Genomic DNA, 55,342 nt, shown 5'->3' on the forward strand with positions numbered 1-55,342 from the left:
TCACCGCCGTACTACCACCCCGGCACGGACGCCCCGGAAATCCAGTACATGATGGAACGCCGCGCCGCCCTGGGCGGCGCGGTGCCGGAGCGCCGGTCCAGCCACGAGGCGGTTGAACTGCCGGACGCGAAGTCCTACGAGGTGGCCAAGCGCGGCTCGGGCAAGCAGCAGGCCGCCACCACCATGGCCTTCGTCAGGCTCCTGAAAGACCTCATCAGGGACAAGAAGTTCGGGCACCGGATTGTGCCCATAGTGCCGGATGAATCGCGCACGTTCGGCATGGACGCGTTCTTCCCCACCGCGAAGATCTACAACCCCAAGGGCCAGAACTACCTCTCCGTGGACCGGGACCTCGTCCTGGCCTACAAGGAATCCCCCGCCGGCCAACTGATCCACCCCGGCATCAACGAAGCCGGCGCCGTGGCAGCGTTCACCGCCGCCGGAACCGCATACGCCACCCACGGCGTCCCCCTGGTCCCGGTCTACGTGTTCTACTCCATGTTCGGCTTCCAGCGCACCGGCGACGCTTTCTGGGCAGCAGCAGACCAGATGACCCGCGGCTTCATCATCGGCGCCACCGCAGGCCGGACCACCCTCACCGGCGAAGGCCTCCAGCACGCCGACGGCCACTCCCCGCTCCTGGCCTCCACCAACCCGGCAGTGGTCACCTACGACCCCGCCTACGGCTACGAAATGGGCCACATCATCCGCGACGGCCTCGAACGCATGTACGGAGACAATTTCGACGGCGGCCCGGCAGGCTCGGAAGACCGGAATCTTATGTACTACCTCACGGTGTACAACGAGCCCATCACCCAGCCCGCCGAACCGGAGAACCTCGACGTCGAAGGTGTGCTGAAAGGCATTTACCGGGTGTCGGCGTCGGACGTTGAAGGTCCCAAGAGCCAGGTCCTGGCGTCCGGTGTGTCGGTGCCCTGGGCGCTTGAGGCCCAGCGCATCCTCGCCGAGGACTGGGGCGTCTCCGCAGACGTCTGGTCCGTCACGTCCTGGAACGAACTGCGCCGCGACGGCCTTGCCGCCGAGGAAGAAGCATTCCTGAATCCCGGCAACCCGGCCCGGATCCCCTTCGTAGCCACCCAATTGGCTGAGGCGCAGGGTCCCATCGTGGCCGTCTCGGACTACATGAAGGCCGTCCCGGACCAGATCCGCCAGTTCGTGCCGAACCAGTTCGCAACGCTCGGTGCCGACGGCTTCGGCTTCTCCGACACCCGCGCCGCAGCCCGCCGCTACTTCAAGAACGACACCCACTCCATCGTCGTGAAAACCCTGCAGATGCTCGCTGCGAGGGGCGAGGTTGAGGAGGGCGCACCGCAGTACGCCATGGACCGCTACAAGCTCCTGGACGTAAACGCCGGGACCACAGGCGGGGCCGGCGGCGACGCCTGACGGGGTCCGGCCGGGGCGTTATGGTGAGGCTATGGGGAACACGGACGAGATCAGGACCACAGGTGTTGTGCTCGCGGCCGGCGCCGGGACCAGGCTCGGCAGGGGGCCCAAGGCCCTGCTCCCCTACCGCGGCCGGCCGCTGGTGGAATCCGTCGCGGCAGCGCTGCTCGACGGCGGCTGCCGCGAAGTGGTGGTGGTGCTCGGCGCCGGCGCTCCGGACGTCTCAACCATCGCCGAGCTGGACCGCTACCGGACTGTGGTGAACCATGAATGGCAGTCAGGGATGGGCAGTTCTTTGTTGCTCGGCAACGCCAGCGCCGACCCCGCCCACCATCTGATGGTTGCGCTCACGGACCAGCCGGGTCTCGCTCCCGCAGCGGTGGGGCGGCTGCTGGCAGCCCACCGTCCGGGCCGGGTCACCGCAGCTGCTTACAACGACTCCGATGCCGCACGGCACAATGCAGGCGGCATGCTCCGGCGCGGGCACCCGCTTGTCATCGACGTCGCACTCCGCGCATCAATGGCGGAGACCGTAACAGGCGACGCCGGGGCACGCCGTTTCCTGCAGGCGTATCCGGAACTGGTGGACGAGGTGGACTGCAGTGACTTGTCCACGGGAGAAGACGTTGACACCCCGGAGCAGCTTCACCTGCTGGGTTAGAACGCCTTACTGTGCCACGCCAGTGAGGATCAGTTCCTCCAGTCCGCGCTTGAAGCCGGACCGCCCGCCGTGGGAGGGATGCCGGACCTTCGGCACCTCCATGCCGCTGGAAAGCAGGCTGCGGTGTGCCACGTTGCCCACTGCCACCACGGTTTCGATGCGGAAGATTTCTGTCAGCGCCTGCCAAAACGGCGTGCCGAGCCTGGCTTCAATTGTCCGGGGCGTGCGGTTGGACTGCGGTTTGCCGGGCATGTGGGTATGCCAGGGGCACGCACTCCAGAGCAGGGGGAGGAACTCCAGTTCCGCCAGGACCTCCCACATCACCGTCGCGGTGGGCTCGGCCGCCACTCCCGCAGCCTCCGCGGGCAGTGCGTACCCCTTTGCCGGCCCAAACAAGCCGAAGCTGTTGGCCGGTCCCTGGAACATGGTGCGGTTGGTGAAGGGAACTCCGGTGATCCTCATGCCCCGAAAACCCGGTGCCTCGCCGAGCAGCAGCACCTTCGGGGAGCGGTCCAGCATCTCCTCGAGGTAGAGCTCAAGGTTGCGCCGGCGCAGCGCATTTGCCGGCTCGCTGTGGTCAAGGAAGTTGTTGAGCCCGGGTCCCGAAGGCACGGTGGAGAGCCGCTCCACTAAGGTGCTGACGGACGTTGCTGTCATTCACCCTCCCGCTGCCGGGTTCACCGGAAAGGGTCCTTCCGGCTACCAGCGCGGGTGGATGGCGTCGCGGAAGTAGTGGTCGTAGATCCAGCGAACCCCGCCGTCGAAATCTTCATCAACAGCGAAACCAGCCGCGGCAGCGTTGGCCGTCGCCTGCTCCACATTGCGGGCGCCGGGGATCACGGTGCTGACGCCGTCCTGCGCGGCGATCCAGGCGATGGCAGCCTGAGCCGTGCTGGCGCCGGCCGGGACCAACTGTTCGAACTCGGCCACAGCCTTCAGCCCGAGTTCGTAGTCCACACCCGAGAACGTCTCGCCGACGTCGAAGGAGTCGCCGTTGCGGTTGTAGTTCCGGTGGTCGTCCTTGGCGAAGGTGGTCTCCTTGGAGTACTTGCCGGAGAGCAGCCCGGAAGCGAGCGGCACGCGGGCGATGATGCCCACGTTTGCTGCCTTCGCGGCGGGAAGGACCTCGTCCAGGGGCTTGAGCCGGAAGGCGTTCAGGATGATCTGCACGGAGGACGTACCCTCGTGGCGGATCGCTTCCAGCGCCTCGTCGGTGCGTTCAACACTGACGCCGTAATTGCGGATGGAACCTTCGGCAACCAGGGTGTCGAGGGCGCCGTAGACCTCGGCGCTGCTGAACACCGGGGTGGGCGGGCAGTGCAGCTGGACCAGGTCCAGGGTGTCGGTGCCCAGGTTCTTCCGGGAGCGGTCCACCCACTGCCGGAAGTTTGCCAAGGTGTAGTTCTCCGGCCTCTGGTCCACACGGCGGCCCATCTTCGTGCCCACCGTAATGCCGTGGCCGGGGTTGTCCGCGAGGAACTTCCCGATGGCCTGCTCGCTCTTGCCGTCACCGTAGACGTCGGCGGTGTCGAAAAAGTTCACCCCCGCTTCCACGGACGCCGCAAGGATGGCCCGCGCCTGCGCCGGGTCAACATGGCCCCAGTCCGCGCCAAGCTGCCACGTGCCCAGCCCCACGATGGACACGTTCCGTCCGGTCTTGCCTAAAATCCGCTGTTCCATCCCATGACTATATGGTGTGGCCGGTCACCTTCCGGAATTTAACGGGTCCCCGGCCCTGCTTTGTCGATGCGGAGCGGTCCCTCTCACCTTGCGGAGTGTTCCAGCCTGGGCACCAGCCCCGCTTCCCTGAGCCCCAGGTAGATTTTGTCCCGCGCGATGGGCAGCGAAGCGAAGCGCACCCCCGTGGCGTTCCGGATGGCGTTCGCCAGGGCGGGGGCCACCGGGTTGAAGGGGCTCTCGCTCATGGACTTGGCACCGAGCGGCCCCAATGTGTCGTTGGTGTCCGCGAAGTACACTTCGCTGCGCGGCACGTCCGCAAAGGTGGGGATGTGGTACTGCCGCAGGATGTCAGTGGTGACCCGCCCGGCGTCATCAATGACCACCTCCTCATACAGCGCGGCGCCGATGGCTTGGGCAATCCCGCCCTCGATCTGGCCGCGGCACTGGCGCGGGTTGACCACCACGCCGGCGTCCGCCGCCTGCACGCTCTGCAGGATCTTCAGTTCGCCCGTGCCCCGGTTCACCGCCACCCGGAAGCCGTGCACGTTGAATGCCACGGACCTGGGGGTGCCGCCCCAGCGTCCTTCCGCTGCGAGTTCGACGCCAGCTTCCGCAGCCGCCTGCGCCAGTTCAGCGAGCGGCACAGGCGTTCCGTCGCAGACTACCGAGTCGCCGTCGAGGACGCAGGCGGAGGCCTGGGTCTGGTGGATCCCGGCGGCAAAGGCCCGGATCCGGATGGCCAATTCCTCTGCAGCGGCCAGGGTGGCCTTTCCGGCCACCACCGTGCCGGCAGAGCCAAAGGCGCCGGTGTCGTGCTCGATCAGGTCTGTGTCCGACTGGCGGACTGAAACCAGGGCGGCCTTCGTGGATAAGGCTGTGGCGGCCAGCTGGGCGTGGACGGTGGTGGTGCCGTTGCCGAACTCGGCGGTTCCGACGTCGGCCTGGTACGTCCCGTCCGGCAGGAGCCGGAGCCGGGAGTGGGCAAAGTGGCCGCGCGGAGGGACGGTGTCGATCATGGAGAGCGCCGTCCCCTCCCCGGTGAGCCACTCGGGGCCCAGCTCGTCCAGCCCGGCAGCCCGGTAGCGTTCCCGGCCGCGGGCCAGGGCGTCGCGGACCAGGCTCAGGCACTGGTCCAGCCCGTAGCTGCCGTAGTGGACGTCCTCCTCGGGCTCCGGCTGGGTTGACAGCATGCGGTCCCCCTCACGCACCATGTTCCGGCGGCGGAACTCGAACGGATCCATGCCGATGCCGGCGGCGAGCTCGTCCATGGCGGACTCGATCGCGAAAATCATCTGGCTCAGGCCGTAGCCGCGGAACGCCCCGGCCGGAACCGTGTGGGTGTACATGGCGTGGGCGTCCACCTTTTTGTTGGCACAGTTGTAGACGCTCAGGGATTCGCCGCAGCCGTGGAACATCACACCGGGACCGTGGTTGCCGTACGCGCCGGTGTTGGTCAGGACATCGAGCTCCAGGGCGGTCAGCCTGCCGTCCACGCTGGCGCCGGCCTTGAGCTTAATAGTGAACGGATGGCGGGTGGTGGTGGCGGTGAACTGTTCCGTCCGCGTCAGTTCGAGCTGGACGGGCCGGCCCAGTTTCAAGGCCGCGAGCGCCACGATGTCCTCGGTGAGCACCTCCTGCTTGCCGCCAAAGCCGCCGCCCACCCGGCCGGCCACCACGTGGACCTGCTCCTCCGGCAGCCCGAAGACCCGGCACAGCGTGCGGCGGACCAGGAATGGGACCTGGCTGGAGGTGCGGACCTGCAGGCGCCCCTCGCCGTCGACGCTGGCGATGGCAGCGTGTGTTTCCAGGGCGACATGCTGGACGCGCTGGGTGCGGTAGGTCTGTTCGTGGATGAAGTCAGCTGCGGCAAAGCCTTCCGCCACGTTTCCCAATTCCGAGTGGAGCTCGGCCACCACATTGCGTTCCGGCGCGGAAATGCGCGACGCCGGCCCGTCCTTCTCCCCGTGCACCAGCGGCGCGCCGGGCACCAGCGCGTCCTGCGGCGAGAAGACGGCTGGCAGTTCCTGGTACTGGACGTCCAGTGCCCGCACCCCGGCTTCGGCGGCAGCCACCGTTTCCGCCACCACAGCGGCAACCCGCTGGCCGCGGAACCTCACCACGTCATCCAGGACGCGGGTATCGTCCGGATCATCTGTGAAGAGTTCATGCTGGGCCGTGGAAAACAGCTGCTCCGGCGCGTCCTGGTGGGTAAAAACGGCCACCACACCGGGGACCTTCAGCGCTGCATCAGTGTGGATCGAGAGGACCTTGGCATGGGCGTGCGGCGAGCGCAGGAGCTTGAGGTGGAGCAGACCCTGCAGCTGGCCGGCTGGTACGTCGAGGGTGTAGCGGGCGGCGCCGGTGACCACTGCCCGGCTGGCAGGTGCCGGGACGTCGTCGCCCAGCTGACCCGGTTCGGGATCGGGCTGACCCTCCCCCGCGATCCCGGAGCCCTGCCCCTTCGGATCCGGGTGTCCGGCGTGCCCACAGACGGCGTCCGAGATGGCCCGGTAGCCGGTGCAGCGGCAGAGGTTGCCTTTGAGGTTCCGGGGCAGGTTCTCCTTTTGGTCGTCGTCGAACGTTGCGGCCGTCATCACCATCCCCGCAGTACAGAAACCGCACTGGAACCCCTGACGCTCCATGAACTGCTGCTGGACCGGGTGGAGCCCGGTGCTGGCTCCGCCTGTGGCCGCCGCCAGGCCCTCAATCGTGGTGATCTCATGCCCCTCGGCGCGGACGGCCGGGTAGATGCAGCTGTGCACGGGAGTGCCGTCCACGTGGACGGTGCAGGCCCCGCAGTCGCCACCGTCGCAGCCCTTCTTCACGCCAAGGTTGCCCTGCTCGCGCAGGAAGGTCCGCAGGCACTGCCCCGGGCGGGGCGGGGCGTCCGCGGGAATGCCGTTGATCTCGATGGCCATGCTCAGGCCCCTTCCTGCTGTGCGTAAAGCCCACGGTCTGTAGGCGGCCAAAAGTCCCCGGATACCCGGAGCCCCGGTGCCCCCTCGGGAGCAGCGAGTTCGGCGCGGATTTCCTCTGCGAGGCGGTATGTCATGTCCCGGCGCCAGGCCGGCAGGCCGTGAATGTCGTTGTGATAAAGGTCGGCGGGGATGGCTCCGTCGATTGCGGCGGCCAGCCCGTCGGCGTCCGGAAGCCCGTCAAAACGGAGTTGCACGGGCCTCTTTGTGGCGGCGGTGACCGTCAGGACCAGGCGGGTTCCGCCGTCGAGCCTTCCGATCAGCAGCACCCCGGACCTGCCCAGGTTACTCAGGGACAGCCGGCGGAACGCCACGCGGGAAGCAAGGGCCGACGCCGGGAGGTGGACGCTGCGGAGCAGCTCGCCGGGTGCCAGGCAGTTTGCGGCCTCGCCCGTGACGAACTCCGTCACCGGGACGCTGCGGCTGGCGCCGCCGGGGCCGAGGATGGTGGCAGTCCCGTCCAGTCCGGCGCAGAGCGAGATGACGGGGCCGGCGGGCAGGGAGGTGCAGAGGTTGCCGCCCACAGTGGACATGTTCCACACCTTGAAGGAGGCAACAAAGGAGTCGCAGCACGGCCGGACCAGGTCCAGGGCAGGCCAGCTGGAGCCGGCGGCTGCGGGCGAGCCGGGGAGGTTGTAGAGTTCGGCGACGGTGCAGGTAGCTGCGAGCTCAATCCCGGCATCGCTAACTGTTACGGGAGTCCAGCCCGCGTTGCCGAGGTCCAGCAGCCGCTTCAACGGCTGGGGCCCGAACGCGAAGCTGCCATAGGAGAAGAGGACGGTGCCGCCGGCCAGCCAGGCGTCGCCGTCGCGCCATTCCGAGGGGTCGGTGGTGGGGACCACCGCCTCGATGGTGTTCATGTCCATGCGATCTCCTGCTGCAAAGTGTGGGTGGGCGCCGGCCGGGCGGCGCGCTGTTGGTGGATGGGGCCGGAAGTTTCCCTCAACGGCTGATGGCACGCGGCGGGATGACGGGCGGCAATGATTTCGGCCAGGACGGAAACCGCCACTTCAGCCGGTGTCACGGCGCCGAGGTCCAGGCCGAGCGGTGAGTGGAGCTGGGCGATCCGTTCGGGGCGGACCCCGCTGTCCAGGAGTGCGCCCACGCGCTGGACGTGGCTGCGCCGGGACCCAAGGGCTCCAATGAAGGCGACGTCCAGTGCCAGGGCGGTCTCCAGCAGGGGAACGTCGAACTTGGGATCGTGGGTGAGGACGCAGATCACCGTCCGGGAGTCCACCCGTCCCGCCGCCGCTTCTGCTGCGAGGTACTGGTGGGGCCAGGCGGTCACCACCTCATCCGCAATGCCGAACCGCGACTGCGAGGCAAAGGCCGGCCGGGCGTCCACCAGGGTGACGCGGTAGCCCAGCGGTTTGGCGGCCGGGAGCAGCGCGGCACTGAAGTCGTTGGCACCGAACGCCAGCAGGCGCGGGGGCGACAGACGGGACTCCACTAGGAGGGTGGCTTCCCCGACGCACACGCCCGGTCCGGCCGGCTGCAGGATGCCGGTGGCGCCGCTGCGCAGGAAGGACTCAAGCTGCACCATCCGCGCGCGGCCCGCATCGGGGTTTCCGGGGTCGCCCAGCAGCGCGCCCAGCTCCAAATGTCCGGACATGCAGGCGGACGCCGGATCCGGCACGACGACGGCCCCGCTGCCGCCAGCATCCGCGCCCACGTCCAGCCTTCGGACCAGTGCAACCGGCTCGTCAGGCCCGTAAACCGCCAACTGCAACACCGCTGCGCCCAGGCGGCAACCCACTTTGCGATTGACCGGCTGGATATGCACGTCCAGCTCGCCCCCGCAGGTGAGCCCGACGGCGAAAGCATCGGCGGCGCTGTAGCCGAACGTTTCGAGGCGCGTGACGCCGTCGTCCATTGATTCCAGCGCCGCCGCCACCACGGCCCCCTCAACGCAGCCGCCCGAGAGGCTGCCCAGGACGGCGCCGGATTCGGACACGAGCATGGTGCTGCCGACGGGCCGCGGGACGGAGCCGCCGGCACGCACAATGGTGGCAACCGCGAAACGCTGTCCGGTCAGGGCCGGAGCCCAGCCGGTGAGTGAAGGGATCAGGTCAAGCATGGCGGCACTCCTTCTTCCGCGCTGCGGTGGTGTCCATATTGTCGTTCCTATCGGGAGCCGGGCCAAGCTTTTGGCCCCGGCGCAGGGGAAATTGCTGCCTGTCAGGACATCCGCACCCGGGTCACGGGTGCGGATGTCCTGGCGGCGGGGCACAGGTCTGGGGAAACTTCGGTCAGGCGCCGAGCAGCACGTTGATGGGTCCGCGGGCGAAGTAGACCAGGAAGCCGGCGCTGACCACCCACATCAGCGGATGGATCTTCTTCGCCTTTCCGGAGGCCGCGCCGATGATGGCCCAGCTGATGAAGCCCACCCCGATGCCGTTGGCGATCGAGTAGCTCAGCGGCATGGTGACGATGGTGAGGAATGCCGGAAGTGCCACGGTGAATTTGTTGAACTTAATCTCGCGGATCTGCGCCATCATCATCGCGCCCACCACCACCAGGGCCGCGGCGGCCACCTCGAGCGGAACCACGCTGGTCAGCGGCGTCAGGAACATCGAGCCCAGGAACAGGACGCCGGTCACCACTGACGCCAGACCGGTCCGGGCGCCTTCGCCAATGCCGGCGGCGGAGTCGATGTACACAGTGTTGGAGGAGCCGGAGGTTGCTCCGCCTGCCACGGCGCCGATGCCTTCCACGATGAAGGCTGACTTCAGCCGGGGGAACGTGCCGTCCTTGTGGGCGACGCCGGCACTTTTAGCCAGGCCGGTCATGGTGCCCATGGCGTCGAAGAAGTTGGTGAATACCAGGGTGAACACCAGCATGGTGGCGGCAAGCCCGCCGATCCTGCCGAACGCGCCGAACAGGTCGAACTGTCCCACCAGGCCCAGGTCCGGGGCGGACACGAGTTGTCCGGAGAGTACCGGGGTGTTCAGGTGCCAGCCGCCGGGGTTGCTGTCGCTGGCCGGGCCGATCTTCATGACTGCTTCCACGATTGCGGCCAGGAAGGTGGTGGCCACAATGCCGATCAGCAGCCCGCCCTGGACTTTGCGTGCCACCAGGATGCCCATGGCCAGCAGGCCGACGACGAACACCAGCGTGGGGACGGAGGTGATGGAGCCGCCATTGCCCAGCTGGACGGGCGGGCCGCCCGTCGTCGCCTTGACGAAGCCGGAGTCCACAAACCCGATGAACGCGATGAACAGTCCGATGCCCACCGTGATGGCGGCCTTCAGCTCCTTGGGGACGGCCCGGAAGATGGCGGTCCGGGCACCGGTGATGCCGAACAGCACGATCAGGATGCCGTTGATGACCACCAGGCCCATGGCTTCTGCCCAGGTGACCTCCTGGATGACCGACACGGCAAGGAAGGAGTTGATGCCGAGTCCGGCGGCGAGGCCGAACGGCAGGTTTGCGACGAGTCCAAAGAGGATGGTCATGACCCCGGCGGTGAGTCCGGTGACTGCACCGACCTGCGCAGCGGAGAGCCAGCCCCCGGCGACGTCGGTGGGGGCATTGCCTGCGCTGAACCCGCCCAGGATCAGGGGGTTGAGGATGACGATGTACGCCATAGTGAAGAAGGTGACCAGGCCGCCGCGGAATTCGCGGGCCAGGGTGGAGCCACGCTGGGTGATCTGGAAGAACCGGTCAAGGAAAGAGTCCGACGCCGGCGGTTGGGGAATGCCCGTGGCGGGCTGTGGCGTGCGTGCGGTTGGAGCCGAATGCTCCTCGTGGGAGTTGTCCAGGATGGTCATCCCAGCCGCCTAGTAGTCAATCCTGGTGTCGAGTGTGTTCCAGGTGTTGAACGGTTCCAACGGGGCCGGGGCCTGTGGATCGTCCAACTCCAGCTTCGAAACCGGCATCAGGGAGTTCCTGTCCTGGTTTTCGAAGTATTCATAGAAGACAGCGTCATCGAAGCCCACGGACGCGGCGTCGTGCCGGTCGGCGGCGAAGACAACCCGTTCAACCCGGGCCCACAGCGCGGACGCCAGGCACATGGGGCACGGCTCGCAGCTCGTGTAAAGGACTGCTCCGCTGAGGTCGAAGGTGCCGAGTTCGCGGCAGGCCGTGCGGATGGCGGTGACTTCGGCGTGGGCGGTGGGATCGTTATCCGCGGTGACCCGGTTGACGCCGTCGAACGTCCGGCCGTCAGCCGTGACGATCATTGCGCCGAAGGGTCCCCCGCTGTTCAGGACGTTGGCCGTGGCCAGCCTGATGGATCTGGCCAGAAATTCTTCGGCCGTGACGGTGGTACTCATGATGCGACTCCCTTGATGGGAAGCCTGAAGCCCGTTGCAGGACCAGTAGAACCAGGTGCGACGGTTACCAGGCTTCAGCATGTGCTGTGAAGGTTAAGTTGCGCCTGGTAGATAGCTTCCCGAAGTCCGGGTGCCCGCCTTTGGCAAGATCGAGATTAGCACCGGAATGTGGGCTGCGCCATAGTTTTCTGGAATTTTAATTTCGTAATGTGAAATCCAGGTTTCGCGCGCTTCACTTCCCCTGGTCATAATCATGACGCCGTTGACGCTGCGGCCCGAGGCGTCCTAGCCTTGGTCCCAGCCGCGCTGCCTTTGGAGATACTGCATCCCGGGCACGGCAACCTGGATCAGCAGACAGGGCCTCACTGAGCTGGAATGACACCACCACACTCAGACAAGGACCGCCATGACGCCACCCATCGCAACAGCTTCCCGCCTGTGGATCCGGAATCCCCAGGCCGCTTTTACCGCCAACACCTTGGACGCCTCAGGCGGGGTAGTGGTCAGCGGCGGGACCATCGTGGAAGTACTCGCCGCCGGGCAGATGCCTTCCGAGCCCTGCAGCGAGGTCTTCGACGCCGGCAGCCACGTGCTGCTGCCGGGACTGATCAACACGCACCACCACTTCTACCAGACCCTCACCCGTGCCTGGGGTCCCGTAGCGAACGCCCCGCTGTTCCCGTGGCTGCAGAACCTTTATCCGGTATGGGCCCGGCTCACGCCACGGGACCTTGAGCTCGCTACCACGGTTGCGCTCGCCGAACTCCTGCTTTCCGGCTGCACCACGGCGGCGGACCACCATTACCTCTTCCCGGGCGGGCTGGAAAACGCGATCGACATCCAGGTGGAGGCGGTGCGCCGGCTGGGGATGCGGGCCACCTTGACGCGCGGGTCCATGACGCTCGGAACGGACGACGGCGGCCTGCCGCCGCAGTCCACCGTGCAGGCACCGGAGGTGGTGCTGGCCGACAGCGAGCGCCTGGTGGGCAGGTACCACGAGCGAGGGGAGGACGCCATGATCCAGATTGCCCTCGCGCCCTGCTCACCGTTCTCGGTGACCAAGGAGATCATGGCCGAAAGTGCTGCGCTCGCGGAGCGGCTGGACGTGCGACTGCACACGCACCTCGCCGAGACGCTGGACGAGGAGGATTTCTGCCGGGAGATGTTCGGGCTGCGCACCGTTGACTACCTGGACAGCGTGGGCTGGCTGACGGACCGCACCTGGTTGGGCCACGGCATCCACTTCAGCGACGCCGAGATCGCCCGGCTCGGTGCCGCGGGCACCGCCGTCGCGCATTGCCCCACCTCCAACATGCGGCTGGCGTCCGGCACTGCGCGGGTCCTGGAACTGGAGGACGCCGGGGTTCCCGTGGGGCTGGGAGTGGACGGCTCGGCGTCGAACGATGCCTCGAACATGATCATGGAAGCCCGGCAGGCGCTGTACCTCCAACGGCTGCGCTACGGAGCGGACGTTCCGGTAGAGCGGGCACTCAGCTGGGCCACGCGCGGTTCGGCCGCCGTCCTGGGCCGGCCGGGACTGGGCCAGCTCGCCCCTGGGATGCAGGCAGACCTGGCCCTCTTCCGACTGGACGACCTGCGCTTCTCCGGCAGCCACGATCCCGTGGCCGCGCTGCTGCTGTGCGCCGCCGACCGGGCGGACCGGGTGATGGTGGGCGGGCAGTGGCGTGTTGTGGATGGCCGGATTCCAGGGCTGGACCTGGCGGGCCTTATCGCTGAGCACTCGGCGGCTGCGCGGCGGCTGGTGAACGGCTGAGCCCGAGACACGGACAGCACCCCCGACGCGGTAAATGCCAGAGGATGCGGAAAAGGACTGGCGATACCTATATGCGGGTGTCGCCAGTCCTTTTGCGCATCCTCAATGCGTTTGCGCGTCGCCAGCCTGGTCCATGGGCTCGGACTGCGGGCTAGGAGCGTCGGCCGAAGCCGGGAAGTCCGTGAACCCAACGCGAAAAGCGGCCGGGAACGTGCTCCCGGTCTGCCGGCAGGTAGAAGTCCGGGTCAGTCCCACCGCCAAGGGGGAGGTAGAACTCCTGGACTGACGGTGCCGCCGTTGGTGCCGGTGCAACCGGCGTGCTGTCCTGCTGGTACATCTGATCCTCCTCCAAGGGGTTATTGACTTCCATAAGGTGGAAAATAACTTTTGTTATGTGGAATAGCGTAGCCGGTCGCCAAAGGCTCAGTCAATGGCTCCGCTGCGGTTGAGGGGCGGCCAGTCACAAACCAGATTTTCAACTTGTGATGTACACCACCGGCTTGCGGGGGTACGCTGGATGTCAATTCGTGGTGTAAGTCACGTAACCTGGGAGCAGCAGGCAGGGTCGTAATGAGCTGGCATCAATGGATGCCGGCTCTTTTTTGTTGGGTCGGCTCCACCGGAAACGCGCTTGAAACGCGCGCTTAATTTCAGTGATGGAACCTAGGTTCCACTTACCGGAAGTTGGGAACAGACCATGAGCAGCAAGATCATCCTCGGCGAAAACCAGTACGGAAAGGCCGAGGTCCGGGTCGTCAAGATCACCCGCGACAGCGACCGCCACGAAATCGAAGACCTGAACGTCACCTCGCAACTGCGGGGAGACTTCTCGGCCGCCCACCTCGAGGGCGACAACGCCCACGTGGTGGCCACGGACACCCAGAAGAACACCATCTACGCCTTCGCCCGTGACGGCGTCGGCTCCCCGGAGGCATTCCTGCTTCGGCTCGGCGGGCACTTCACCTCCAGCTTCGACTGGGTTACCGGCGGCCGCTGGGAAGCTGAGTCCTACAGCTGGAACCGGATCCAGGCCCATGGCGCAGAGCACGACCACTCCTTCGTGCGCAACGGCCAGGAAGTCCGCACCGCCGTTCTGGTCCGCGACGGCGCCACCACCCACCTGATCTCCGGGCTCAAGGACCTGACCGTCCTCAAGTCCACCCAGTCGGGCTTCGTGGGCTACCCGAAGGACAGGTACACCACCCTGCCCGAAACCACGGACCGCATCCTGGCCACCGATGTCTCGGCCCGCTGGCGTTTCAAGACCGGCACCGACTTCAGCGCGCTGGACTTCAACAAAAACTACGACGACGTGAAGGGACTCCTCCTCGAAGGCTTCACCGAAAAGTACTCCCACGCCCTGCAGCAGACCCTGTTCGACATGGGCACCAAAGTCCTCGAAGCACACAGCGAGATCGACGAAATCAAATTCTCGATGCCCAACAAGCACCACTTCCTCGTTGACCTCTCGCCGTTCGGCCTCGACAACCCCAACGAGGTCTTCTACGCGGCCGACCGCCCCTACGGCCTGATCGAGGCCACCGTCCAGCGCGACGACGCATCCCCCGCGGACATCGCCTGGTCAGGCATCGCCGGCTTCTGCTAACCCGCAATCACCGCCCACCGGTCCGGAGTTTTTGGGCAGATACAAAGACCTCAGCGCCCCTGACGTCACGATACGTGTCCAAAAACTCCGGCCCCAAAATCACCTCACGTCTTTCAGCCACACCGTTAGCCAGACCCCGTTAGCCAGACAAAGTCGTCTGCCATGAACCAAGAAAGTCTGCCATGAACATCAGAAAGAAACCGGCCGCGGCCATCGCCGGAAAAGGCCAGCAGTCAGCCAGGCCAGAGGACCAGCGTCTACCCATCGCCAGCACTTTTGCCTACGGCTTCCAGCACGTCCTCACCATGTATGGCGGCATCATTGCCCCGCCCCTGATCATCGGCGCCGCCGCCGGCATGTCCTCGCAGGACATCGGCCTCCTGATTGCCGCCTGCCTGTTCGTCGGCGGACTTGCCACCATCCTCCAGACCATCGGCGTCCCGTTCTTCGGCTCCCAGCTGCCGCTGGTCCAGGGCGTCTCCTTCGCCGGCGTCTCCACCATGGTTGCCATTGTGCACGGCGGCGGCGGTATCCAGGCGGTGTTCGGGTCCGTTATTGCGGCGTCGCTGATCGGCCTGCTGATCACCCCTCTGTTCTCGAAGATCATCCGGTTCTTCCCCCCGGTGGTCACCGGCACCGTCATCACCACCATCGGGCTCACCCTGATGCCGGTGGCGGCCAACTGGGCCATGGGCGGCAACAACAAAGCGGAAAACTACGGCAGCATGGCCAACATCGGCCTGGCCGCTGCCACCATGGCCATTGTCCTGCTGCTGAGCAAGGTGGGCAGCGCGGCGATTTCCCGGCTGTCCATCCTGCTTGCCATGGTCCTGGGCACGCTGATCGCCTTTGCGTTCGGCATGGCTGACTTCTCTAAGGTGGGCCAGGGCGAAATCGTGGCCTTCCCCACCCCGTTCGCCTTCGGGCCGCCGGTATTCGAGATCGCCGCCATCATCTCCATGCTCATCGTCATCCTGGTAACCCTGACCGAAACCTCCGCGGACATCATTGCCGTCGGCGAGATCGTCGGCACCAAAGTCGACTCCAAGCGCATCGGCGACGGCCTCCGCGCGGACATGCTCTCCAGCGCCGTCTCCCCGCTGTTCAACTCCTTCACCCAAAGCGCCTTCGCCCAGAACGTGGGCCTGGTGGCCATCACCGGAGTCAAGAGCCGCTTCGTGGTCAGTGCCGGCGGCCTCATCCTGGTGATCCTCGGTCTGCTGCCCGTCCTTGGCCGGGTCGTCGCAGCGGTGCCCACGCCTGTCCTCGGAGGTGCCGGCGTCGTACTCTTCGGCACGGTGGCAGCCAGCGGCATCCGCACCCTCGCCAAGGTGGAGTACAGGAACAACATGAACCTGATCATCGTGGCGGCATCCATCGGGTTCGGCATGATCCCCATTGCCGCTCCGGCGTTCTACGATCAGTTCCCGTCCTGGTTCGGCACCATCTTCCACTCCGGCATCAGCTCGGCCGCCATCATGGCCATCCTGCTGAACCTGCTGTTCAACCACCTCAAGGCCGGCAACTCGGAGAACCAGTCAGTGTTCGTGGCCGGAACCGGGCGTGTGGTCCGGGAAGAGGACCTCAAATGCCTGGCCGACGGCGACCGCTTCGAAGGCGGCAAGCTCATCGACTGCGACGGCAAGGAAGTCCCCGTCCAGTCATCCGAAAAGGCTTCAGACCACTAGCAGCAAACGCGAGATGACAGGTCACAGCAAGGTTCCACAAGAACATTGCTGTGACCTGTCATCTCGCACATTAAGAACGACGACGGGGTGCGGGTGGGGAACGACGGCGGGGTGCCGTTGGGTGCGTTAAGTGCGGTTGAGCTCCAGGGAGATCGCCTCGGCCGCCTCACGGAGGACCGGCACGGCCTTGTCGGCAAAGTGCTCGTCCACCCGGGACACCGGGCCGGAAACGGAAATCGCCGTGGGGGTGGGGGCGTTGGGCACGGCCATGGCGAAGCAGCGGACACCCAACTCCTGCTCCTCCTCGTCAATGGAGTAGCCGCGTTCCCTGATGAGCTTGAGGTCGGCCAGAAGCTCATCGACGTCGCCGATGCTCTTGACCGTAGGGGTAGGCATCCCGGCGCGGGTGACGATGCCGCGGACCGTGTCGTCGTCCAGCTGCGCCAGGATGGCTTTGCCGACGCCGGTGGCGTGGGTATGGGCTCGGCGGCCCACCTCGGTGAACATGCGCATGGAGTGCAGCGACGGCACCTGCGCCACATAGATCACCATGTCCGAGTCGAGCACCGCCATGTTGGAGGTTTCGCCCAGCCTGTCCACCAGCGTTTTCAGCTGCGGACGGGCTACGGCGCCGAGCTGCTTGTTGGCTCCCTCGCCCAGCCGGATGAGCCGCGGGCCGAGCGCGTACCGCCGGTTCGGCAGCTGGCGGATGTAGCCCAGCGACACCAGCGTGCGGAGCAGGCGGTGGATCGTAGGCAGCGGCAGGTCCGTGGACGAGGACAGCTCGCTGAGGGTGACGTCTCCGCCGGCATCAGTGATCAGTTCCAGCAGTTCGAAGACGCGCTCAACGGATTGGACGCCACCTGCGGCTTTTTCAGCCATGTACCAGTCTCCTGTGGACTCGGATTCCGACAAGTCTTATCCGCATCGTGAAAAGAATTGCCCTAATGCTCTCAAGATACAGCACTGGTCAGGCTGAAGCGATGAAGGGCAAGACGGGCTTGTAATTCCACAAAGTAGATAATAATATCCATAATACGAAAACATTCGGATTTAGCAGCTGCCCGTTACGGGCCCAACAGGAGGACATTCAATGGCGAACCCCAGCCCCGGAAATTCGATCACCCTGCGCGTGGAAGCACCGTCGAGCTTCAGCGCCACCAGCGAGCTGGCCGCGGCGGTAGGCGCCGCCGGCGCCGCCATCACCGCCTTGGACGTCAGCGAGTCCCACCACGAGACACTGGTCGTTGACGTCACCTGCAACACCACCGACGACGAACACGCCGGCAGGGTCAAGGATGCCCTCAACGCGCTCGACGGCGTCACCGTCCAGCACGTATCAGACCGCACCTTCCTGATGCACCTCGGCGGCAAGCTCGAAGTCGTCCCCAAAGTAGCCCTGCGCAACCGCGACGACCTCTCCCGCGCCTACACTCCCGGCGTCGCACGCGTCTGCCTCGCCATCGCCGAGGACCCGGCAGCGGCCCGCAACCTGACCGTCAAGCGCAACACCATCGCCGTGGTCACAGACGGTTCAGCGGTGCTGGGCCTGGGAAACATCGGCCCGGCGGCAGCACTGCCCGTGATGGAGGGCAAGGCAGCCCTGTTCAAGCAGTTCGCCAACGTGGACGCCTGGCCCGTCTGCCTCGATACGCAGGACACCGAAGAGATCATCCGGATCGTCAAGGCCCTGGCGCCCGTCTACGGCGGTGTGAACCTCGAGGACATCGCCGCCCCGCGCTGCTTCGAAATCGAGAACCGGCTCCGCGAGGAACTGGATATCCCCGTGTTCCACGATGACCAGCACGGCACCGCCATCGTCACACTCGCCGCCTTGGTTAATGCACTCCGCGTTGTGGGCAAGAAGCTGGACGAGGTCCGGATCGTTGTCTCCGGCGTCGGTGCAGCCGGTTCCGCCATCATCCAGCTCCTCAAGGCCCAGGGCGCCCGGCACATCATCGCCGCCGGCCGCTCCGGTGCCATCCACGGTGGCGAAACGTACGGGGACGAGCACCGCAGCTGGATCGCGGCGAACACCAACGAAGAGGGCTTCGCCGGCACCCTCCACGAGGCGCTCGTCGGTGCGGACGTGTTCATCGGCGTCAGCGCGCCGCACGTGATCGGCGAGGAGCAGGTGGCCGCCATGGCGGAGGACGCCATCGTGTTCGCCATGGCCAACCCCACTCCGGAGATCGACCCCGTCATCGCATCCCGCCACGCCGCCGTTGTGGCCACCGGCCGGAGCGACTTCCCCAACCAGATCAACAACGTGCTGGCCTTCCCCGGATTCTTCCGCGGCCTGCTCGACGCCGGTGCCTCGGACATCACCCCGGAGATGCTGGTGGCCGCCGCGGAGGCGATCGCCAACCGGGTAGCTGACGAGGAGCTCAATGCCAGCTACATTATCCCCAGCGTCTTCGATCCCCATGTCGCCGCCGATGTTGCCTCAGCGGTCGCCGCTGCCGCCCACAACGCGAACGTGGCAGCCGCGGCTGCTGTAGCAACGGAACCCGAAGCCGCCCTGGCCAGCGCCTGATTCACCGCCTGACTTCAGCACAAGGAAAGGACCAGAAATGGCCATCACTGTCACAGATCCCCGGCCCATCGAGCGAGCGGAGGAGATCCTCTCCCCCAAGGCGCTGGCCTTTGTGGAGGAGCTGCACACCCGCTTCGCCGGCACCCGCAACGAACTTCTGGCCGCCCGTGCCGTCAAGCGGCAGCGAGTGGCGGACACCGGCAAGCTGGACTTCCTGCCGGAGACGCAGGACGTGCGCGACGGCGACTGGAAGGTTGCGCCCGCGCCCGCACCGCTGCAGGACCGCCGGGTGGAGATGACCGGGCCCGCGTCACCGGCGAAGATGGCCATCAATGCACTGAACTCAGGCGCCAAGGTGTGGCTCGCGGACCTCGAGGATGCCAGCACCCCCACCTGGGGCAACGTCGTCGACGCCATCCTGAACCTCCGCGACGCCGCCCAGGGCACGCTCAGCCACACCTCGGACGAGGGCAAGGAATACAGGCTCCGCACCGACGCGCCGCTCGCCGTCGTGGTGGCCCGCCCCCGCGGCTGGCACATGCCGGAGAAGCACCTGCTCATCAACGGTGAACCCGCCGTGGGTGCGCTGGTGGACTTCGGCCTGCACTTCTTCCACGTGGCCAAGCAGTTGGTCCTCAACGGGCAGGGCCCGTACTACTACCTGCCCAAGATGGAGAGCCACCTTGAGGCGCGACTGTGGAATGACGTCTTTGCCTTCGCCCAGGATTACCTGGGACTGAACCAAGGCACCGTCCGCGCCACCGTCCTGATCGAGACCATCCCCGCTGCCTTCGAGATGGACGAGATCCTTTACGAGCTGCGGGACCACGCATCAGGCCTCAACGCTGGCCGCTGGGACTACCTGTTCAGCATCATCAAGTACTTCCGCGACGCCGGCGAGGAGTTTGTCCTCCCGGACCGTGCCTCTGTTGTAATGACCGCGCCGTTCATGCGGGCCTACACCGAACTGCTGGTCAAGACCTGCCACCAGCGCGGTGCCTTCGCGATGGGCGGCATGGCAGCGGTCATCCCCAACCGCCGGCACCCCGAGGTCACTGAGGCGGCCTTCGCCAAAGTCCGCGCCGACAAGACGCGCGAGGCGAACGACGGCTTCGACGGCTCTTGGGTTGCGCACCCGGACCTGGTCCCGACGTGCCGTGAGGTGTTTGACTCCGTGCTCGGCGACAAGCCGAACCAGCTGGACAAGCAGCGCCCGGAAGTTTCCGTCACTGCTGAGCAGCTCCTGGACGTGGCCTCCGCCGACGGCCAGGTGACCGAGGCGGGCCTCCGGCTGAACCTTTACGTCGCCGTTGCCTACACCGCTGTATGGCTGTCCGGAAACGGCGCCGTGGCCATCCACAACCTGATGGAGGACGCCGCCACCGCGGAAATCTCCCGCTCGCAGGTGTGGCAGCAGATTCGGAACAAGTCCGTCCTCGCTGACACCGGCAACACCGTGACCCGGGAGCTGGTGGAGCGGATCCTGGGCGAGGAAACCGAGCGGCTGCGCACCGAATTCGGCGACGAAGCCTTCCGCCGCTACTACCAGCCGGCCAGCGAACTGATCGCGGACATCTGCCTCTCGGAGGACTACACGGATTTCCTCACCACCCCGGCCTACGAACTGGTGGGCTGAGGCATGGCTGTACCCAAGCCTTCGCTTTCCGCGCGGGACCTGGCGAACATCGACGGGCAGCTGGCCGCCACGGACCGCCTGCTGGAGCAGAACTACCCGGGCGACGACGGCTCCCGCCAGCCCGTCCACACGGTGTACGTTCCCGCGGACCGGTTCACGCCGTCGTTCGCTGCCGACTGGGGCGCCGAGGCGCTGGCCACCGCTGCCGCGCACGGCTGCCTGGAGAAACTCGGCGCGCTGCTGGGCCAGGACGCCGGCCTCGCGGAGGCCGTGGCCTCACGCGTCGAAGCGAAGCTGGCCAGCGAACCGATCGAGGACCTGCGGCTCGACTTTGAGGACGGCTTCGGGGACCGGGGCGACGACGCCGAGGACAGTGCCGCTGTTGCCGCGGCATCCGCTGTGGCCGCCGCCGTCGCTGCCGGCTCCGCTCCCCCGTTCATCGGAATCCGGTTCAAGTGCTTCGAGGCGCCAACCCGGTCGCGCGGGCTGCGGACGCTGGATCTGTTCGTCTCGGGCCTCGCCGCGGCCGGCGAGCTGCCCGAGGGGCTGATCCTTACCCTGCCCAAGGTCACCACGGTGGCCCAGGTCCAGGCGATGGATTACGCTGTCTCCCGGCTCGAGGAAGCACACTCGCTTCCGGCAGGGCGGCTCCGCTTCGAGGTCCAGGTGGAGACGCCGCAGCTGATCCTCGGGCCCGAGGGCACGTCCCCGGTAGCGCAGCTGCCGCATGCCGTGCCCGGCCGGATCAGCGGCCTGCACTACGGCACCTACGACTACTCCGCTTCGCTGGAGATCTCCGCCGAGTACCAGTCCATGGAGCACCCGGTGGCGGACTTCGCGAAGGAAGTGATGCAGCTGGCCGTGGCCGGCACCGGCATCCGGCTCTCGGACGGATCCACCAACATCATTCCGGTGGGCGACAACGTGGAGAACGCCTGGCAGCTGCACGGGCGCCTGGTCCGGCGGTCGCTGGAACGCGGCTACTACCAGGGCTGGGACCTGCACCCGGCCCAGTTGCCCAGCCGCTTCGCCGCCACCTACGCCTTCTACCGGCAGGGGCTTCCCGCCGCAGCCGCCCGGCTGCGGAACTACGTGGAACAGACAGCAGGCGGCGTGATGGACGAGCCCGCCACCGCCCGTGCCCTGGCAGCCTTCGTGCTGCGCGGCGTCCAGTGCGGCGCCGTCGGTGCCGATGAAGTCCAGGCGCTCGCCGGCGTCGGAATCTCCCAACTCACTGCGCTGGCCCACCCTCGGCTGCCGCAGGCCACTTCGAAGTAAGGACCCAACCATGGGCAAGTATTACTACCCGCAAGGCGGACTGCCGCCGCAGACCCACCTCACCACCGAGCGCGCGATCGTGACGGAGGCCTACACGGTCATCCCCAAGGGCGTTATGACGGACATCGTCACCAGCAACCTCCCCGGTTTCACGAACACCCGCTCCTGGATCATCGCACGGCCCATCTCCGGCTTCGCCACCACCTTTTCCCAGTTGATCGTGGAGATCGGCCCGGGCGGCGGCGCCCCCAAGGCGGAGTTCGAAACAGGCGTTGAAGGCGTTGTCTTCGTTACGAAGGGCAAGGTCAACCTCGCGCTCGACGGCGAACTGCACCCGCTCGAGGAGGGCGGCTACGCCTACCTCGCGGCGGGTTCCACCTGGGGACTGGAGAACGTCTCGGACGACATCGTCTCCTTCCACTGGATCCGCAAGGCGTACGAGCGCCTGGAGGGCTACGAGGCGAAGTCGTTCGTTACCAGTGATGCCGAGGTTGAGGCCCGCGCCATGCCGGACACCGACGGTGTCTGGAAGACCACGCGCTTCGCGGACCCGGATGACCTGGCGCACGATATGCACGTCAACATCGTGACGTTCCAGCCCGGCGGCGTGATCCCGTTCCCGGAGACGCACGTGATGGAACACGGCCTGTATGTCCTGGAGGGCAAGGCCATGTACCTGCTCAACAACGACTGGGTTGAGGTGGAGGCCGGTGACTTTATGTGGCTCCGCGCGTTCTGCCCACAGGCCTGCTACGCCGGCGGCCCCGGCCAGTTCCGCTACCTGCTCTACAAGGACGTGAACCGCCAGATCCGCCTCACCTAAGGCACCCATCCTCCCCTCCCAACCAGGTAGTGCCAAGTGTCTTTATGGAGCGTCAAAACGACACTTGGCGCTACCCAGTTGAGGGAAAATTGATCACATGGGCATACGCCGGGGACGTGCGTGGAAGCGGACTGCAGCCTGCCTGTGCTCCGTCCTGCTGGTGGCATCCTCGACCGGCTGCATCGAGGAACCACCGGCCCCGGAGCCGGACAACTCCGCCTTCACCCTTTTGGAGGACTTCAGTTCCCGGATGCTGGAGGAAGGCGCCCCTGCAGTCCTCATTGCCGTCAGGAACGGTGATAACACTTGGACGCACGCTGCCGGGGTCCGCAGCCTCGAGTCAAAGGAACCGGCGACGATCGCGGATCCTATCCAGATAGGAAGCATCACCGAATCATTAGTGGCGGTCTCAGTGATGAAGCTGGCGGAGGAGGGCAGGCTCGATCTGGATGCAGAGGTCAGCAGTTATCTCCCTGAGTTCGGAACCGTGCTGCACCCGCCCGGGCCGGTCACCGTACGCCAACTCCTGACCCACGAGTCGGGAATCCCGGACTTCTATGTCCCCCTGCTGGCCTCCGGAAACTGGGAGGCGACGATGAACCGGCCGCTCAGCCTTGAACAGCAACTGGCCTTGGCCGCTACCGTCCCCTGGGACGGCCGGCTGGCGCGGATTTTCGACTATTCCCGTTCGAACTACGCCGCCCTTGCCCTGATAGTTGAGCGGGTCCGCGGGAAAGGGATTGGGCGCGTCCTGGCCGCGGACATCGCGGAGCCCCTGGGCCTGGCGAATACCCGTCTGGACGGCGGGCCCCCGCCAGCCGCCATGATTCACGGCTACATCACCGTCGAAGGAAAGCGGCTGGACGTGTCACGGCCGGCCTGGATTGCTGAGCTGGCCTCCGGAGGCGCCCTAGCCACAGTGGAGGAAGTGAACAAGTTCTACGCCGCGCTGTTGCAGGGCAGGCTGCTTCCACCAGACAGCGTGACGGCCATGAAGGGCGGCTACTCGCAGTATTACGGCTTTGCCCTGCGCCGGTGGAACAACACCTGCAACAACCGTTTCTACTACGGCCTTCCTGGAGACGTTGACGGTTACGGCATGATCGCCGTGACCAGCGAGGATGGCAGCAGGCAACTTGCCCTTGCAGTCGCGTACCCGCCTGCGCCGCCAACCCTCCAGCTGAACCCATTGATCTACGAGATGCAGGACGTGGCGCAGGAGGCCCTGAACAGCCTCTGCCCGGAAAACTGACCCGCAGTTAACGCCGCCAAAACGGGTTACAAGGACGTTAACTGCGAGCCAGTTGGGTCAGGGGTCAACGGTCAGGGGTTGAGGACCACCTTGATGCAGCCGTCTTCCTTCTTCTGGAACTTCTCGTACAGAGCCGGCGCGCCTTCCAGCCCCGAGCGGTGGGTGACCAGATCCATCACACCCAGCGGATCGGCGTCGTCCTCCACAAGGGGAAGGATGTCGTCCGTCCAGCGCCGGACATTGCACTGCCCCATCCGCACCTGGATCTGCTTGTCGAACATGGTCAGCAGGGGCATGGGGCTGGCCTGGCCGCCGTAGACCCCGCTCATGGAGAGCGTTCCCCCGCGCCGCACGGCGTCGATGGAGGTGTGCAGCACCGCGAGTCGGTCCACGCCGGCGGTTTCCATCGCCTTCTGCGCCAGCTTGTCGGGCAGGAGCCCCAGGGCCTGGTGCGCGAAGCCGGCAACAGGCGAGCCGTGGGCTTCCATTCCGACGGCGTCAATCACCGCGTCGGGACCCCTTCCGGCCGTCATCTCCCGCAACTCGTCCGAAACACCCTTCGCGTAATCGAGCGTTTCAACGCCGTGCCGCGCCGCCATGGCGCGACGTTCGGGGACAGGGTCCACCCCGATGACCCGGAGCCCGCGCTGCACCCCGATCCGGCTGGCAAACTGGCCCACAGGTCCCAACCCGAACACTGCGAGGGTGCCTCCCGGGGGGACGTCCGCGTACTCCACGCCCTGCCAGGCGGTAGGGAGGATATCGGAGAGGAAAAGGTAACGTTCGTCCGGAAGCTCGCTCCCCACCTTGATTGGGCCGTAGTCCGCATGGGGTACGCGCAGGTACTCGGCCTGCCCGCCCGGGACTGAACCGTAGAGTTCGGAGAAGCCAAAAAGGGCGGCGCCGGAGCCCTTGTCCTTGACCTGGGTGGTTTCGCACTGGGACTGGAGGCCTTGGTTGCACATGTAGCAGCGGCCGCAGGAGATGTTAAAGGGGACCACCACCCGGTCGCCCTTGCGCAGGTTGGTGACGGCGCTTCCCACTTCTTCCACGATGCCCATCGGCTCGTGGCCGATCACATCGCCCTTGTGCATGTACGGACCCAGGACTTCATACAGGTGCAGGTCAGATCCGCAGATCGCGGTGGAGGTGATGCGGACAATGGCATCCGTCGGCTCCTGGATCACCGGATCTGGTACCTCCACCACACTCACCGAGCGCTTTCCCTGCCATGTCAGTGCTTTCACAATTTGCCTTTCCTGGAAGTTTTCCGCTGCAGTCGGGGCTGGCCGCCTGCCCTTCGACGCTATCGGTTCCCGCAAGAAAAAGTAAGCAGGCTGACTAAAATCCTTGTCGTCGGGCCGTGTGGCTTCTAGCGTAGGAACAAGCACACCCACGGACCCGCACGAGCGAAAGAGGAACGACATGTCGCTGTACCAGCCCGAACCGGTTGAAATCTCCACCCGCATGCGCCCCGGGGAGTGGACGGAGGAAAGCCTGGAACTGCTCGTGGAAAGCTACCGCGAGAGGATCGTGGAGATGGGCGCCAGCCCAACCGACGTAGTGACGGATATTGACCGGAGCGACGACGGCTCGGTGCGCGTGGCGGTTTCCTGGGACAAGCCCGAAAATGCGGGCAACGAGGACACGGTGGCCGGCGGCCAGACGCTCTGATGCGCGGCATCCTAAGATTTACGACGACGGGTGGCGCGGCAGGCAACGCGGCGCCTGAAGGCGGGCGTGAGGAGTCAGGGGCCGGCGAGGAGCCTGCCAATGGCGCTTGAGGTCAAGTTCTCCAGCAGGTCGCGCGGGCTGTCGTAGACTTCCACCGCCCCGGCGTCGCGGAGCACCGCGGCGCTGACTCCGCCGCAGGTGACTCCTATCGCCGGCATTCCCAGGGCGGTCGCCGCCTTCATGTCCCAGACCGCGTCCCCCACGTACACGGCGTCCGCTGCCTCCACGCCGATAGCTTCCAGGGCGGCGACGAGGATGTCCGGGGCAGGCTTGCTTTCCTTGGCATCATTGGCACTGGTGGCGGCATCGAGGAAGGCATCTGAATCCAGAACGGCCTTCATCACCTGCAGATCCTGCTTGCGCGCCGAGGAGGCGAGGGCAACAGCGAGCCCCGCGGCATGGCATTGGGCGAGCAGGTCCCTGGCACCGTCGAAGGTACGCAGCGCGGGCCAGTGCGAGGCGTACAGGGCGCCGTGGCTGGCCATAATTTCGGAATCCAGGGACCTGTCCCGGTCCGCAGGCAGGAGGCTGTCCACCAGGCGGTCGCCGCCCATGCCCACGTAGTAGTGGATGGACGCCATTGGAATGTCATAGCCCTGCTGGCGGAAGGCCCCCCACCAGGAGATGGTGTGGATGTACGACGAGTCGATCAGGGTGCCGTCAACGTCGAAGAGGATCCCCTGCCGGCGCCCGCCGTCAGGGGATCCGAAGTCCTGCGGGGCCATCAGCTCACCGCAGCCCGCCTGGCCTCGGGAGTTTTCCTGGCCCGGGCGGCGTCGTCCTTGGCTGTGCTCACGGGACGCACACGCTCCCGGATCACGGTGCCGGCGCCATCGTGGCTCTTATCCCTGATGAGACCCGTTCCTGCGATCTCCCGCGCCATCGCCACTCCGGCAACCGCTGCCCTTTTCGTGGGGAAAGTCACCGAGATGGCCATCAGGTTCCCGGCTCCGTCCATCATCCGAATTCTGTAGCCGCCGTCGGGCGCATCCACGAGCTCAAAATACCCGGCCATTTGCAATCACTCCTCCGTCAGTCACGGCACTGTGCTTACTGGAGCACTCCATGAGGTGTTAGTAAGTATACTTATCTGTTCTGCGAAGGAGAAGTCAGACCCCTGTACGCGCCGCCTCAGCGCGCTGCCGCCGTTTCCGGCGGGATGGGGGTGTCACTTCGCCGAACCGTATCCTGATGCAGCTCCAAAGCGCTAGTCACAAGTGCGAAGTGGCTGAAGGCCTGGGGCGTATTGCCCAGTTGCCGGCCCGCCCGGACGCCCCATTCCTCACTCAACAGCCCCACATCGTTGCGCAATTCCAGGAGGCGCTCGAAGAGTTCCCGGGATTCGTCGTGGCGGCCTGCGCCCAGCAGCGCCTCCACCAGCCAGAAGGAACAGGCCAGGAAGACGCCCTCATCGCCGGGCAGTCCGTCGTCGCTCTCGGCGGGGCGGTACCGGAGCACAAACCCGTCCTCGGTCAGCTCCCGCCGGATGGCTTCGATGGTTCCGATGACGCGGGGATCATCGGGCGGCAGGAACCCCACGCGCGGAATCAGGAGCAGGCTGGCGTCGAGCTCCGGCCGGCCGTAGGACTGCACAAAGGTGTTCCGGCGGGCGTCGAATCCGTTGGCCATCACGTCCCGGTGGATGGTGTCCCGCAGTGTCTCCCAGCGCTCCACCGGCCCGGGCAGTCCAGATTCGCGGACACCCTTCACCATCCGGTCCGCGGCGACCCAGGCCATCACCTTCGAGTGGGTGAAGTGGCGGCGGGGACCGCGCATTTCCCAGAGCCCGTTGTCGGGCTGGTCCCAGATGGTCTCGAGATGCTCCATCAGTGCCACCTGTACGTCCCACGCCTCGTCGGAGTGCGTGAGCAGGGAGTTGCGCGTCAGGGCCAGGCAGTCGAGCACTTCCCCCCACACGTCCAGCTGGAGCTGCTCGGCGGCGCCGTTGCCGATGCGCACCGGGGATGAGTTTTCGTAGCCCTTCAGCCAGGGCAGTTCCATCTCGGGCAGGCGGCGTTCACCGTGGATGCCGTACATGATCTGCAGGTCCGCGGGGTCGCCGGCCACGGCCCGCAACAGCCAGTCCCGCCAGGCAGCAGCTTCGGCGGTGTAACCTGCAGCCAGCAGCGCCTGGAGCGTCATGGTTGCATCGCGCAGCCAGCAGTAGCGGTAGTCCCAGTTGCGGGGGCCTCCCAGCTGCTCAGGCAGTGAGGTGGTCACAGCCGCCACGATGCCGCCGGTCGGGGCGTACGTCAGGGCCTTCAACGTCACGAGGGACCGGACCACAGCCTCCTTGTACTTGCCGGCCACCGTGCACTGCGAAGCCCAGCCGCGCCAGTACGCAAAGGTGGTCCCCAGCACTTCTTCGGCGTCAACGGTATGCGGCCGTCCAACATGGCTGGGTGCCCAGGTGAGGACAAAGGGGACCCGCTCCCCCGCGTTGACGGTGAAGTCGCTGACGGTGTGCATGTTCTCGCTGTGAAGCGGGGCCGGGGTGACAAAGTAGACGGCGTCCGGGCCGGCGATGGCGTGCAGGCCGTATTCGTCCCGGCGCACCCAGGGGATGATGTGGCCGTAGTCAAAGCGGAGGGTCAGTTCGCCATGCATCTTTACGCTTCCGCTGACGCCTTCGACGATCCGGACAATGTCCGCCACCGAATCCCGGGGTGGCATAAAGTCGATGACCCGGACGGTTCCTTCGGGGGTTTCCCACTCTGTTTCCAGGATGAGGCTGCCGTCCCGGTAGCCCCGGCGCGTACAGGCGCCGCCGCTTGTCGGCGCAAGGAGCCAGCGCCCGGCGTCGGGAGTGTCCAGCAGCGCGTTGAAGCACGCGGGGGAATCGAACCGGGGAAGGCAAAGCCAGTCGATGGAGCCCTCTTTGTTGACCAGTGCCCCTGTATGGAGGTCACCGACAACTGCATAGTCTTCAATTCGCGCCATGCCCTTACCCTGCCACAGCCGGCCTCCGAGTGGGCCGGGCAGCGGGGTGTAGCCTCAAAAACATTGGCAGCAGTCACGGAGGCATTCATGGCAATCCACATCGGCACCTCCGGATGGAGCTACAACCACTGGGAGAACGTGCTCTATCCGCCCAAGCTGCCGGTTAAGAACCGGCTCCAGCATTACGTGGCCCGTTTCCATACCGTTGAACTCAATGCCAGCTTCTACCGCTGGCCCCGGGACACTACTTTTGCCGGCTGGAACCAGCGGTTGCCGCCCGGCTTCAACATGTCCGTGAAGGCTCCCCGCGGCCTGACCCACGCCCGGAAGCTCTACGAACCCGAGGTGTGGATGGAGCGCATCACGCGCTGCTGGCATGAACTCGGGGATAAGCGGGCCGTCCTCCTGGTCCAGCTGCCGCCCGGAATGGAACGGGACGATGCCCGGCTGGACTACTTCCTGGCCGCAGTCCCGGACTGGATCCGGGTCACCGTGGAGTTCCGGCACCCCAGCTGGGACTGCCCCGAGGTGTTCGCCCTGCTGGAGCGCCACCAGGCTGCCTACTGCATCATGAGCGGCGCCAATCTTCCCTGCATCCTGCGCACCACGGCGCCCTTCACCTATGTCCGGCTGCACGGGCCGGACCACCAGCACCTGTACGCCGGTTCCTACTCCGATGCGGACCTGCACTGGTGGGCGGACCGGATCCGGGAGTGGTCCGCCAACGGCCTGGACGTTTACGCCTATTTCAATAACGACGGCGAAGGTCACGCCGTGCGGAACGCCGAGACCCTGCGCGGGATCCTGGGAGAAGGCTGACGTCACACACCGTCTGCAGGGGCCGGCGCTCTCTTCCACCGGCGTGGCCCTGTGGCAGAGTGGAGCCATGGACACGGCTCCGAACAATTCGTCAGAGAAAACAGCGCACACTCTGCTCCCGGACGCGCTCTCGGGAAACCAGGTGTTCCGGCTGGCACACCGGATCTCGGACGCCGTTAACACGGTGCGGATCCGGCTGGCCAAGCGCTGGAAGTTTATTCCCCAGACCATCGCCTACCAGGGCTACGGCTCCACCAGCCAGGTTCGGGTCCTGGGGCGGGTCCTGCTGACGCAGAAGCCCCTTCCGGGGAGCAAAGCGGAGCACGCCGCGCAGAATGGCAACCAGAACCTCCGCGGCTGGCGCGCCTTCACCAGCGTGCCGCTGCAGTTCACCGACGTCGAGATCACCATCGGCGATGTTGTTACCCATGTCCGGGCGGACCGGGGCGGGCTGATTGATACGGAGGTGAAAGTCCACCTTTCGCCGGGCTGGCACACGGCCGTCCTCCGGGCCGAAGGAACAGAACCTGTGGAGGCCAGAATCCGGGTCATTGCCCCGGACGTGAAGTTCGGAATCGTCTCGGACATCGATGACACCGTGATGGTGACAGCCCTGCCCAGGCCGTTCCTGGCCCTCTGGAACACCTTCGTCCTCAGCGAGCGGGCCCGCATGGCCACCCCCGGCATGGCCGTGCTGCTGGACCGGCTCACCATCGAGCACCCTGACGCGCCGGTGATCTACCTGTCCACGGGGCCCTGGAATGCGGCCCCCACGCTGGCCCGGTTCCTGACCCGCAACATGTATCCGTCCGGCGCCCTGCTCCTCACGGATTGGGGCCTGACGCAGGACCGCTGGTTCCGCAGCGGCCAGGACCACAAGCTTCGCAACCTGGCGCGTCTGGCCAGCGAGTTCCCGGACATGCGCTGGCTCCTGATCGGTGACAACGGCCAGCACGACGAAGCGATCTACTCAGAATTTGCGCAGGAGAACCCGCACAGGGTTGCCGCCATCGCCATCCGGCAACTGTCCGTCAGCGAGTCAGTGTTCGCCGGCGGCCACTCGGAGGACGGGGACCACACCGCGTCCCACGTGCCGTGGATCTACTCCCCGGATGGTGCCGGCATGGCCAAGCAGCTCACCACGCTGGACGTGCTCTAAAGCCTAGGGCGGGGACGCGCGTGCTGACGGCCGCGCGTCCCCGCCCCAGGCCTTGCCAGCCCAATTCCCTAGGCGCTGGCACCCAGAGGCGACACGCCGTCGTCGGGCGCTTCCGTATCAAGAACCCCAGCATCAAGATCCCCGGACGCCGCTGCCTGTGCGATGGCAACATCAGCCGCGATGGCGAGGTCGCGCTCCTCGATGAGTTCCTGATACCAGTAGTAGGACGCCTTGGGTGTCCGTTCCAGGGTGTCGAAGTCCACATGAAGCAGGCCGAAGGGCTGGTTGTAGCCGGCTGACCACTCAAAGTTGTCCATGAGGGACCAGACGTAATAGCCGCGCAGATCAATGGACTCGGCGTCACCACCCGGGGCGGTGGCCCGCAGCGCTGCCTCAAGGTGGTCCGAGAGGTACTTCAGGCGGCGCTCGTCCGGAATGAACCGGGTGTTGGTGGACTTGTCCCGGACGATGATGTCCTCGAAGCTGGCCCCGCCCTCGGTGAGGATGACCGGTGGCAGGTTGGGGTACCGTTCGGCCATTTCCTTCAGCGCCACCGCCATGTACTCGGGCTTGACCGGCCAGCCGTAGGCCGTGATGTCCGCTTCGGGCCAGGTTTCCACGTGGAAGGGGGTTCCGCCGCTGCCCGCCGCACTGAGGTCGCTGCCCATCGCCTCGGCCATGCTCGCCGGCACCGCACCGGCGCCGGGCCCGACGGCAACCTTGGTGGGCATGTAATAGTTCAGCCCGTAGAAATCGAGGGGCTGGGAAATGATTTCCATGTCTTCGGGCGGGTGCTCGAAGGAGCTGAAGAACTTGGCCGCGCGGATCAGATCCGGATATTTGCCGGTCAGCACGGGGTCCGCGTAGAGCCGGTTCTGGGCCAGGTCCATCATGCCCGCGCTGATGTAGTCCAGCGGGTTAATGGAGTTCGGGACCATGGGCGAGTAGACGTTTGTCATGCCGATCTCGCCGGGGACTTTCGCCGCCCGCAGGGCCTGCACCGCAAGGCCGTGGCCCAGCAGTTGGTGGTGGATGGTGGGGAAGGCGTTCAGGACGAGCTCCTCCCCGGGCGAGTGCAGGCCCAGCGAATACCCGTTGGTGCTCACGGTGGCGGGCTCATTGATGGTCACCCACCGCGCCACCCTGTCACCGAAGGCCTCGGCAAGGATGCCGGCGTACTCTCCCAGCCGGTAGGCGGTGTCGCGGTTCATCCAGCCACCTGCCTCGTCCAGGGCCAGGGGCGTGTCCCAGTGGTAGATCGTGGCCATGGGCGAGATTCCATTGGCGAGGAGTTCGTCCAGGAGCCGGTCATAAAAGGCCAGGCCGGCCTTGTTCGCAGGTCCGCTGCCGGTGGGCTGGATGCGGGGCCAGGCGAACGAGAACCGGTACGAGTCCACGCCCAGCTGCTTTATGAGGGCCACGTCCTGCGGCATGCGGTGATAGTGGTCGCAGGCCATTACCGGGCTGTGGTCCTCGACGATGTTGCCGGGCTTGGCCGAAAACACATCCCAGCCTGCAGGTCCGCGGCCGTCCTCATCCAGCGCGCCTTCGATCTGGAAGGCTGATGTTGCCACTCCAAGGGTGAACCCCGGCGGGATGAGTGCGGCGAGGTCCCTGGCGGAAATATGCATTGAATAACCCTTACTACGGACAGGACGTTACACGCGGAATCCTTGAACCCACGCGAGGTCAAGACCATATCTTCGCATGATTCGCAGGGTGCTGGTGAGCGTGCTGCTAGGGTCTGGGAATGGATGAAAAACTGGGGAAGTTCATCGACGATTTTGCTGATTTGGTGCAGCTGGCACAGGCCCGCAGCCATCGGCGCCAGGCCGGGGTGCAGCTGCTGGATACGCTGACCGGACACCTGGGGCTGGCTGCCGAAGACCTCGCCGTGGTGGAGGAAGAGATCCCGCCCCACAGGTTCGTGGACGCGGACATTGTGATGGCAGGGCTTGCCGCCATGGACCCGGAAAGCCGGCTGGTGGGGATTGGCGGCGGCGGCCAGCGGCACCATCAGTCGTTGAGCGACATGCTTCAGCAGTCGCAGGCCTTCCCGCAGTTCCCGCTCGCCCAGCCGGACTACGTCAACCTGGCAGTGGGGCCGGATGCCCAGCGCCAGGCGGTGGGGTTCGGGCTGCGTCTTTTGACGTACGACGGCGGCCGGCTGGCTGTTCTGCAGCGCGCGGCGGATCCCCGCTCCGGGCGGCAGACCGCTTCCCTTGAGGTGGCACCGGAAAATACCGAAACGGGCGCCGCGTTCCTGGCTGAATACCGGCGACGGATGGACAGCGAGAGCGTCCTGAAAGGGCAGGTCATTTCCATGAGCATGGGTGAATTCGGGCCGAGCAGCGGCGGGGTGACCTTCCATCACCGGCCGCACCTGCCGGGGCATGAAGTTATCCTTCCGAAGGGCCTCCTGCAGAAGGTGGCGGGCCACGCGGTTGGCATCGCCGCGCACCGGGAGTCCCTGAAGCGCCACGGCCAGCACCTCAAGCGGGGCGTGCTGCTGTACGGTCCGCCAGGGACCGGCAAGACGCATACCGTGCGGTATCTGCTCGGCCAGAGCGAGGGCACCACTGCCATCCTCCTCAGCGGCGGTTCCCTTGCCCGGATTTCGGAGGCGGCGCGGATGGCACGTGCGTTGCAGCCCTCGATGGTGGTGCTGGAGGACTGCGACCTCATCGCGGAGGACTGGAGTTTCGGCCACGGGCCGCAGCCGCTGCTCTTTGAAGTCCTGGATGCCATGGACGGCCTGGATAACGACGCCGACGTCGCCTTTGTCCTCACCACCAACCGGCCGGACATGCTGGAGCGTGCGCTGGCGCAGCGGCCCGGACGGGTGGACCTCGCCGTGGAGATCCCGTTGCCCGCGCTCAATGAGCGGACGGAGCTCATTCGGCTTTACGGCCGGCAGGCCGGTTTCAGTCCCGACGCCGTGGCTGCCGCCGCCGAACGTACCGACGGAACCACAGCGTCGTTCGCCCGCGAACTGGTACGTCGGGCTGTGGTGGCCGCGGCCCTTGAGGATGTGCCGGTGTCCGACTCCCACCTGGCAGCGGCTGCGGAAGAGCTGTTGGGCGACGCCGAATCCCTGACGCGGAGCCTGCTGGGCAGTGGAGCTGTGGGGACCTTTTGACGGCAACCTTTGCTGTTCGGGGCGCCCGGGTCTAACGGGCTTAGTGGCGGCCGGGTTCTCGCTGGTTCGGCCTCACTGGTCACCGAACAGGAATTCTTTTGCGTGCGCCACAGCCTTGCGGAAGGCATCGTTCCGGAGTGTAACCAGGTGCTCCGTGTCGCCGTCGGCCGGTTCGAGGTACCCGGTGTAGCCCGGCCGCAGGACCCAGATGTCGCCCGCGGGCGGAAGGTAGAACACCCCGAAGGACCGCTGCTGCCTTTCGTCGTTTGTCCATACCGGCACCACAGCCAGCGCCGCGCCGGTTGCCGGGTTGATCCACTGGGCTCGGGGAAGGGGTTCCTCGTGCGCTTCCGGATCCAGGAATGACGCGGTGCCCTTGCCCCAGCGCTGCTCGAAGCGCTCTTGGAACGCAGGCATCAGGTGTGAATCGTAGCGGCGCCAGTCGCTCATACAGTTCTCCGCCTCTCGAAGTGGTGCCGGGTGGGTCCCGTCGGGTCTGCAACATCCCGCTTGGCCGGGTTCAGGCAGGCCACTCGGCTATCAGGCCCACGGGCCTCTTTCCCAACGCACGGGGGTGATTCGAATGGTGTTCCCGGAGGAACCGGCCTGGTGCCGGACCTTCCGGACCGGGATGTCCGTCCCGGTCCGGGACGCCGGTGCTGCGCGGGCTGTCGGTTCTGCCTTCACGTCCCGGTCGTACGCCTCCCGCCGGACAGGATCGCGCAGCACGGCAAAAGCCTGCATGATTCGCAGCAGCTCGGCCTCGGACGACGCGCCGCCAACTGCGTCGGTCTTCTGCGCCCCGCCTTCCAGGCCTTTCTGCGCTCCCTTCTGCCCGCCGACTGGTCCCCGGCCGCCTTCCATGTCCGGATGATGGCTGCGCATCAGGGCCCGGTAGGCACGCGAGATCTGCTGCTGGGAGGCGTCATGCGGGACGTGCAGGGTGGCATAGTAATCCGGGGTATTGCTCATGTCAGTCTTCCGGTTCCACGGGGCTAACCCGGCAAACGGGCAGTGCCGAACGCGGGCGGCGCAGGGACAACCAGGATTGCCCTGCGCCCGCCACTGCCGGCCTAGGTTCCGATTTCGTGCATCTGGCTCTGCTGCGTCTCGATTTCGATCTTGCGAGGCTTGGCCTGTTCCGCCACGGGGATCCGCAGCGTCAGGACACCTTGGTCGTAGCTGGCCTTGATGTTGTCCGTGTTCAGGGTGTCGCCCAGGATCAACTGGCGGCTGAAGACGCCGCGCGGACGCTCGGAGGCCACCAGCTCCACATTGGGCTGGGTGGGATCCTGGCGTTCCGCCCGGACCGTGAGGACGTTGCGTTCAACGTTCAGGTCCAGCGAATTAAGCTTGACGCCCGGAAGATCGAAGGCCACCACAAACTCCCCGTCTTCCTGCCATGCATCCATAGGCATGGCGGCCGGACGGGCGGCAGTTCCGAAGACCTGCTGCGTGAGCCGGTCCAGCTCACGGAACGGGTCCGTGCGCATTAACATCATTTCCCACTCCTTCAGCTTGTTAGATGTTGGATCGGTATCATATCCACCCCCACGATCTATAGTGGTGGATACAGATTTTTTATAACACCTGAAAAACACTGAAGCAAGACTCATCACAGTTTTTTGGAGACAACAGATGGCAGAACGGGAAGAAGGACGGGCCCCAGTGCCCGCAAAGGGTCGCGCACTGTATGCCATCTCTGTGGCGGCGAAGCTGGCAGGCACAGGCCAGCAGAACATCCGGCTCTATGAGACGCGGGGCCTGCTGACGCCGTCGCGCACTTCCGGCGGCACGCGGCAGTACAGTGACGCGGATATCGCGGTGCTGCTTCGGATCGGGGAACTCCTGGAACAGGGCCTGAACCTCGCCGGCGTAGCCAAGGTGCTGGAACTCGAGGAAGCCAACGTCAAGCTCCATCTTGCCCTCAAACGGGCCCGGGCCCGGGCCCGGCCGCCCGCCTAAAGGATCTGCAACCGGGAGCCGGCAGCCAAAGTGGCCGTTTGACAGGTGCGCTGACGGCTGTTGATCCCGGTTCAGTCGCCCGGAGCGTCCGCCTTCGACAGTTCGCCGGTGATCCGCTCGCCCGGAATCCTCGCCGTCCGCCACGTATCCAGGGCGATGACTCCGCCCAGGATAATCAGGGACAGCGAAAGCGACGCCAGGGCATCGCTGAGCCAGTGGTACCCCAGGTACAACCGGCTCAGCGCTGCCAGCACAATGCCGATGCCCGCCCCGAGGAATCCGAACACGGCGGCCCGCCGGTTGCTGCGCCGGGAGTAGATCAAAAAGGCGCCCACCAGCAGGAAGTCGCATGCTCCCAGGACGTGTCCGGACGGGAACGAAAAGGTGTGGTCGATGCCGAAGAGCATCTGATCCACCGGCGGACGCGACCGCCGCACAATATGGAGGATGATCTGCGAAATGATGACCCCGCTGAGCATCGCGGACGCCAGGAGAATTGGACGCCAGGCATGCTTCGCAGCAAGTCCCCACGCGACAACCACCACCAGGACAATGATGGGGAGGGCAATGGGACCGAAGACCACGGCCAGGAAGATCATGACCGCCGTAAGGGCTTCGGACCTCAGCCCGAGCAGCAAGTCTCGAGCGGGACCGTCGGCGGCGGACAGGCCATCCGCCTGCACCACACTGATCAGGGTGGCGAGGAAGAGCGCCACCCCCAACACGGCAAGGATGATGGCTGACCGGTACAGGCCGCGCCGGTCGCCCGGCTCCAGATAGCGCTCCTCCACCACGAACTTGTCGTGGAAGACCCTCCACTTGCCGGCACTTTTCCCGGTAGCTCCGGAACCCACTGACCCCTGCTGTCCTGCCATGCCCATCCCTAGGTGGTGAAGAAATGCTTAAGGGGAAGATTATCCCGCCTGCCCGGCTTTGATCAGTAGCCAACGGTCTTTCCGTCAGGGTGCGGATGGGCAGCCTGAATCGTCGTACCCCGGCGGTAGCCTGACTGCATGGGCGTTATGAATGAACTGATCGATCCGCCACGCATTGAAGCGCTTACCCGCATCCTGGCGGAAAGCGCGCCAGCAGTGCAGTGGGCACAAACGGCTGCTGCCGGATCCCTGCTTGGGGACCTGAACTTACGCGCGCGGACCGATCTCGTGGCCGAAGCCCTTGTGGCGGACATATGCACGAGTCCGGTCCCGGGATATACCACTGCATCCGTCAGCTTCCGGGCGGCACTGTCCGTTCCGGAGTTCACCGGGTGGGTCCTCTGGCCGGTTTCGGAGGCGGCCGTCACCCTCGCCCTCGCGGCAGGTGCAACGGAGGACTTCGACGACTGCCTGGCCCTGCTCGCTGAACTGACGCCAAGGCTCACCGGGGAATTCGCCGTCCGCCGCCTCCTTGCCAGGGATCCGGACCGGGCCCTGGCCGCAATCCAAATATGGACGGCCAACTGCGATGAGCACGTCCGCCGTCTCGCGAGCGAGGGCACGCGTCCCTACCTGCCGTGGGCCGTGCGCGTCCCGGCCCTCGTTCAGCGGCCCGAAGCCACCCTGCCGATCCTCACCGCCCTCTACCGCGACCCGTCGGAATACGTCCGGCGTTCTGTGGCCAACCACCTTAACGATCTCGCCCGGCATGCACCCAGTGCTGTTGTGGCCACAGCTGGTCAGTGGCTCTCCGCACCGGACGGCAACACTGCATGGGTGGTCCGCCATGGGCTCCGCACGCTCGTCAAAAAGGGACATCCCGGCGCGCTGGCGCTGCTGGGCTTCATGCCGGCGTCGGTGGCTGTGTCCGGGCCGCGCCTCGATCAGGAAATTCTCTCGGTGCCAGGTGAGCTGACCTTTGCCTTTGAGATTGCCAATACCGGCACCGAGGACGTGCGCCTCGCGGTGGATTACCTGGTCCACTACCGCAAGGCCAATGGCAGCCAGTCGGCGAAGGTCTTCAAGATCTCAACCCTGACCCTTGCGCCGGGCGAGAGCAGGAGCCTGTCCAAGCGCCACGCGTTCAGGCAGATGACCACCAGGGTGCACCATCCGGGACTGCATGCGCTGGAGCTTCAGATCAACGGCGCCGTGCATGGGCGCACCGAGTTCCTGCTGGAAATGGCGTAGTTCCTGCTGCGATGGCCCAGTTCGTGCCCGGAGCCTAGAACGAACCAGTGGTGAACTGCCAGGTCCTGCCTGCGAACGGGTTCCCGGCAAGGTCGCGCACGCCGGCGCTGCCGCCGGTCACCGTCACGGTGTACTTGGTCCTGGCGGCCAATGCCTGCTGGGGGTCAAGGATCCACTCATTGGTGGTGGCGTTCCGGAAAACGGCCGCCGGCACCACGGCACCGGTAGCGGCATTCTTCACCGTGAAGGTGGTTCCGTTGACCCCCTGGACGGCCTCATTGAAGGCAACGCTGATGTTGTTTGTCCGGCGTACCAGCAGTGCCTTGCTGCCGGGGGTGTAGCCGGTGACCACGGGCGCGGCACCGGTAACAAAGCTCCAGCTGGTGGCCGCCAGCGGGGTTCCTGCGCTGTCACGGATGGCCGAGGCGCCGCCCACCAGCGTGGCCGTGTAGCGGGTGTCCGTGGCCAGGCCGGCGGCCGGGTTAAGGGTGGCGGTGCGGGTGGTGGCGTTGTACGTGACGCCGGCAGGGATGGTGCTGCCCGCCGCGTTCTTGAGCACAAACGTCCCCGTGGTGACGCCCTGGACGGCGGCACTGAAAGTGGCCGTGACATTTGTTCCCGTTGCCGCGGCCGTTGCGTTGGCTCCCGGGGTGGTGGCGGCGACGGTGGGCGCCGGAGCGGGCGCAGGCGCAGGCGCCGGAGCGGGCGCAGGCGCAGGCGCCGGAGCGGGCGCAGGCGCAGGCGCCGGAGCGGGCGCAGGCGCAAGCGCCGGAACAGGTGCGGGTGCTGGAGCAGCAGCGCCGGCAAACAGCAAGCGGTTTGGGGTACCGCTGGTGGCTCCGGCAACCGCTCCGGCGGTGGCGTTGGATGCCAACGCACCTGCAACTTGGGCCGGAGAGAGGGCGGGGTTCTGGGAAAGCAGCACTGCGGCTGCCCCGGCCGCGTGGGGAGCGGCCATGGAGGTTCCGGACATGGACACCGTGGCGGTGGCAGAGGTGTGGTGGGCCGAGGTGATGCCCACACCGGGGGCATAAAGGTCCACGCAGGAGCCGAAGTTGGAGAAGGACGCCTGCCGGTCACTGGAGTCGCTGGCAGCCACCGTTACTGCTCCGGGGACGCGGGCTGGAGAGTTGCTGCAGGCATCCACGGCGGAGTTGCCGGCGGCAACCACCGCGGTGACGCCGTCGTTCATAACAGCCTGGATGGCCGCATCAACAGCGGAGCTGGCGGCGCCGCCCAGGCTGAGGTTGGCCACTGCCGGCGTCCCGGCCGTGTGGTGGGCGGCGATCCAGTCCAGGCCCGCCACCACGTCCGAGTTGTAGCCGGAGCCGTTGCAGTCGAGCACACGGACCGGCACCACGGTGGCGGCCTTGGCCACACCGTAGGTGGATCCGGCCACCGATCCGGCCACGTGGGTGCCATGTCCGTTGCAGTCGCTCGAGCCCCGGCCGTCAGCTACGGCGGACCAGCCTGCTGCCACCCGGCCGCCGAAATCTGCGTGCGAGGCAAGGACACCGGTGTCCACAACATAGGCACTCACACCTGCTCCGGATGCCGTCCAGGAGTAGGACCCGGACAAGGGCAAGGACCTCTGGTCCACCCGGTCCAGGCCCCAGGGTGCAGGCTGCTGGGATGCGGAGAGACTGACGGGTGCATCGACCTCCACCGAGACCACGCGGCCGGAGCGTGCCAGCGCAGCCGCCTGTGCTGGATGGGCATTCACCACTGCGCCACGGAAGGCGTGGGCAAAGGTACGGCCGACGGCAAGTCCCTGCCCCCGCATTCCGGCCACCTCTGCGGCAACATCTGTGTTCGCTGCGTAGTGGACGATGTAGCGGCCCGCTGCTCCGGCATTAGCCGGCGGAGCAGCTGATGCCGGCACGGCGGCTGCGTGAAGGGCGAAGGCGGTAACCAGCACTGCTGCGGCGGGCAGCACAAAGTATGGAGTGCGAATTTTGGGGTCCTTGCTTCGGCGTTGCGGGCTGCGCGGGCAGGTAGATCATCCGCCCTACCAAAAGACTAGGACCCGTTTCCGCACCGGAACCGGGTCTTTGCAGGATCCTGTGCCAACCCTTTGGGATTCCTGCGGCTGGACGCCAGGGGTCAGATTGAGGCTCCCGCGGGGATGTTCGGCTGGTGGTTCCGCCAGGAGTATTCGGGCTCAAAATTGAGCAGGCGCCTGGCCTTGTCAATGGACAGCATGGTCTCGTGCTCGCCAAGGTCCTTGGTGACTTTGACGGCGGGGAACACCTCCGCCGCCAGTTCCGCGCTGGACCGGTTCATCACCGTGTCCGCGTTGGCGATGATGTACGCTTCGAAGCCCGGCTTGGCGTTTTCGAGCGCGCGGACCACGGCCTGCGCGCCGTCGCGGCCGTCGATGTAGCTCCAGAGGTTCCATTTCCGCAGCGTGGCATCGGCGTTGAACGCGGGAAACCCGTCGTAGTCCTCAACGTCCATGACGTTGGAGAACCGGAGGCCGGAGATGCTCAGCTCGGGGTCCCACCGCGTCAGCTCCATAGCCATCTGTTCCTCGAGGTGCTTCACCAGCGAGTAGGTGCTCTCCGGCCGGGCGGGGTACTCCTCGTCAACGGGAATGTAGGGCGGGTCGACGTCGAACGGCAGTCCCAGCACTGTCTCGCTCGAGGCGTAGACTACCTTCTTGATTCCGGCCCGCCGGGCTGCCTGAAACACGTTGTAGGTGGCGAGCATATTGTTCTCGAACGTGGCGGCGTCCGGGATGATGCCGGGCGCGGGAACGGCACCGAGGTGGACCACTGCGTCGAACCCGCCGTGCCGGTCGTCCAGGCCGAGCAGGACATCCACAACCTCGCCGTAGTTTCGGAGGTCCACCACCACCAGCCCGGGGTTCCGCTCCCCCGCGCGGTCAAGGTTGAGCACCTGGTGCCCGTCGCCGGTGAGTCTGCGCACCACGTGCCGCCCCAGCTTTCCGCTTCCTCCGGTTACTGCCACCCTCATGCGCGTTCTCCTTTTTCGTTGATGAAGCGTTCGACGGCGGTGATCGCAAGTTTGGTGATGTCGCCGGGGTCGCCGCTGCCGTTCACCGGCACCAGCAAACCCCGCCCTGCGTAGACGGACACGACTTCGTGCGTCTCACGGTGATAGAGATCGAGGCGGCGCCGGAACACGTCCACCGTATCGTCCCTGCGGCCCTCGTCCTGGGCACGCCGCAGCATCCGCTGTTCCAGCTCGGCATCGGGGGCCCGGAGCTCGATGACTGCATCGATCCCATGCCCCTGCGAGGCAAGCATATTGTCGAGTTCGAGCACTTGGGGCGCGGTGCGCGGGTAGCCGTCCAGAAGAAAGCCGGCCTGGACGTCGGCGTCAAGGAGCCGGTCCTTGACCAGGGCGTTGGTGAGGTGGTCCGGTACGAAGTCGCCGTCGTCGAGGTACTTTGCGGCTTCATTGCCCAGTTCCGTCTGCCGGCCGACATTGCTGCGGAAGATTTCACCCGTAGAGACGGCGGGGATGCCGAAGTGCCGGGCGAGGTTCTCCGCCTGCGTACCCTTGCCGGAGCCTGGCGGACCGATGATGAGCAATCTGGTCAAGTTTCTGTCCCTCCATAGCGCAGCAAACGCTGGTTTCCGGGTCCGGCACCGGCAGCGCCGGCGCGTGCCCCATTCTGCCTGTAATGCCCGTTCCAGCGCCAGCGCCCGCGTACCCACGCCGCGTCAAAACGACGTTTTCCGGCCCCACAGGATGTATATACTTCTGAGTATCGGTTTAGCAGCAGGCCGTTGGAGAGTTCGTCGATCCAGCGAGCATTGCTGCCTCCCGCCCCCCGTTGGGCGGACGGAGCATGTTACCTGCTCGTTTTGACCTGAGCGAATGGCACAGAGAAACCGTGGCCAGCGAGTCAACTGCAAAAACTGATACATCTGTTACTGAGCACCTGCATGAACTTGTCCTCAACAGCTCCGACGTTGAGGACTTCCTTAACGAACTCGCGCAGGTGGCCGCCCGCAATCTGTCCGAGCCCGGCGACGAGATCCTGTGCGCCATAACCCTGCTGCGGCATCGGAAAGCCGCCACGGTGGCCAGCAGCAGCCCGGCCGCCGAGGCCGTTGCGCGCCTTGAGTACGAGTTCAACGAAACGCCCAGCATGACAGCCTCCACCAGCCAGGAGACCGTCCAGGTGCCGGAAATCCGCGAGGACGGCCAATGGCCTGAATACTCCGCGGCGTTGCTGGGCGAGGGCGTCCGCTCAGTCCTGGCGCTGCCCTTCCAGCTGGAAGGGGAGACCAAGGCTGCGTTGCTGCTGTACTCGGGCCGGCCCAACCGTTTTGAAGAACGTCTGCTCAAGTTCGCCGAAGACTTCGTCAGCCAGACCTCCCTCGCGCTCCGGCTCGCCGTCCGCTTTGCGCATTACAGTGAGACCGCGGCAAACCTGCGGGCCACCCTGGAATCGCGCACAGTGATCGACATGGCCGTGGGCATCATCATGGCCCAGAGCAGGTGCAGCCAGCTCGACGCCTTCGAGATTTTGAAGACCGCGTCCAGCACCCGCAATTCGAAGCTGCATGAGGTTGCCACGGCGGTGGTCAACTCCCTGGGCCAGGGCCGGGCGCGCACTCATTACGACGGATAGCAGCCCGGCGTCAGGCCTCTTCGCTGGCTCGCCCGCCACTGTTACCTGCGCACTGGGACCGCGGCGGTAGACTGATGCCAACTTTGCCGGGGGCTCCAATGAAAAAGAAGCGTGTCTGCCTCGTCGTTGAGGACAACGACGATATCCGCGGACTGATTACGATGGTCCTGACCCGCGCAGGATTCCAGGTGCGGGCCGTCGGCACTGGTGCAGAGGGCATCGCAGCAGCAGCGGACCCTGCCGTCGCGCTGGTAACCCTGGACCTGGGACTGCCGGACATGGACGGACATGTGGTGGCCCGTGCGCTCCGGGCGCTGAGCAAGGCTCCCCTGCTGTTCCTCACTGCCAGGTCCGAGAACGACGACGTGCTGGCGGGAATGGCGTCCGGCGCCGCCGCCTACCTCACCAAGCCCTTCCACCCCGAGGAACTCCAGGCCCTGGCGGAACAGCTCTGTCCGGCGCCCCTTTCACAGACGCCGCACATCTCCGGCAAATCCCTCTGCTAGTTTGCCTGCCTAGAAATGAGGCATGACTCCTCACCAGACCAAACTCCGTAAAGGCAGCCGCTTCCGGCGCGCCGTCACCGCAGGGGCTGTTCTCAGACGTCTCCGCCTACGAGGCTAGCCAGCCAGGCACCTCAGAGGGCACCTCCATAGGAACAAGTACGACGGCGGACACCGCGTCCGCCGGCGCCGTCACCAAGGACACGTCCTACGTCTCGGACAGCTCGAACATCCGCATCTCTACGGTGACCACCGGCAGCGGCGACAGCACCGTCACCTACTACGTCGCCGACGTCGTGCTCGATGACGCCACCACCCTCCAGTCCGCCTTCGCCAATGACAGCTTCGGCGAGAACATCGGTGTGGTGTTCCGGGACGAGGGTGCCCGCCAGGGCCTGGCGTTCTACCGCGACGGCACGGTCAAGGTCTACGACGAAACCACCACCACCGCCGAAGAACTGCTGGCGGACGGAGTCTGGAACACCCTCTCCTTCGGTCCCTCCCTGCTGGACAACGGCGAGGTGGCCGCCGGGATCGAGGACGTGGAAGTGGACACCAACTTCGGCAACCACTCCATCCAGGGCGAACAGCCGCGCACCGCCGTCGGGATTATTGGCGAGAACCACCTGGTGCACTGTCCGGCTCGGCCGCCGGGCTGGGCCTGGGACTGGGCCTCTTCGGTGTCCTGTCCATCATCCGGCTCCGCTCCACCGAGCTGGCGCAGCACGAGGTGGCCTACTACTTCTCAGCCCTGGCCCTGGGCCTGATCGCCGGCCTGGGCATCGAGCCGCTCTGGCTGACCGGCTCGCTGATGGCCCTGATCCTGCTGGTCATGTTTGTCGGTGACCACCCCCGCGTCCTGCCGGCCCACCGGCACCAGACGGTCATCCTGGACCGTGCAGTCGCCGAGGACGGCGAGCTTTACGCCCGGCTGGAGGAAGTCCTGCACGGCACGGTGCACTCCGCAACCGTCCAGGAGCTCGACCTGGTGAACGACAAGACGATTGTGGATGTCCGGTACGCCTACTCCCCGGTCGTCTTTGCCGCTCCCGTCGGCTTCCCGGCAATCACGACGGCGGCACCCCGGCATGCGGATCAGGCACCGGCTGAGCCGGCCCCCGTAGCCTCGGCTCCCGCACATGTCGCAGCCCGGGCAGGTGCGGCATGAGCACCGCCGCAACCGCCGCCGTCGTCAGTAATCTTCGCTTCCTTCCGCCCGTGGGGCTGGAAGAGCTCAACAGCGAGGCCGCACTCCAGACCCGCGTGGACCGGAAGTACGTTGTTCCCGCCGGGCTTGCCCGCCAACTCCTGAGTACGTTCCGTGCAGATGTGCGGGTGCTCGAGATGGACGGCTCCCGCAGCTTCGCCTACGACTCCGTCTACTTCGACACCGCCAACCTGGACAGCTACCGGCTGGCCGCCCACGGCCGCCGAAGGCGCTACAAGATCCGCACCAGAACCTACGTGGACAGCGCCGTGAGCTTCCTGGAGGTCAAGACCGAAGGCGCTCGCGAAGCAACAGTCAAGGAGCGCATTGCGTACCACCTTGACGACCGCGCCCGGCTCACTGCCGAAGGCCTGGACTACGTCCGCGAGACGCTCACTGCGGCCGTCGGTTCGGTTCCCGTGGATCCGCTGGGACCGGTACTGGAAACCCGGTACAACCGGACCACTTTGTACCTGCCGGAGTCCGGGAGCCGGGCCACCATCGACACCCACGTGACGTGGCAGCGACCGTCCCACCCCGCCTGGGTGCTGGACGATGCGGTGATCCTGGAGACCAAGTCCGGCTCCACCGCAGGCCTGCTCGACCGGCATCTCTGGGCCTACGGCGTCCGGCCTTCCCGGATCTCCAAATTCGCCACCGGGATGGCTGCGCTCTGCCCTGACCTTCCCGCCAACCGGTGGAACCGGACGTTGAGCCGCAGCCTGTCCCTTCGGCCCGCCGTCTAGCCTTCCCCTTCGCGATTCACCCCCACCAAACTTCCCAAAGGACCACCCATGAAGAACCTCCGTACCCATCTCTCCGTTGCCGCCCTGGCTGTCACTATTGGCCTTGCCGGTTGCTCGGTGGCAGGCACCACCCCCACCGGGGTCTCGGCCATCAGCAGCACCGGCGCCTCCTCCGCCGGCAACACTTCCGGCACCGCCCAGGCCGTCTCCCTGGATACCCTGGCCGAGGACACGCATTACGACGACGACGACCTCACCTGGGATGCCGCGTCCGAAGTAGTCGTGACCCTGGCGGACGGTGCCAGCACTGTGACATCGTCGTCGTCGGACGCCGTAAAGGTCGACGGCGACACCGTCACCATCACCGCGGCCGGCACCTACCGCCTTCACGGCTCGCTGTCCGACGGGCAGGTGGCGGTGGCCGCCGGTGAGGAGGACGTGGTCCGCATCATTTTCGACGGCGTGCGCGTCACCAGTTCCACCGGCTCACCGTTTGTAGTGCAGAGCGCCAACGAGGCCATCGTCTACCTCGAGGACGGAACCTCGAACACCCTCAGCGATGCCTCCACTTATGCGGATCAGGGGACAGACGCCCCGAACGCCGCCCTGTACTCGATGGCAGACCTGACCATCGCCGGAACCGGTTCGCTGGCTGTGGACGGCAACTTCAACGATGGCATCTCTGCCAAGGACGGCCTGGTCCTGGCGGCGGGCAACGTCACCGTGGACGCTGCTGATGACGGCATTGTGGGCAAGGACTACGCGGTGCTGCTGGACGGCGCCTACCAGGTGTCCGCGGCCGGGGACGGCTTCAAGTCGGACAACGAGGAGGACGAAGGCCGCGGCTGGGTGCTGATCAATGGCGGCACCCTGAACGTCAGCGCCGGCGACGACGGCATCAAGGCCTTCAACACCCTCACCATCGCGGCCGGCACCGCCACTGTTGAGGAGTCGGAGGAGGGCCTGGAGGCCCAGCACATCATCATGACCGGCGGAACCGCCACCGTCACCGCAAACGACGACGGCGTGAACGCCTCGGGCGGCAGCAGCACCACCACTGGCACGACGCCCCAAGGCGGCATGGGTGGGGGCATGGGCGGCGGCGAGATGGCCGTAGGCGACTACACCGTGGAGGTCAGCGGCGGACTGCTGACCATCAACTCCCAGGGCGACGGCCTGGACTCCAACGGCAATGCCAGCATCTCCGGCGGCACTGTGGTGGTCAACGGCCCCACCAACTCCGGCAACGGAGCACTGGACGTTAACGGCGAGCTGGCAGTCACCGGTGGAACCCTGGCAGCGGCCGGCAGTGCGGGTATGGCCGTCACCCCCGGCGCCTCCTCCACGCAGTCCGGTGTGCAGGTAACGCTGGGATCGTCAGTCACCGCGGGAACCGTGGTCCAGATCGGCGATTCCTCCGGCACTGTGGTGGCGGTGTTTGTCACGAGCAAGGCCACCGCCTCGCTGGTGTTTTCCTCCGCGGCCATCACCGAAGGTGAGGAATACACCATCTACACCGGCGGCACGGCAACCGTCAGCGCCGGCCTGGGCGAAGGCTCACTGGACGGCGCTACCGAGCAGGGCACGGTTACGGCCGGCGAGTACACCGCCGCCCAGGGCCCAGGGGGCGGCGGCGGACCGCGCTGGTAACCCCCAACGCTCTGTCACCTACCGCAAAGTCTCCCGAAACCCTCGCTCACCTCCGGCGACGGCGGCCTCCCGCCGTCGCCGGAGTTCTTGCGCTAAGCGCGGACTACTTGGCGAGGAAGCGCAGCAGCGCTTCGTTGACCTCCGCCGCGTGGGTCAACAGCAGGCCGTGCGGGGCACCCTCGATCTCCACATACTCGGCGCTGGGCAGGGCCTTCGTGAACAGCCGTCCCGTCGAATCGATGGGGAGAATGTTGTCCGCAGTGCCATGGAGGATCAAGGCAGGAACGTCGATCTTGGGAATGTCCTCCCGGAAGTCCGTGAGCCAGGTGGGCTGGGCTGCAACGGATGCGGTGGCACCGGCGCTGGCCGCGGTGTTCCAGCTGGCGGTGACGGCCTCCTGGCTGAGGCGCGGCGTGCCCAGGAACGTGTCACTGTTGTAAAAGTTCTTGAAAAACTCTGTGAAGAAGGCGTACCGGTCTGCCGTTACTGCCTCATTCAATCCGTCGAAGACCTCCTGCGGAACGCCGTCGGGATTGTCATCGGTCTTCAGCAGGAACGGTTCGAGGGAACCGAGGAACGCCGCCTTGGAAACCCGGGCCGAGCCGTAGGTGCTCAGGTAGCGGGCCACTTCGCCCGTACCCATGGAGAAGCCCACCAGCACAGCGTCGCGCAGGTCGAGGGTGGTTAAAATGGTGTCGAGATCGGCAGCGAAAGTGTCGTAGTCGTATCCCACGGTGGTCTTACTCGACTTGCCGAAGCCGCGTCGGTCATAGGTGATGACGCGGTAGCCAGCGCTCAGCAGCGCGGTTGCCTGTTTTTCCCAGGAGGCGCCGTCCAAGGGGTAGCCGTGGATCAGCACGACAGGCTGGCCCGAACCATGGTCCTCATAGTAAAGCTCGATGTCAGTGCTGTTTTCAGTTCCAACGGTGATGAAAGCCATCGCGGAGGGTCCTTTCGAGACTGTGGGATCGATGCGGGCGGAGAACTGCCTTGCCCGCGCAATTCCTACTCTAGGGTGGTCCGCCGTGCCCTGCGCTACTGGGAAGGTTGCGGAAGCTCGCACGTTATCTGCGGATTGGCGCCCATGTAGTTCAACGGGCCGGCGGCGATGGTGATTGCTATCGTCCCGGCTTGCGCACAGTTATCCGGCGCTCCACCGAAGTAGCCACGCTGCCAGGCGGCAACACCGCCGATGATCAGCCAGATGACAATAAGAGCTCCGAGAATCCGCATGATTCCTCCATAGGCCGCGGCGGCTGTGGGATCAATTATGCGGCGTCCGCTGCGAAAAGTGAGAGAGCGACTGAAGAACGTCCCCGAAAGGTGATAGAGCGTCGGGGAAAATGTACGGAAAGTGATCGAGCGTCGGGGAGGGCGAACAAAAATGCACCTCCGGCGCCAGGTTGGTTCCCGGTACCGGAGGTGCATTCGGTGTTCTACATCAGGCGTTACTCAAATCAGGCCGTGCATTGATCAGGCGCTGGCCGGCTTGTCCGGGAGTGCCAGCCGGAAGATCTTTCCCCATGTCGAGCCGACCTGCTTCAGCAGCGGGCCTGTGGTGTACTTCAGGCCATAGCGCTGGCAGATCTCGCGGACCCTCGGAGCTACCTCGGCGTACCGGTTGGACGGCAGGTCCGGGAAGAGGTGGTGCTCGATCTGGTGCGACAGGTTGCCGGTCATGAGGTGCATGAATTTCGACCCGGAGATGTTGGCGGAGCCGATCATCTGGCGGATGTACCAGTCGCCGCGGGTTTCGCCTTCCGCCATTTCCTCCGTGAAGGTGTCGGTGCCTTCGGGGAAGTGGCCGCAGAAAATGACGGCGTGGGCCCAGACGTTGCGGACCGCATTGGCCGTCAGGGTTCCGTAAAGTGCCTGCTTGCCTGAACCGGTGAGCATCGCAACGGCGGGGGTTGCGGCGTAGTCCTTGGTGAACTGGGTGACAACCTTCTTGCCCAGGGCCTTGAGGTCCTTGAGCAGCGCTTCCTTGGACTTCTTGCCTTCCTGGAACTCCGTGAGCTCGAGGTCGTAGATGGCGATGCCCCACTCGAAGAGGGGCGCCAAAATGGCGTTGAACAGCGGGTTGGCCAGGTTAATGGGCTTCCACGGCTGCTGCTCGTCCATGCGCAGGAGGTTGTATCCGACGTCGTTGTCCTTGCCCACCACGTTCGTCCAGCGGTGGTGCAGGTCGTTGTGCGTGTGCTGCCAGGAGCGCGACGGGGTGACAAAATCCCACTCCCACGTTGTGGAGTGGATGTCCGGGTCCCGCATCCAGTCCCACTGGCCGTGCAGGACGTTGTGCCCGATCTCCATGTTTTCCAGGATCTTGGCCAGGCTCAGCAACGTGGTGCCTGTGACCCACGCGGCCTTGTTCTTGCTGACCAGCAGCGCAGCACGGCCGGAGATCTCCAAGCCGCGCTGGACCTTGATCACCCGGCGGATGTACGCGGCGTCGGATGCTCCGCGCTTGGCCAGGATCTCGTCGCGGATGGCATCGAGTTCGCGTCCAAGTTCGGCCACCTGCTCGTCGGTCAGGTGGGCGGCAGCGGGAGGCCGGACGGTGGGGCTGCCGGATTCTGCCAGCTTTCCGGGGCGCGTCCTTGACCCTCCGGTGGAACTGCCTTCGGTGGGTGTGGGCTTGCTGGGTGTAATTACAGACATACCGTGATGCTCCTCAGATTTCGAGGTTGACGGGTCCGGCGGCTGCCGAGACACACGTTTGGATCAGTTGGCCGGGTTCGCCATGGACTTCCCCGGTGCGAAGGTCCCTGACCTGGCCGGACAGGAGTGGCGTGAGGCAGCTGTGGCAGATACCCATGCGGCAACCGCTGGGCATCAGCACCCCGGCGTCCTCACCGACGTCGAGCAGAGGGGTGTCGCCGTCGGCATCCACCTCGCGGTCGGACGCTTCGAAGGTGACAAGTCCGCCGTCGTGCCCAACACCGCCCGCGAAGGTGGTGTTGAAGCGTTCGATCATCAGGTTGCCGGCACCGCCGGCAACCGCGATGTCCGAGCCGGGTGCCGCCGTTGTCAGCGCTGCCTGCTTCCACAGCGCCTCGGCGTCATCCAGGAAGCTGTCCGGACCGCAGGCGTAGGCGGACCGTTCCTTCCAGTCCGGGCAGATTTCGTCCAGCTGCGCGGTGTTGGTCAGGTCCATGCGGCCTTGCTCGCCCGTGAACCAGTGGGCAAGGCGGAAGTTGGGGAACTGGTCGGCCAGCTCGGCGAGTTCTTCGCGGAAGAGGCTGTCGCCGGGGGTGCGGGCTGAGTGGACCAGCACGACGTCGGCATCCGGACGCCGCGGAACAAGCGTGCGGATCATGGACATCACCGGGGTGATGCCGCTGCCCGCGGTCACCATCAGGAGGGGCCGGGGGTGTTCCGGGAGCACGAAGTCGCCCTGCGGGGGCGCCAGGAACAGGACATCGCCCGGGCGGGTGGTGCGCACCAGTGTGCCGGAGACTGCGCCCACGTCGGTGACCGTGATGGCCGGATCCTTGCCGGCCGGGGCGCTGAGGGAATACGACCGCCAGTGGCGGACGCCGTCGAGTTCGACGCCGATGCGCGCCCACTGGCCCGCCAGGTGGGAGTGCCAGCCGCGGCCGGGCCGGAAGAAGATGGTCGCGGACTGTGCTGTCTCCTGCACCACCCGGGTGACGACACCGCGAAGCTGCCGCGCAGAGTAGACGGGGTTGAACAGCGCGAGGATGTCCTCCGGCGTCAACGGCGTGGTGAGTACAGAGGCCGCTTGGGCCAGCTGGCGTAGCCGGATCATGCGATAAAGCCTAGGGCGGCGCGAGCCATATTTCTCTCTCTCCGTCATATGACCGTTCCGCAGTCACGCTGTAGTGGGGGCGCTAAGCCCCCAAGCCGCACTTTAAGAGTAACGGCTGCGATATACGGAACGTTCCCCCAACGTTTCAGTAAGCATGCTTAGCATACCGCTATTTTGGGCGGCAAGAGAGATTTTACTCCGTGGCCGCATTCGTTACGCCAGCCTGATTGGGTCAGGGCTGCCGAGCTCAAGGCAAGCGGTAACCCGCTCTCTTCGCCGCCCTCCGCGACGGCCTGACGTCCGGTCAGGCCGGAGGAGCGCCTCCATTTCAAACATGAGCCGCGCCTGTTACACCGCCGTTCTGCGGTCTTCCTCGGCGATCCTGCGGGCGTTCCTGCGGTCCATGCAGCGTCGATACAACGAGGGCCACCGAAACCACCAACAAGACAAAGAACGACGGCAGCACCCGCAGTGCCGTCGTCGTTCTTGTGTATCGCTGGAATGGCCTGTTCGGAACCCGGTTTTACTTGTGGCCGCGGAACTTAACGTCTACAGGCTTGCTTTTATCTGAGTCGTACTTCCAAGAGCCCTTGCCGTTCTTGTCCTTGTAGGCGATCTTGACGATGTGGTAAACGGTGACCTGCTTCTTGTTCTTTTCCGGGAATACCTTGTCGACCTCAACCTTTATCTCTTTGTTCTTGGGGACCCATACCCAGCCCTTGCTGTGCGGCCGAATCTGTTTGCCGTCCCCCTTCTTCGTTTCCTTGAACAGTTTCTGGTCAAAGTAAACGTGGGTGCCCTTGTCGCAGCTGATCTTGAACTTGAAGACGACCTTCACGGCCTTGCCGTAGTCTTTGGTCCCCTTCTTTTCATGTACGACCGGTGTCTTGGCTTCGACCGTACACGTGTCTTTCTTGGGATATCCCGCGGCGTTGGCTGGGCCAGCGAGAGCGATAGGACCGGCAACCAGTCCCAGCGAAATAGTGGAAACCAACGCGAGCCGGGCTGCCAGTGGGCGCCGCTGCCGGGTTGGAGGAGTGATGGTCATAGTCTTGCTCCTGCTTAGCGATGCACGTGTTATCTGAGGTCGGGCAGCACTAGCCGATCACGTGGCACGTGGAGACCTATCAACCACTTCTGCCGCTTTATTGTCGTCCACCTGTACCAGCAGGCGGGCTTGGAGCCGAATGCGTTTTCAAGGCAACTTCTTGTATCCGGTACTTCAGAATTTTACCCCCGTAAGTGAAAGTGAGCGATTGTTTTGGCGGAATTGTAACCATTAGGGGTTTGCCTCGGGGCAGAGGGCGAGCTCTCCTTTTGTCACGGTTCACAACGTACCGGAAGCGTCCCGTCACCGGGATCGGCAACCGGGCAAACTGCTGGTCGCCACCTCCGCCCTGGAACGGGAGTGGCTGGAGGAACGCGCCGCCATCCACGGCCTCGACTGCGAGGGCCTTGAAGGCCGATGGCTAAACTGGCACCGTGACCAACAGCGAGCAGCCCGCCAACGCCGAGGTGCCGCCGTCGCGCGGAAGGATCGCCGAACGGCTGCTGCCCGGCGGCGAGGAACCCGACCCGCGGTTCACGCTCGCCAACGAACGCACGTTCCTTGCCTGGATCCGGACATCCCTGGCGCTCCTGGCCGGCGGCATTGCGGTCGAGGCCTTCACCGCAGACCTTTTCCTGGAGCCCGTCCGGAAGGGCCTGGCAGTCGTCCTGCTCCTTCTGGGCATGCTGCTGAGCGCCGGCTCTGCGGTGCGGTGGTTGCGGGTGGAACGGAGCATGCGCAATAAGGCTCCGCTGCCGCTGCCGCTTATTGTCCCGCTGCTTGCCGGGGCAGGGGCCCTGGCGGCCGCCGTCGTGCTGATTTTTATCCTCTGGCGCTGAACCGGTGCTGCCCACCCTCCCCGCAGGCGGCCACGGGGATCCGGGCCTCCAGCCGGAGCGGACCGCGCTGGCCTGGGGCAGGACGATGATGGCCCTGGTGACGGTCAGTGCGATCTTCCTGCGCTGGCTTCCGGTCCACGGGCTGCCCATCCTGCTGCTGTTCGCCGTCTCGGCCGGGGCAGCCGCTGCGATCTACTTCACCCAGCGCCGCCGCTACAGGGCCAGCTTCCGCGGCATCGCCAGGGAAAATGTCGACGCCGACATCACCGCGGTGCTGTGGACGGCTTTTGCGGGGGTTGCATTGGGCGGCCTCGGCATCGGCGTGGTCCTTGCCGCTTAGCGCGTTCCCGCCCTAAAACATCGGCAGGACAATCCCCGCGAGCAGCGCCACCGCGCCGATCCCGGTGAGGCAGCGGCCCAGCACAGCCGCTGTCTTTCCAGCCTCTTCCGGGGCCGCCATCTGCCACTGGGTGGGGCGCTTTGGGTGGTAGTAGATGGGGAGCGTATCCCCCACCGCCAAGTCCTTGATGTCATGCGGAGACATGGGTGCATGGTGCACCTGGTACTTCCGGTCGAACCAGCGGAAACCGACTCCGGTGTTGTCCGAATAGACCACGGCCTCGGCCACGGCCCACGGGTGCACAAAGCGGCGCAGGAAGCCTGTATAGAAGAGCAATCCCAGCCCGGCGGGCAGGCACAAATAAGTGAGCATTTCCAGGATTGGACCTGCCATATCAAGCACAGTGGGCATGATCCTGATGGTACAGGCGTACGCTGAGGGAGATGTTTCCGGCGGAAGGTGTAGACATGAACGACGAAGATCTTTTGGCCCGCATCCAGGCTTTGGTGGAGGAGGAACACACACTCCGCGAGGATGCCGGAGACGGCCAGGCGCCGGACCAGGGCAGGCTCCAGCAGGTGGAAGAAAGGCTGGACCAGGCCTGGGACCTGCTGCGCCAGCGCAGGGCCAAAGCGAAATCAGGCGAAAACCCCAACGAGGCTGAAGCCCGCCCAGTCAGCGAAGTAGAGGGCTACAAGCAGTAGCCCTCTACTTCGCGTTTTGCCGGCGGGGTCAGCCGATCGGTTCCGGCATTTGCTCCACCACGTACTGGGCGTCCACGGAGAGCCCGGTGACCGGATCTGCCATTTCAACTTTCCAGCTGCGGGCGAACTGGTTGACGCCGCCGGTCATGGCCACGGTGCCGGAGATGAGCACGGTGCCGGGCTGGTTCAGACCCCGCTCCGCCAGCACTTCCAGCCAGTAGTCCGGGGTCAGCAGCGCCTCCAGTGAGCTGACCTGGATGAGGGTGTCCGGTGTTTCCCCTTCCCCCACCCAGCCCTTCAGCGTGATCCTGTCCAGGTGGTCACGCACTTCGTCAAGCCGCCAGGCCTTCCGGCCCAGGACGTCCGGGCTCGCGTTCTTGCTCCACGCCACGCCGTGGACTTCAAGCTCCCGGTCCGTATGGTCGCAGGCAGCTGTCAGCAGCACGCCGTCGTCCGTGATTACCAGCGCCCATTCGGCCTCCCCGGACGTCCGTCCGTGCTGCACACGCACTTCGGCCACCTGCTGCGCCAGGTAGGGCGATACCGGGTACAGGGCCGGGGTAGTCGTCGGCCCCGGAACGCCAAGCTCGGCCAGTTCAGCAATGTGCGCCTGGACTTCATCCTGCTCGCGACCCGCATATCCGGCGTTGAGAAGGTGCTTGACCTGCACGTCCTTGGTGCTGCCATCGGGAAGTTCAAAGCTGAGAACCGTCATGGTGGATCCGTCCTTTTCGTGTGCTGCAGGAAAAAAATTAACAACCGGAAACCGGAAAGGGTCGCCAATGTACATCCAGTATGCGTAATGTATACATTACATGCCAGCGTGACAGGCGTCACCTTTTGAAACCACCGTGGAGGACACCATGAGCAACTCTCCCGTTCCGGCTCCGGGCGCAGCGCCGCACCCAGGCAAGCCGATCCACCCCAAGGGCCTGTACAAGGCCTTTGCCGCCAGCCTTACCGGAACGGCCCTTGAGTGGTACGACTTCGCCGTTTACTCAGCAGCCGCCGCCGTCGTATTTCCCCTCGTCTTCTTTCCCGCCTCTGATCCCCTCACGGGCACCATCCTCGCCTTCTCCACCTACGCCGTGGGCTACGTGTCCCGGCCGGTGGGCGGCATCATCTTTGGCCGCCTCGGTGACCGGATTGGACGCAAAAAGGTCCTCGTGACCACTCTGATGATCATCGGCGTGGCCACGGTGCTGATTGGTGTCCTTCCGGGCTACGCCAGCATCGGCATCGCCGCGCCCATCATCCTGGTGCTGCTGCGGTTCGCCCAGGGCGTGGGCGTAGGCGGCGAATGGGGTGGCGCGGTCCTGCTCTCCAGCGAATACGGCGACCCGCACCGCCGTGGATTCTGGGCCTCTGCCGCACAGGTGGGTCCGCCCGCCGGCAACCTCCTGGCCAACGGCGCGCTGGCGCTCCTGACCGTAATGCTGACCGAGGAACAGTTCCTCGGCTTCGGCTGGCGCATCGCGTTCCTGGTCTCCGCCCTGCTGGTTGGATTCGGCCTGTGGATCCGGCTCCGCCTCGAGGACACCCCCGTCTTCAAGGCAATTCAAGCCCACGGTGAACAGCCCCACGCCCCGATTAAGGAAGTCTTCAGCAAGGAACTCCGCCCGCTCATCGCAGCCATCCTGTGCCGCGTTGGTCCGGACGTGCTCTACGCGCTTTTCACCGTCTTCACCCTGACGTACGGCATCCAGGTGCTCGGCTATGAGCGCAACCAGGTTCTTACTGCCGTCCTGATCGGCTCCGCGTTCCAGCTCTTTATGATCCCCCTGGCCGGAGCCGTCTCGGACCGCATCAACCGACGGCTGGTTTATGGTGCCGCCGCGGTGCTGGGCGGCGTCTGGACCTTCGTGTTCTTCGGGGTACTGGGCGGGAACAACCAGCCGATGCTGATCATCGGCATTGTCCTGGGCCTCATGGCGCACTCCTTTATGTACGGCCCGCAGGCAGCCTTCATTGTGGAGCAGTTCTCCCCGCGGCTCCGCTCCACGGGAAGCTCCCTCGCCTACACCTTTGCCGGCGTGATCGGCGGCGCCATCGCCCCGCTGATGTTCACGGTGCTGCTCTCGCAGTTCGGCACCTGGATCCCGGTGGCCATCTACGTTGCAGTGGCTGCCGTGGTCACCCTGATTGGGCTGGGCATGGGACGGGACTCGAACACCGTGGAGGACGAGGACTACCGGCTCCTGCTGGAAGGTACCGGCGTGACCCGGACCTCCGGCGTCGGCGAATCCCGCTAAGTTGCCGGGGACTTTTGTCCACCTGACTCTTTCGAAAGGCCTTCCGGCCCGCGTTATGTGGACAAAAGCTCCCTCAGGTGCGGAGCAGGAGGTCCCGGGTCACAGCCAGGTGATGGTCGATCGCTTTCTGGGCCTGAACCTCATCGCCGGACACCAGGGCGTCGACGATACCCTGGTGTTCGGCGCACACGGCCTGGCGGCGGCCG

The 55,342-nt window shown here is 65.6% G+C and carries 54 protein-coding genes and 1 pseudogene (1 of these 55 cut by a window edge); 26 read left to right on the forward strand and 29 right to left on the reverse strand.

Annotated features, from left to right (window positions below; translation table 11 throughout):
- Together CXQ88_RS19700 and nboR are read left to right on the forward strand one after the other, a co-directional pair.
- Window positions 1-1,407: transketolase-like TK C-terminal-containing protein (locus CXQ88_RS19700; protein WP_441296486.1), on the forward strand; the 1,407-nt coding region annotated here is incomplete at its 5' end.
- A 31-nt stretch (window positions 1,408-1,438) separates the two neighbouring features.
- Window positions 1,439-2,068, forward strand: coding sequence for a nicotine blue oxidoreductase (gene nboR / locus CXQ88_RS19705; protein WP_104045816.1), 630 nt, complete (start codon window positions 1,439-1,441; stop codon window positions 2,066-2,068).
- A gap of 6 nt (window positions 2,069-2,074) precedes the next feature.
- Here nboR and CXQ88_RS19710 read toward each other — a convergent pair whose 3' ends face one another.
- From CXQ88_RS19710 to CXQ88_RS19740, 7 genes are all read right to left on the reverse strand, one after another.
- On the reverse strand, window positions 2,075-2,725 hold the full coding sequence (locus tag CXQ88_RS19710) for a uracil-DNA glycosylase (protein ID WP_104045817.1): 651 nt from the start codon (window positions 2,723-2,725) through the stop codon (window positions 2,075-2,077).
- Between the two features lie 42 nt (window positions 2,726-2,767).
- A complete protein-coding gene (locus CXQ88_RS19715) occupies window positions 2,768-3,748 on the reverse strand; it encodes an aldo/keto reductase (RefSeq protein WP_104045818.1) in 981 nt (326 codons plus the stop codon).
- 83 nt (window positions 3,749-3,831) lie between these two features.
- Window positions 3,832-6,666 (reverse strand): molybdopterin-dependent oxidoreductase, encoded by a 2,835-nt coding sequence (locus tag CXQ88_RS19720; protein ID WP_104045819.1) that lies wholly within the window; start codon window positions 6,664-6,666, stop codon window positions 3,832-3,834.
- A gap of 2 nt (window positions 6,667-6,668) precedes the next feature.
- Complete coding sequence (locus CXQ88_RS19725; RefSeq protein WP_104045820.1) at window positions 6,669-7,589, reverse strand: FAD binding domain-containing protein; 921 nt, start codon at window positions 7,587-7,589, stop codon at window positions 6,669-6,671.
- Entirely contained in the window at window positions 7,580-8,800 is a 1,221-nt protein-coding gene (locus tag CXQ88_RS19730; RefSeq protein WP_104045821.1) for an XdhC family protein, read from the reverse strand. The genes CXQ88_RS19725 and CXQ88_RS19730 overlap by 10 nt, the downstream gene beginning before the upstream one ends.
- 172 nt (window positions 8,801-8,972) lie before the next feature.
- On the reverse strand, window positions 8,973-10,493 hold the full coding sequence (locus tag CXQ88_RS19735) for an NCS2 family permease (protein WP_104045822.1): 1,521 nt from the start codon (window positions 10,491-10,493) through the stop codon (window positions 8,973-8,975).
- Between the two features lie 9 nt (window positions 10,494-10,502).
- Window positions 10,503-10,997, reverse strand: coding sequence for a nucleoside deaminase (locus tag CXQ88_RS19740; protein WP_104045823.1), 495 nt, complete (start codon window positions 10,995-10,997; stop codon window positions 10,503-10,505).
- A 406-nt stretch (window positions 10,998-11,403) separates the two neighbouring features.
- Here CXQ88_RS19740 and CXQ88_RS19745 point away from each other — a divergent pair, with 406 nt between their 5' ends.
- Window positions 11,404-12,771 carry an 8-oxoguanine deaminase gene (locus CXQ88_RS19745; protein ID WP_104045824.1) on the forward strand — a complete coding sequence of 456 codons (1,368 nt, stop codon included), beginning with the start codon at window positions 11,404-11,406 and terminating at the stop codon, window positions 12,769-12,771.
- Window positions 12,772-12,922: 151 nt separating this feature from the next.
- Here the strand turns inward: CXQ88_RS19745 and CXQ88_RS19750 are convergent, their stop codons facing one another.
- Window positions 12,923-13,108 carry a hypothetical protein gene (locus CXQ88_RS19750; RefSeq protein ID WP_104045825.1) on the reverse strand — a complete coding sequence of 62 codons (186 nt, stop codon included), beginning with the start codon at window positions 13,106-13,108 and terminating at the stop codon, window positions 12,923-12,925.
- Between the two features lie 360 nt (window positions 13,109-13,468).
- On the opposite strand from CXQ88_RS19750, the gene pucL reads away from it, so the two are divergent.
- Window positions 13,469-14,377: a factor-independent urate hydroxylase gene (gene pucL / locus CXQ88_RS19755; protein ID WP_104045826.1), complete on the forward strand. Its 909-nt coding sequence runs from the start codon at window positions 13,469-13,471 to the stop codon at window positions 14,375-14,377.
- A 182-nt stretch (window positions 14,378-14,559) separates the two neighbouring features.
- Window positions 14,560-16,065 carry a nucleobase:cation symporter-2 family protein gene (locus CXQ88_RS19760; RefSeq protein WP_104045827.1) on the forward strand — a complete coding sequence of 502 codons (1,506 nt, stop codon included), beginning with the start codon at window positions 14,560-14,562 and terminating at the stop codon, window positions 16,063-16,065.
- A 126-nt stretch (window positions 16,066-16,191) separates the two neighbouring features.
- Here CXQ88_RS19760 and CXQ88_RS19765 read toward each other — a convergent pair whose 3' ends face one another.
- Window positions 16,192-16,947: an IclR family transcriptional regulator gene (locus CXQ88_RS19765; RefSeq protein WP_104045828.1), complete on the reverse strand. Its 756-nt coding sequence runs from the start codon at window positions 16,945-16,947 to the stop codon at window positions 16,192-16,194.
- 211 nt (window positions 16,948-17,158) lie between these two features.
- On the opposite strand from CXQ88_RS19765, the gene CXQ88_RS19770 reads away from it, so the two are divergent.
- From CXQ88_RS19770 to CXQ88_RS19790, 5 genes are all read left to right on the forward strand, one after another.
- Window positions 17,159-18,601, forward strand: a complete 1,443-nt coding sequence (locus CXQ88_RS19770; RefSeq protein ID WP_104045829.1) for an NAD-dependent malic enzyme — start codon at window positions 17,159-17,161, stop codon at window positions 18,599-18,601.
- A gap of 37 nt (window positions 18,602-18,638) precedes the next feature.
- Window positions 18,639-20,237, forward strand: a complete 1,599-nt coding sequence (aceB, locus tag CXQ88_RS19775; RefSeq protein WP_104045830.1) for a malate synthase A — start codon at window positions 18,639-18,641, stop codon at window positions 20,235-20,237.
- A gap of 3 nt (window positions 20,238-20,240) precedes the next feature.
- On the forward strand, window positions 20,241-21,515 hold the full coding sequence (locus tag CXQ88_RS19780; RefSeq protein WP_104045831.1) for a DUF6986 family protein: 1,275 nt from the start codon (window positions 20,241-20,243) through the stop codon (window positions 21,513-21,515).
- Window positions 21,516-21,525: 10 nt separating this feature from the next.
- A complete protein-coding gene (locus tag CXQ88_RS19785) occupies window positions 21,526-22,338 on the forward strand; it encodes a bifunctional allantoicase/(S)-ureidoglycine aminohydrolase (RefSeq protein ID WP_104045832.1) in 813 nt (270 codons plus the stop codon).
- Window positions 22,339-22,435: 97 nt separating this feature from the next.
- Window positions 22,436-23,590, forward strand: a complete 1,155-nt coding sequence (locus CXQ88_RS19790) for a serine hydrolase domain-containing protein (RefSeq protein WP_104045833.1) — start codon at window positions 22,436-22,438, stop codon at window positions 23,588-23,590.
- A gap of 71 nt (window positions 23,591-23,661) precedes the next feature.
- Here CXQ88_RS19790 and CXQ88_RS19795 read toward each other — a convergent pair whose 3' ends face one another.
- Window positions 23,662-24,837, reverse strand: a complete 1,176-nt coding sequence (locus CXQ88_RS19795; protein WP_104045834.1) for a zinc-dependent alcohol dehydrogenase — start codon at window positions 24,835-24,837, stop codon at window positions 23,662-23,664.
- Window positions 24,838-25,015: 178 nt separating this feature from the next.
- Between CXQ88_RS19795 and CXQ88_RS19800 the strand changes: the two genes are divergently transcribed.
- On the forward strand, window positions 25,016-25,264 hold the full coding sequence (locus CXQ88_RS19800; protein ID WP_104045835.1) for a hypothetical protein: 249 nt from the start codon (window positions 25,016-25,018) through the stop codon (window positions 25,262-25,264).
- 74 nt (window positions 25,265-25,338) lie between these two features.
- Here CXQ88_RS19800 and CXQ88_RS19805 read toward each other — a convergent pair whose 3' ends face one another.
- The 3 genes from CXQ88_RS19805 to CXQ88_RS19815 form a co-directional block, all read right to left on the reverse strand.
- On the reverse strand, window positions 25,339-26,049 hold the full coding sequence (locus tag CXQ88_RS19805; RefSeq protein ID WP_104045836.1) for an HAD family hydrolase: 711 nt from the start codon (window positions 26,047-26,049) through the stop codon (window positions 25,339-25,341).
- Window positions 26,049-26,339: a hypothetical protein gene (locus CXQ88_RS19810; RefSeq protein WP_104045837.1), complete on the reverse strand. Its 291-nt coding sequence runs from the start codon at window positions 26,337-26,339 to the stop codon at window positions 26,049-26,051. Before CXQ88_RS19810 ends, CXQ88_RS19805 begins: the two co-directional genes overlap by 1 nt.
- Before the next feature lie 116 nt (window positions 26,340-26,455).
- Window positions 26,456-28,264 (reverse strand): glycoside hydrolase family 15 protein, encoded by a 1,809-nt coding sequence (locus CXQ88_RS19815; RefSeq protein ID WP_104045838.1) that lies wholly within the window; start codon window positions 28,262-28,264, stop codon window positions 26,456-26,458.
- An 87-nt stretch (window positions 28,265-28,351) separates the two neighbouring features.
- On the opposite strand from CXQ88_RS19815, the gene CXQ88_RS19820 reads away from it, so the two are divergent.
- Both CXQ88_RS19820 and CXQ88_RS19825 read left to right on the forward strand, forming a co-directional pair.
- Complete coding sequence (locus CXQ88_RS19820; RefSeq protein ID WP_104045839.1) at window positions 28,352-29,083, forward strand: DUF72 domain-containing protein; 732 nt, start codon at window positions 28,352-28,354, stop codon at window positions 29,081-29,083.
- Window positions 29,084-29,150: 67 nt separating this feature from the next.
- A complete protein-coding gene (locus tag CXQ88_RS19825; RefSeq protein ID WP_104045840.1) occupies window positions 29,151-30,242 on the forward strand; it encodes an App1 family protein in 1,092 nt (363 codons plus the stop codon).
- Window positions 30,243-30,310: 68 nt separating this feature from the next.
- On the opposite strand, the gene CXQ88_RS19830 is transcribed toward CXQ88_RS19825, so the two are convergent.
- Window positions 30,311-31,873 carry a glycoside hydrolase family 1 protein gene (locus CXQ88_RS19830; protein ID WP_104045841.1) on the reverse strand — a complete coding sequence of 521 codons (1,563 nt, stop codon included), beginning with the start codon at window positions 31,871-31,873 and terminating at the stop codon, window positions 30,311-30,313.
- A 119-nt stretch (window positions 31,874-31,992) separates the two neighbouring features.
- Between CXQ88_RS19830 and CXQ88_RS19835 the strand changes: the two genes are divergently transcribed.
- The gene (locus tag CXQ88_RS19835) at window positions 31,993-33,381 is read left to right on the forward strand and encodes an AAA family ATPase (protein WP_104045842.1); all 1,389 of its coding nucleotides are present in this window, start codon (window positions 31,993-31,995) and stop codon (window positions 33,379-33,381) included.
- A gap of 72 nt (window positions 33,382-33,453) precedes the next feature.
- Here CXQ88_RS19835 and CXQ88_RS19840 read toward each other — a convergent pair whose 3' ends face one another.
- From CXQ88_RS19840 to CXQ88_RS19850, 3 genes are all read right to left on the reverse strand, one after another.
- Complete coding sequence (locus CXQ88_RS19840) at window positions 33,454-33,831, reverse strand: hypothetical protein (protein WP_104045843.1); 378 nt, start codon at window positions 33,829-33,831, stop codon at window positions 33,454-33,456.
- 90 nt (window positions 33,832-33,921) lie between these two features.
- On the reverse strand, window positions 33,922-34,353 hold the full coding sequence (locus tag CXQ88_RS19845; RefSeq protein WP_104045844.1) for a J domain-containing protein: 432 nt from the start codon (window positions 34,351-34,353) through the stop codon (window positions 33,922-33,924).
- Window positions 34,354-34,454: 101 nt separating this feature from the next.
- Entirely contained in the window at window positions 34,455-34,880 is a 426-nt protein-coding gene (locus CXQ88_RS19850; RefSeq protein WP_104045880.1) for an Hsp20/alpha crystallin family protein, read from the reverse strand.
- Window positions 34,881-35,019: 139 nt separating this feature from the next.
- On the opposite strand from CXQ88_RS19850, the gene CXQ88_RS19855 reads away from it, so the two are divergent.
- Complete coding sequence (locus CXQ88_RS19855; RefSeq protein WP_104045845.1) at window positions 35,020-35,346, forward strand: MerR family transcriptional regulator; 327 nt, start codon at window positions 35,020-35,022, stop codon at window positions 35,344-35,346.
- Window positions 35,347-35,417: 71 nt separating this feature from the next.
- Here CXQ88_RS19855 and CXQ88_RS19860 read toward each other — a convergent pair whose 3' ends face one another.
- Complete coding sequence (locus tag CXQ88_RS19860; RefSeq protein ID WP_104045846.1) at window positions 35,418-36,221, reverse strand: phosphatase PAP2 family protein; 804 nt, start codon at window positions 36,219-36,221, stop codon at window positions 35,418-35,420.
- A 138-nt stretch (window positions 36,222-36,359) separates the two neighbouring features.
- Between CXQ88_RS19860 and CXQ88_RS19865 the strand changes: the two genes are divergently transcribed.
- Window positions 36,360-37,472, forward strand: a complete 1,113-nt coding sequence (locus CXQ88_RS19865; protein ID WP_104045847.1) for a DNA alkylation repair protein — start codon at window positions 36,360-36,362, stop codon at window positions 37,470-37,472.
- Between the two features lie 34 nt (window positions 37,473-37,506).
- On the opposite strand, the gene CXQ88_RS19870 is transcribed toward CXQ88_RS19865, so the two are convergent.
- The 3 genes from CXQ88_RS19870 to CXQ88_RS19880 all read right to left on the reverse strand — a co-directional run bounded on the left by CXQ88_RS19870 (window position 37,507) and on the right by CXQ88_RS19880 (window position 41,038).
- Window positions 37,507-39,408, reverse strand: coding sequence for a S8 family serine peptidase (locus tag CXQ88_RS19870; protein ID WP_104045848.1), 1,902 nt, complete (start codon window positions 39,406-39,408; stop codon window positions 37,507-37,509).
- 167 nt (window positions 39,409-39,575) lie between these two features.
- A complete protein-coding gene (locus CXQ88_RS19875) occupies window positions 39,576-40,448 on the reverse strand; it encodes an NAD-dependent epimerase/dehydratase family protein (protein ID WP_104045849.1) in 873 nt (290 codons plus the stop codon).
- Window positions 40,445-41,038: an adenylate kinase gene (locus CXQ88_RS19880; protein WP_104045850.1), complete on the reverse strand. Its 594-nt coding sequence runs from the start codon at window positions 41,036-41,038 to the stop codon at window positions 40,445-40,447. Before CXQ88_RS19880 ends, CXQ88_RS19875 begins: the two co-directional genes overlap by 4 nt.
- Window positions 41,039-41,334: 296 nt before the next feature.
- Between CXQ88_RS19880 and CXQ88_RS19885 the strand changes: the two genes are divergently transcribed.
- From CXQ88_RS19885 to CXQ88_RS19910, 6 genes and pseudogenes are all read left to right on the forward strand, one after another.
- On the forward strand, window positions 41,335-42,078 hold the full coding sequence (locus tag CXQ88_RS19885; protein WP_104045851.1) for a GAF and ANTAR domain-containing protein: 744 nt from the start codon (window positions 41,335-41,337) through the stop codon (window positions 42,076-42,078).
- A 98-nt stretch (window positions 42,079-42,176) separates the two neighbouring features.
- A complete protein-coding gene (locus CXQ88_RS19890; protein ID WP_104045852.1) occupies window positions 42,177-42,584 on the forward strand; it encodes a response regulator transcription factor in 408 nt (135 codons plus the stop codon).
- 92 nt (window positions 42,585-42,676) lie between these two features.
- Window positions 42,677-43,243, forward strand: a pseudogene (locus tag CXQ88_RS19895) (phosphodiester glycosidase family protein); the annotation flags it as partial.
- Between the two features lie 32 nt (window positions 43,244-43,275).
- Window positions 43,276-43,749: a DUF4956 domain-containing protein gene (locus tag CXQ88_RS19900; RefSeq protein WP_373637804.1), complete on the forward strand. Its 474-nt coding sequence runs from the start codon at window positions 43,276-43,278 to the stop codon at window positions 43,747-43,749.
- Window positions 43,746-44,534 (forward strand): polyphosphate polymerase domain-containing protein, encoded by a 789-nt coding sequence (locus tag CXQ88_RS19905; RefSeq protein ID WP_104045854.1) that lies wholly within the window; start codon window positions 43,746-43,748, stop codon window positions 44,532-44,534. The genes CXQ88_RS19900 and CXQ88_RS19905 overlap by 4 nt, the downstream gene beginning before the upstream one ends.
- Before the next feature lie 48 nt (window positions 44,535-44,582).
- Window positions 44,583-46,184 (forward strand): carbohydrate-binding domain-containing protein, encoded by a 1,602-nt coding sequence (locus CXQ88_RS19910; protein WP_104045855.1) that lies wholly within the window; start codon window positions 44,583-44,585, stop codon window positions 46,182-46,184.
- 103 nt (window positions 46,185-46,287) lie between these two features.
- Here CXQ88_RS19910 and CXQ88_RS19915 read toward each other — a convergent pair whose 3' ends face one another.
- The 5 genes from CXQ88_RS19915 to CXQ88_RS19935 form a co-directional block, all read right to left on the reverse strand.
- On the reverse strand, window positions 46,288-47,124 hold the full coding sequence (locus CXQ88_RS19915; protein WP_104045856.1) for an alpha/beta fold hydrolase: 837 nt from the start codon (window positions 47,122-47,124) through the stop codon (window positions 46,288-46,290).
- 95 nt (window positions 47,125-47,219) lie between these two features.
- Window positions 47,220-47,417 carry a hypothetical protein gene (locus CXQ88_RS19920; protein WP_104045857.1) on the reverse strand — a complete coding sequence of 66 codons (198 nt, stop codon included), beginning with the start codon at window positions 47,415-47,417 and terminating at the stop codon, window positions 47,220-47,222.
- A gap of 240 nt (window positions 47,418-47,657) precedes the next feature.
- A complete protein-coding gene (locus tag CXQ88_RS19925; protein ID WP_104045858.1) occupies window positions 47,658-48,842 on the reverse strand; it encodes a fatty acid desaturase family protein in 1,185 nt (394 codons plus the stop codon).
- A 13-nt stretch (window positions 48,843-48,855) separates the two neighbouring features.
- Complete coding sequence (locus CXQ88_RS19930; protein WP_104045859.1) at window positions 48,856-49,953, reverse strand: ferredoxin reductase; 1,098 nt, start codon at window positions 49,951-49,953, stop codon at window positions 48,856-48,858.
- 523 nt (window positions 49,954-50,476) lie between these two features.
- Window positions 50,477-51,001: a hypothetical protein gene (locus CXQ88_RS19935; protein WP_104045860.1), complete on the reverse strand. Its 525-nt coding sequence runs from the start codon at window positions 50,999-51,001 to the stop codon at window positions 50,477-50,479.
- A gap of 434 nt (window positions 51,002-51,435) precedes the next feature.
- On the opposite strand from CXQ88_RS19935, the gene CXQ88_RS19940 reads away from it, so the two are divergent.
- Complete coding sequence (locus tag CXQ88_RS19940; RefSeq protein WP_104045861.1) at window positions 51,436-51,840, forward strand: YidH family protein; 405 nt, start codon at window positions 51,436-51,438, stop codon at window positions 51,838-51,840.
- Between the two features lie 4 nt (window positions 51,841-51,844).
- Entirely contained in the window at window positions 51,845-52,180 is a 336-nt protein-coding gene (locus CXQ88_RS19945; RefSeq protein ID WP_104045862.1) for a DUF202 domain-containing protein, read from the forward strand.
- 12 nt (window positions 52,181-52,192) lie between these two features.
- Here CXQ88_RS19945 and CXQ88_RS19950 read toward each other — a convergent pair whose 3' ends face one another.
- A complete protein-coding gene (locus tag CXQ88_RS19950; protein ID WP_104045863.1) occupies window positions 52,193-52,591 on the reverse strand; it encodes a DUF3592 domain-containing protein in 399 nt (132 codons plus the stop codon).
- 56 nt (window positions 52,592-52,647) lie between these two features.
- On the opposite strand from CXQ88_RS19950, the gene CXQ88_RS19955 reads away from it, so the two are divergent.
- Window positions 52,648-52,884, forward strand: coding sequence for a DUF2630 family protein (locus CXQ88_RS19955; RefSeq protein ID WP_104045881.1), 237 nt, complete (start codon window positions 52,648-52,650; stop codon window positions 52,882-52,884).
- A 28-nt stretch (window positions 52,885-52,912) separates the two neighbouring features.
- Here CXQ88_RS19955 and CXQ88_RS19960 read toward each other — a convergent pair whose 3' ends face one another.
- Window positions 52,913-53,599 carry a DUF2848 domain-containing protein gene (locus CXQ88_RS19960; protein WP_104045882.1) on the reverse strand — a complete coding sequence of 229 codons (687 nt, stop codon included), beginning with the start codon at window positions 53,597-53,599 and terminating at the stop codon, window positions 52,913-52,915.
- A gap of 148 nt (window positions 53,600-53,747) precedes the next feature.
- On the opposite strand from CXQ88_RS19960, the gene CXQ88_RS19965 reads away from it, so the two are divergent.
- On the forward strand, window positions 53,748-55,136 hold the full coding sequence (locus tag CXQ88_RS19965) for an MFS transporter (protein WP_104045883.1): 1,389 nt from the start codon (window positions 53,748-53,750) through the stop codon (window positions 55,134-55,136).
- 73 nt (window positions 55,137-55,209) lie between these two features.
- Here CXQ88_RS19965 and CXQ88_RS19970 read toward each other — a convergent pair whose 3' ends face one another.
- A protein-coding gene (locus CXQ88_RS19970) for a GntR family transcriptional regulator (RefSeq protein ID WP_104045864.1) crosses the window boundary here: on the reverse strand, window positions 55,210-55,342 show its final stretch. Its footprint extends 524 nt past the window's final position; only the last 133 of its 657 coding nucleotides appear in the window; its start codon lies beyond the right edge, outside the window; it ends in the stop codon at window positions 55,210-55,212.

It is taken from the genome of Arthrobacter sp. ZGTC412 (assembly GCF_002929215.1).
Lineage (GTDB): Bacteria > Actinomycetota > Actinomycetes > Actinomycetales > Micrococcaceae > Arthrobacter.

Bases quoted from the DNA above. Each gene is read 5' to 3' on its own strand.
- nboR (WP_104045816.1), top strand. From the start codon at position 1,439: ATGGGGAACACGGACGAGATCAGGACCACAGGTGTTGTGCTCGCGGCC.
- CXQ88_RS19710 (WP_104045817.1), bottom strand. From the start codon at position 2,725: ATGACAGCAACGTCCGTCAGCACCTTAGTGGAGCGGCTCTCCACCGTG.
- CXQ88_RS19715 (WP_104045818.1), bottom strand. From the start codon at position 3,748: ATGGAACAGCGGATTTTAGGCAAGACCGGACGGAACGTGTCCATCGTG.
- CXQ88_RS19720 (WP_104045819.1), bottom strand. From the start codon at position 6,666: ATGGCCATCGAGATCAACGGCATTCCCGCGGACGCCCCGCCCCGCCCG.
- CXQ88_RS19725 (WP_104045820.1), bottom strand. From the start codon at position 7,589: ATGGACATGAACACCATCGAGGCGGTGGTCCCCACCACCGACCCCTCG.
- CXQ88_RS19730 (WP_104045821.1), bottom strand. From the start codon at position 8,800: ATGCTTGACCTGATCCCTTCACTCACCGGCTGGGCTCCGGCCCTGACC.
- CXQ88_RS19735 (WP_104045822.1), bottom strand. From the start codon at position 10,493: ATGACCATCCTGGACAACTCCCACGAGGAGCATTCGGCTCCAACCGCA.
- CXQ88_RS19740 (WP_104045823.1), bottom strand. From the start codon at position 10,997: ATGAGTACCACCGTCACGGCCGAAGAATTTCTGGCCAGATCCATCAGG.
- CXQ88_RS19745 (WP_104045824.1), top strand. From the start codon at position 11,404: ATGACGCCACCCATCGCAACAGCTTCCCGCCTGTGGATCCGGAATCCC.
- CXQ88_RS19750 (WP_104045825.1), bottom strand. From the start codon at position 13,108: ATGTACCAGCAGGACAGCACGCCGGTTGCACCGGCACCAACGGCGGCA.
- pucL (WP_104045826.1), top strand. From the start codon at position 13,469: ATGAGCAGCAAGATCATCCTCGGCGAAAACCAGTACGGAAAGGCCGAG.
- CXQ88_RS19760 (WP_104045827.1), top strand. From the start codon at position 14,560: ATGAACATCAGAAAGAAACCGGCCGCGGCCATCGCCGGAAAAGGCCAG.
- CXQ88_RS19765 (WP_104045828.1), bottom strand. From the start codon at position 16,947: ATGGCTGAAAAAGCCGCAGGTGGCGTCCAATCCGTTGAGCGCGTCTTC.
- CXQ88_RS19770 (WP_104045829.1), top strand. From the start codon at position 17,159: ATGGCGAACCCCAGCCCCGGAAATTCGATCACCCTGCGCGTGGAAGCA.
- aceB (WP_104045830.1), top strand. From the start codon at position 18,639: ATGGCCATCACTGTCACAGATCCCCGGCCCATCGAGCGAGCGGAGGAG.
- CXQ88_RS19780 (WP_104045831.1), top strand. From the start codon at position 20,241: ATGGCTGTACCCAAGCCTTCGCTTTCCGCGCGGGACCTGGCGAACATC.
- CXQ88_RS19785 (WP_104045832.1), top strand. From the start codon at position 21,526: ATGGGCAAGTATTACTACCCGCAAGGCGGACTGCCGCCGCAGACCCAC.
- CXQ88_RS19790 (WP_104045833.1), top strand. From the start codon at position 22,436: ATGGGCATACGCCGGGGACGTGCGTGGAAGCGGACTGCAGCCTGCCTG.
- CXQ88_RS19800 (WP_104045835.1), top strand. From the start codon at position 25,016: ATGTCGCTGTACCAGCCCGAACCGGTTGAAATCTCCACCCGCATGCGC.
- CXQ88_RS19805 (WP_104045836.1), bottom strand. From the start codon at position 26,049: ATGGCCCCGCAGGACTTCGGATCCCCTGACGGCGGGCGCCGGCAGGGG.
- CXQ88_RS19810 (WP_104045837.1), bottom strand. From the start codon at position 26,339: ATGGCCGGGTATTTTGAGCTCGTGGATGCGCCCGACGGCGGCTACAGA.
- CXQ88_RS19815 (WP_104045838.1), bottom strand. From the start codon at position 28,264: ATGGCGCGAATTGAAGACTATGCAGTTGTCGGTGACCTCCATACAGGG.
- CXQ88_RS19820 (WP_104045839.1), top strand. From the start codon at position 28,352: ATGGCAATCCACATCGGCACCTCCGGATGGAGCTACAACCACTGGGAG.
- CXQ88_RS19825 (WP_104045840.1), top strand. From the start codon at position 29,151: ATGGACACGGCTCCGAACAATTCGTCAGAGAAAACAGCGCACACTCTG.
- CXQ88_RS19830 (WP_104045841.1), bottom strand. From the start codon at position 31,873: ATGCATATTTCCGCCAGGGACCTCGCCGCACTCATCCCGCCGGGGTTC.
- CXQ88_RS19835 (WP_104045842.1), top strand. From the start codon at position 31,993: ATGGATGAAAAACTGGGGAAGTTCATCGACGATTTTGCTGATTTGGTG.
- CXQ88_RS19840 (WP_104045843.1), bottom strand. From the start codon at position 33,831: ATGAGCGACTGGCGCCGCTACGATTCACACCTGATGCCTGCGTTCCAA.
- CXQ88_RS19845 (WP_104045844.1), bottom strand. From the start codon at position 34,353: ATGAGCAATACCCCGGATTACTATGCCACCCTGCACGTCCCGCATGAC.
- CXQ88_RS19850 (WP_104045880.1), bottom strand. From the start codon at position 34,880: ATGTTAATGCGCACGGACCCGTTCCGTGAGCTGGACCGGCTCACGCAG.
- CXQ88_RS19855 (WP_104045845.1), top strand. From the start codon at position 35,020: ATGGCAGAACGGGAAGAAGGACGGGCCCCAGTGCCCGCAAAGGGTCGC.
- CXQ88_RS19860 (WP_104045846.1), bottom strand. From the start codon at position 36,221: ATGGCAGGACAGCAGGGGTCAGTGGGTTCCGGAGCTACCGGGAAAAGT.
- CXQ88_RS19865 (WP_104045847.1), top strand. From the start codon at position 36,360: ATGGGCGTTATGAATGAACTGATCGATCCGCCACGCATTGAAGCGCTT.
- CXQ88_RS19875 (WP_104045849.1), bottom strand. From the start codon at position 40,448: ATGAGGGTGGCAGTAACCGGAGGAAGCGGAAAGCTGGGGCGGCACGTG.
- CXQ88_RS19890 (WP_104045852.1), top strand. From the start codon at position 42,177: ATGAAAAAGAAGCGTGTCTGCCTCGTCGTTGAGGACAACGACGATATC.
- CXQ88_RS19905 (WP_104045854.1), top strand. From the start codon at position 43,746: ATGAGCACCGCCGCAACCGCCGCCGTCGTCAGTAATCTTCGCTTCCTT.
- CXQ88_RS19910 (WP_104045855.1), top strand. From the start codon at position 44,583: ATGAAGAACCTCCGTACCCATCTCTCCGTTGCCGCCCTGGCTGTCACT.
- CXQ88_RS19915 (WP_104045856.1), bottom strand. From the start codon at position 47,124: ATGGCTTTCATCACCGTTGGAACTGAAAACAGCACTGACATCGAGCTT.
- CXQ88_RS19920 (WP_104045857.1), bottom strand. From the start codon at position 47,417: ATGCGGATTCTCGGAGCTCTTATTGTCATCTGGCTGATCATCGGCGGT.
- CXQ88_RS19925 (WP_104045858.1), bottom strand. From the start codon at position 48,842: ATGTCTGTAATTACACCCAGCAAGCCCACACCCACCGAAGGCAGTTCC.
- CXQ88_RS19930 (WP_104045859.1), bottom strand. From the start codon at position 49,953: ATGATCCGGCTACGCCAGCTGGCCCAAGCGGCCTCTGTACTCACCACG.
- CXQ88_RS19935 (WP_104045860.1), bottom strand. From the start codon at position 51,001: ATGACCATCACTCCTCCAACCCGGCAGCGGCGCCCACTGGCAGCCCGG.
- CXQ88_RS19950 (WP_104045863.1), bottom strand. From the start codon at position 52,591: ATGCCCACTGTGCTTGATATGGCAGGTCCAATCCTGGAAATGCTCACT.
- CXQ88_RS19955 (WP_104045881.1), top strand. From the start codon at position 52,648: ATGAACGACGAAGATCTTTTGGCCCGCATCCAGGCTTTGGTGGAGGAG.
- CXQ88_RS19960 (WP_104045882.1), bottom strand. From the start codon at position 53,599: ATGACGGTTCTCAGCTTTGAACTTCCCGATGGCAGCACCAAGGACGTG.
- CXQ88_RS19965 (WP_104045883.1), top strand. From the start codon at position 53,748: ATGAGCAACTCTCCCGTTCCGGCTCCGGGCGCAGCGCCGCACCCAGGC.